This is a genomic window from Curtobacterium sp. Curtsp57 (assembly GCF_047324335.1).
Taxonomy (GTDB): Bacteria; Actinomycetota; Actinomycetes; order Actinomycetales; family Microbacteriaceae; genus Curtobacterium.
In genome coordinates this window covers 1,541,174-1,598,433 of record NZ_CP168511.1, presented here as the reverse complement: position 1 = coordinate 1,598,433, position 57,260 = coordinate 1,541,174, and the positions used below count along the sequence as shown (strand labels likewise).

The window sequence follows — 57,260 nt, the reverse complement described above, 5'->3', positions numbered from 1 at the left end:
GACTGCTGTCGATTTCGTCGACTGCCGCGCACGACGTCGTGCCTCGGCCTGCAAGTCTCAGTGCTGGCATTGCACGCCCCACCAATGACTGGCACGTGACCACCTAGGAAGCTCTGCACCTGATAAGGTCCGCGCGGTCGTCCAGCGCCGGTCTACCGTTCTAAAAAATCGGTCGTTCGAGTGACCAGCGAGGCCTACTCGTCAATCGCTCTCGGCAATCGCCGTGCGTACGAGTTGAGGTAGCCGAGCGACGTCGTCGGGAGTTGCAACGACGATACGCGGATCGTCGATATCCGCGAGTGCGCGCGTCAGCAGTTCCCTCGGAACGATGAGAACGGCAGCGGCATACTCCGGACTCGTCAGTACCCTCGCTAGGCGCTGCTTGACGAGTCTGCTGGTGGAGCGGCTCCAGCTGCTCTTGATCTCGATCGCGACAACCTTCCCGTCAAGGTGGAAGGTAGCGTCAACGCGTGGCGGCCGGCCGCGGGATGGCACGGCAACGTCGACGTCGCGACGGAGGCCGCTGAGAGAGCCGAGGTCGACGTTCTCGGCTGCCTCCGCTGCGGGTACAGAATCGCGGAGCATCACAGTCGTTTCGAATGCTGCTTCTTGCCGCTGCTCCTCTTGGGCGGCGCGCGCCGCTTCGTCCACGGCGTCCGGTGTCCGAGTACCGCCTCGCGCGATGTCAACGACCTGATCGAAGATCTCAGGCGCTTCCGCACGAACGACCGCGAGTATCTCTTCCAGCGAGTCGCGCCGGAATTCCATCTCAACGTCTCCCACCGACAGGCGGTCCGGGAAGCGACCAAGTACTGCGAGTAGAACCAGCACGCCTCCGACCACAATTAGCGCGGTACTGCCCAGATCCCCCGAATGAGGTCGAAGCACAGCCCAAGTGCCCATGGAGAGGGCCGCGAGTCCAGCTGCGGCTAGCGCGAGCCGCACCAGATGTGGCATGTGCCGCGCACTCTCTCTGCGAAGAGGCCAACGGCTGCTTGATGGTTCCTCGTCGCTCACCTTCAAAAGCATAGCAATCCTCACTCCCTCCTGGAAGGCGAGCCGCGAAGTCTGCTGTGTGGCTGGCGTTCGCTTCGCTGCCTCGTTGCCTGCCGTCGCCCTTCCGTGCTCCTGGCCTTCAGTGCAACGGAGGCCCGCATCTGGGCGGCGCTCGTGAGCTTGTCAGTGCGCCTTCCCTTCAACCCGGTGAGAGAAGCAGGTCACTTGTCGTGGATCGTCCGCCGCGTGTCGCGCCTGCTCGCTCTCGGCAGGAGGCAAGCTTCTGTCATGTCTCGAGGTGTACATGCCCAGCAATGAAGGTTTCTTTCAGGACCCGAAGAAGGCCGCCGCGGTCCTCAAACACGGCATCCTTCGTCGCTACCTCGCGAAGTTCGCCGGAGCGACTGCGACTACCGCGCCCGGTCGCCGAGTCGCGTTCATCGATGGGTTCGCTGGGGAAGGTGAGTACCGACACCCGGTTACTGGGGTCACGGAAGTTGGCTCCCCGAGGATCGCACTCACCATCGCGCAGGACCTTCGGTCGCGCGGCATCAAGCTGGAGTGCACCTTCGTGGAGAAGCGGCCCGACGCTTTCGCGCAGCTGAAGACCCTCGTGGACTCATGCGGAGACCGCTCGGCTCTAGCGCTACAGGGAGACATCAGCGATCACTACGAGGACGCGATCCGGCGATCCGCGAACATCCCTACGCTGGTGTTCCTCGACCCGTTCGGCCGGTCCTTGGACCATGACCAGACGGTGGCGGCGCTCGCTTCGCGCGGGGACACAGTGCCGACAGAATTACTCCTGAACTTCTCGCTGCAGGCGGTTCGTAGGATGGGGGCTCGCCTGTATGAGGATGACGGCGCTCAAGGCCGAGCGGCGACGTTGGCCAACCTCGACAGCTGGCTAGGCGGCGATTGGTGGCGTGCGGAGTTCCTCAAGGAGGAACTGCTCGCCTTGCCCCGTGAGGAGCGTGCGCATCCTGCTGCGCTCGCGGTATGGGGGCAGTACGCGGCGCGCGTGCGCGACGCGCTGGGCTATAACTCCTACGACGTGGAGATCAGGCGCAAGCCGACGGACAAGCCACTGTTCATGCTCGCTCTCTTCTTCCCTCGCATCAACGCGCTTTACAGCTACAACGACCACGTGAGCCTGGCTGCACAGGACTGGCGAAAGTTCTTGGCTGAAATGGACTTCGCTGAAGCTGAGGCCCTCGATGAGACAAATCCTCTTCTAGGCGAGAGCCGTCTCGCAGAAGCGAGACGACGTTTCGCCGACGACGAGGAGGCCACGAAGCGCCAGGCGATCGATGACGTGAAGGACTCAGTGACCCTTCACCTGAGCAAGTTGGGTCGCCTCCACGTGAGTAAGAACCTCGACAAGGTCTTGGGGACAGCCGTAGGCATCGCCCGCGAGACACACATACGGGCAGCCTGGAAGGAGCTCGCAACGGAGGGCGTCACGAACGGCTGTCCGAAGGGCAGCCTCGAGAAGCAGACGATCTGGCGAGCCTAGAGTTCTCACCGAGGTGATGTAGTGAAGAAGAGCACGATCGAGTGGACCGAGGCGACCTGGAACCCGGTCACTGGCTGTGACCGTGTCACGGCCGGCTGCGACAACTGCTACGCACTAGCACTGGCCAAGCGCTTGAAGGCGATGGGAGCCGAGAAGTACCAGAAGGACGGCAACCCCATCACCTCGGGCCCCGGCTTCGGGGTGACGACTCATCCCGAGGTGCTCGCCCAGCCCGCGAAGTGGAAGCGTCCTACAACAGTGTTTGTCAACTCGATGAGTGACCTCTTCCATGCGAAAGTGCCGAAGCCCTTCATCCAGGACGTGTTTGACGTGATGTTGGCCACACCGCAGCACACCTACCAGATCCTGACAAAGCGCCCGACGAGACTACGGCGGATGGCGGGCGACCTGCCCTGGCCAGAGAACGTGTGGGTCGGCACGTCCGTCGAGGAACCGAAGGTTCTTGACCGCGTAGCAGACCTCGCCGAAGTTCCAGCTGCCGTCCGCTTCCTCTCCTGCGAGCCGCTGATCGCGGCGCTCCCGGACCTCCCCCTCAACTGCATTGACTGGGTCATCGCTGGCGGTGAGTCAGGGCCGCGCCACCGCGAGATGCAGGCGGAGTGGGTCCGTGACATTCGAGACCAGTGCCTGGCCGCCAACGTGCCGTTCTTCTTCAAGCAGTGGGGCGGTCGCACGCCCAAACAGAACGGTCGTGAGCTCGATGGTCGGTTGTGGGATGGGTACCCTCTAGCCCACAGACGCGGCGGACGCGGCGAGGCGCGGGCTTAGCTACCGCTGAGGTCCTGCTGCATCGAGCCGCGGAGCGACCTCGTGGAACAGAATCCCGATACCCGTGGAACGTCCGTCAGCACTGGGATCCGCGATCCGCGCCACCGCTGGCATCCGCGAATAAGCCGAACACCTCGCGGGGGACCGATCGGCCTATCGGCGGAATCGCTTCGGTGTATTCACTCGAGACCGCCCCGCGGCCATCTTGAGCGTCCAGATCGCTCCTGAGGACTCGCCTTGAGCGTCAATCTGCCTTCTTCGGACTCGGCTGGCCGGCACGAGGACGGCCGGCCGAGCTCTGAGTGGACGCGGAAAAACCCCCTGACCCGAGCTCGGGCAGGGGGTATCGGCTCGACGAGACTTGGTCTGCGTCGTGCGGTGTGGGTTGTGTTCAGTTCGGAGCGAGCCCAGTCAGGCTGCGGCCGGTATGTCCGGCGGCGCGGTCGATGCACGACGGTCCGCCCAGTACTTCGCAGAGTCCCGCTGCTGGTACACGGCGGGGTGCGAGCGGTTCTTGCGGTTCCGGTGCGCGAGCTCGAGGCGTTCCTGATACCAGTCGACGATGCGGCTGATGTTCTCGCACGCGGCCGCCATCGCCGCGCACAGCGCTGCGAACCACGGGCCGCGGACGAGCCGCTTCATCGCGATTCCGAGGGCGAGGTGCTCCGGGTTCTTCACGGATGCGTTACCGGACTCGACCGTGTTGCGCAGCCCGTAGAAGCGACGCCACTTTTCCGACTTGTACTCGAACTCCTGACCGAACTTGAGGTGCTTGACGTTCTCGCCGTCCGCAGCGCTTCCACCGATGACACCTGGGATGAGAACGGTCTTGCTCGGCACCGTGATTTCCACGACCTCCGACGTCTCCGGGTCGAGGTCGGCGCGGTCTTCGAGTCGGAGAGCAGGGTAGAAGTACTGTCGTGCTCCGTCGGCGCGGTGGCGTCCGCGGGGTTCGAGGCGGAACCGCGAACGACGGGCGCGCTGGAGCATGACCAGCTCATGGGCTGCAGCGATCCGCTCCTCTCGGACATCATCGTCCTCGATCTTGCTCGCCGCCTTCTTCGCATCTGCGTAAGTCTTCTCGGCAAGCTGGAGCACTTCTGGCATCGAGTTCAGATACCAGCTTCCGTCGCACATGACCAGGTCGTGCTTGCCGTCCGGACTCGCCCAGAATGCCTGCTTCCCCTTCTGCTTGATGCCGTAGTCCATGATGAGCTTCACGCCGTGCTGCGCGTACGGAAGCTGAAGGTCTTCGACCTTGGCGTTTGGCGTGTACGCGCGGTCGGCGATGAGCGTCTTGATCTTGATGCCGTTCGCGATGAGCGACTCAAGCAGTTTTTGCCCATGGCCGATGAGTTTTCCCGGCTTGTGGTCCCCGATGGCGGTGAACAGCAGGGGGAAGTCCTTGTCTGCGTCGGGGTCGTTTCGCACCCAGATGCAGTACTCGATTTCTTGGCCGTATTTGCGTTTGCCCGGCCCTTCTTTGGACCCGTCGTGGTCTCCGTGGCGAACGTAGAGGCCGCCGCCGTGGTTCGTCGGCATTTTGTCGGTTGGCTTCATGTTTTTGAAGTTCTTGTGCATGCCGACGAGTTCCATGAGGGTGGCGTCGATGGCGTGGACGCCGTCGGAGCGGTCTCGGATCTCCTGGGGAAGGAGAAGGACCGATCCGTGGACGATCGCGCTCATGAGTTCGGCTCGGCGTCGAGCCCGGGCGGCCATTTCCTCCGGATCGCGGTCGACGACCAGCTGTTCATACTCGCTAAAGAGAATGCCTTCGTGGCGGTCGCCGGGTTCGTCGTCGACGAGGTCTCGGAGCCGCGCCAATGCGGCCCACACTCGGTCGTACATCAACTCCTGACGGTTCTCAATCATCTCTGTGATGCCGAGGTGACGGCGCTGCTTCCAGCTCATCCGCATGAGCATCTCGACGGCCGCCATCAGGGACATCTTGCCGTTGACGCGGAGTGAGACGAACATCAGCATCAGCGCGCTGGCTTCGGTGAACTTCGTCTTCTGACCGGCATTGGACTTGCGCTTCTCCGCCTTGGCGCGTTCGATCACGGCTTGGACGTCGCCGTGGCGGCAGACGAGTGAGACCTCACGGACGGCGCGCTTGACCGATTTGCGACCAAGTCCAACCCATCTGCCAAGGGTCATGTCGAAGCTCTGCTCGAACCACCGGTCGACGTGTTCGGCGTCGTGGTACTTCGAAAGCGCGGCGGTCATCGGACGACCTCCGCGCGGAGCTGACGACGGAAGGTGTCGGCGTCGAGAGCAGGGACGTGTGCGACGAGCTGGTCGAGATGTTCGAACTTCGTGACGCCTGCGGCGGTCATGAGGGCACGCATGTCAGTGCGAGCGATGAGATGCGTGATGAGCCAGGTGTTCCGCATCCGCGTGGACACGGGGTCTGGTTCGTTGCCGCGGTCGGTGTCGTAGAGGAACGTGGTGAGGGTGCTGATGCCGTGCTTGACGCGCTTGGCTGACCCGAACACCCACTGGTCGGGTTCGACGTCGGTGACGGAATCGAGCAGCAAACCTTCGAAGCGCGCCAAGACGGGGACCTGTCGCGGTGTCGGCGTGACGTTGACGAGGACGCCGGCGTCGTCGACGGTGATGTCGCTGCGGCGGACCTGCAGGAGTTCATTGGCTTTGAGGCCGGCGCCGGCGCAGAGCGCGAGCACGGTTCCGGCGCTGCGGCGGCGGGCCGCGGTGGACTGGCCGCGCGCCCAAGACTCGAGCAGGTGCAGGTCGAGGTCCGTGTACGGGGCGGCCGTGGACTGCGGCGCGGTGGGTGCGAACTGCAGCGGCACGTCGCCGACGAGGACCTCGGACATGCGCATCAGCAGCGACCGGTAGGTGCGGCGGGTCGCCGCCGTCCACGCGACGTCGTCGCGGGTGATGTAGCGGCGCACCATCACCGGGTGGAACACCACCTTCGTGGTCGCCGGATACCCGTTGACGTTGACGACCCAGTCGCCGTAGGGCGCGGCGATGACGACGAGCCGGTCGGCGTCGTGCGTCGTCGCGGCAGCCACCGCGGCAGCGGCGTCGACAACGAACTCACGGATGTGTTCCCACCGGTCGGCGGCGAAGGTCGGGACGTACGTCACCGCGGCCACCAGCAGGAACAGGCAGGCACGGAGCACCTCGACCAGTAGCAGGTCGAGTCGGTTCGAGATCGTTCGCATGACCGGCCTATGCAGGCACGGTCCGACCGGATGCGGGCTGGGATCAGAAATGTGCGATCCGACCCTCTCGGATCCCAGTGACGACGCGGGAGTCGGCGCGACACGCCCGGGATCCACGAGCCGCTGCGCCGTGCCCTGTCCGAGGGGCATTCGCGGTCTGACCGGAAGGTGCGGAGCGCGGGGCTGTGCATGCGTTTCGCGCTCCTCGTCTGCGTTGTGGACTCGGCCACGGTAGTGATCCGCCGTCCCCGGTTGGTCCTGTTCGTGGACCCGACCGTCCGGCACGCCGCGCGCCTCACGCACTTGAGTGGCTCCGCGCATATCCGCTCCGCGACCGAACGCCGGTCGCGGAGAGGAACCCATGCCCACCCCGACCTCCGCCCTCGTCGACCTCTGGTCCGAGTACGAAACCCTCAGCGACCTGCCGACCCGGCAGCTGACCCTCGATCAGCGCCGCAGCGTCGACTTCTTCCTCGCCGACACCGATCCGACCGCGACGGTCGAGCCGTTCGTACGGCGATGGATCGACCGCGTCCACGCTCTCGATGTTTTCGTCGAACAGCACCGCCGGATGCCGCGCGCCGATCCGCGACGCCCACGTCCAGCGACCGAGGAGCAGGCCCTCGTCGACGCGGTGGCGTACTTCCGGCAGTCCCACGCTGCCGGCACCTACGTCGAGTACCAGACGCGGCGCCTGGAAGCGGTGCCCGGGTTCGCATGGTCGCCACGCGATGCGATGTGGGCGCTGCGGTTTGCCCAGCATCAGGCGTTCTGGGCCACGCGCGGCTTCGCGCCCCGGCGGCGCGCCGCTGATCCGGACGAAGTGACGGTTGGCCGGTGGGTCGCGCACCAGCGTGCGCTCAATGCCCGTGGCGCGCTGCGCCCCGACCGGGCTGCGCGCCTCCGTGCCGCCCGCTACCGGGTCCTCTGACCGCGAGTCTCGGCGAGCACCCGTCGCCGATCCTCGCTCGTGTGGAGTTCTGGCACGTGTACGAGTGCGGCCGCGAGGTGCTCCGCTTTGGATGTGCCGGCGGCTTGCATGATCAGGTCGGCGGGTGTTCGCGCGGCGAGGTGCTCGGCGATCCAGGTCGCGCGCATCCTGGTCGGCAGGGGGTTCGGTTCGTTGCCGCGGTCGGTGTTGCGGATGAACGCGGTGACCATGTTGAACGTCGTCGTCCGGTCGGCGGATCCGAACACGAGGTCGCCGTCGTTGACATCCCGGAAGCCGTCGATGAGGAGTTGCTCCCATCGTTCGGTGACGACGCTTTGCCGTGGCGCAGCTCCTGCGACGTCGACCACGATGCCGGAGCCGGTGACGTGGATGTCGTGTCGTCGGAGATGCTGCACTTCCCACGCGTCTAGACCTGCTCCAGCGGACAACGCCAGCAGCACGCTGGCGCTGCGTCGGCGCCGCGCGGTGGACTGGCCACGCGCCCATGACTCCAGGAGCTGCAGTTCGAGGTGGGTGTAGGGGATTGTGACTGACTGCCCGTTCAGCGCTGCGAACTCCAACGGTCCGGCGGTCGGGACGACGACTTCGGAGATCCGCAGCAGCAGTGATCGGCAGTCGCGCCGCCACTTGTCGCTCCATGCGACATCGTCCCGGCTGACGGAGCGGCGGATCATCACCGGATGGAACACGACGTCGGCTTTCATGGGGTAGCCGCAGACGTTGACGATCCAGTCGACGTGCCCGGTGACGACGACCATGAGTCGCTCCGCGAGGTACGCGCACGCTGGCGCGACGACCGCGACAGCGTCCTGCGTAAACGGGCGGATGCGCCGCCACCGCTCATCCGCGAGCTGCGGTGAGTAACGGGCGATGGCAGACGACGCACCCGGACGCAGCAACGCGAATAGAGTCCCTCCGCCCAGATTCGGCGCGGCCTCGTCGCCGTCCAGCACGGGTGCGCGGAGTGGCTCCGGCTCCCAGCAGCGCGTGTGCGCGCACCCGTCGATCGCGGCGGGCCGCGCGAACGGTCGGCCGTATGCGGCACCCATCGGACGGCCGGAATCGCCCGACGGGACGCGGAAGATGTGGGGGATGACGGAGTCTGGCGGGGATGAGGGCGTGCGAAGAAGAGCACGATCTTCGGCGGTGAACGACTGCATGCCGGTGCCTATGCCGGGAGGGCTGGCTCGGCACCTTCAGCACGCGTGTCGGGCGCGTCAGGCGGGGCGTGAACGAGACGATGGCTGGTCGATGCTCGTGCGGATGCGAGGGTGGAGCGATGACCGAGGCACCTTCACATGAACGTCTACAGACCGCGGAGCTTCGCTTCAACCGAGCGTTCCGCGATGCCGACCTGGCAACACTCGAACAGCTGCTGACTCCTGATTTCACCGCCACCGAGCTCGGCGGCGAAAGCGGAATCGCTCGGCGTGAGTTCCTCCGCCGCGTCCTTTACGCCGAGGTCGCCGCACCGCCCGGTGAGCCCATGTGGACCGAAGTTGAGCAAGCCACCCCGAAGGCAGCCATCAGCTACAGCTGGACCGACAACGAAGGCGCGCGGAGCACGAGGGTCTCCTTCTGGATCAACACCGAAGAAGGACTCCGACTCCGTCTCCGACAGCACATCGCGGTCGCCCATACGTTGAGTGGACGGGAGTCCGGCACGTAGGCGCGCGGGGCGACACGCCCGAGGCGCGAACCGGGCGACCCGATCCAAAGAGTCCGCATAGGGGCCAGGAGAACAACTCCTGGAGGACCCCTTGGACTACCGCACCGCCACCCGCGACGAACGCGTCGCCGACTTCATCGCCGTCGCCACCGCACTTCACGACGGCCGCTACGACTACCGCCACGTCGAGGACGAGTACGTCAACGGCGACACGAAAGTCACCATCGTCTGCCCCGACCACGGACCCTTCCGGCAGACACCACGCGAACACCGGCGCGTCCGCGACACCAAGTACGGGGCGCAGCGAGGGCAGGGGTGCAAGGACTGCCGCGGGTTCAACGCGAACCCTGAACTCCGACGAGAGCGCTTCATCGCGAAAGCCGTCGCCGTGCACGGTGAGCAGTTCGACTACTCCGACGTCATCTACGTCGACGCCCGGACCGACGTCACCGTCACTTGCTTGACCCACGGCGCGTTCGCGGTTCGTCCCGACAACCACACGGGGAAGTACCGGTCGGGGTGTCCTGGCTGCGCGATGGAAGGACACCGAGCCGCGGCCCATCTGACGAAGGGAAAGAACAAGGGTCATTGGGCTAAGCGACCGGCCGGTACGACCACGGGCCAATACGCAGACCGGCAGAAGCGGAAGGCCCTATCAGCGCAGGTGAGAGCGTAAGCGATCACGACGGCATTCCACAGGATGTTCTCGCGGTCGCCGGACCCGCACTGTTCCGCCCCGGTGTCGACCGCCTGCACTAACTGTCCATCCGCCACAATCCTTGTCGAGGTGGCTCTCCGAGACAGATTGGGTGGCGGGGTTCGATGCCGCACCGTCGGCCTCCTGCGAATGAGGGCGTCAATCCTCCGCCGCGCCGGGCAGTCGGGTGTCTTTTCCCCCCAAACGCGCCGGGACGCGAGGGCGGCTTCTCAACGACCCGAACCGCGACACGACGAGGTTGCGTTGCTTCAGCCTGGAGGGTCGTCGAGCGCAAGCGCGCCCCGGTCCGCGAGCGACAGTCGTCCGCCTCTCGAAGTCGTAAGACCAGCGACGAAGAGCGCCCTTCGAACGCCGACCACAACCCAGGCCGCCACCTACGCGGAGCGTCGCCGCCGGCGGTTAGGCGCGCTCCCTGCGAGTGCCAGCGCGGCTAGTCCGCGAAAGGCAGATCCAGCTCCGCGTCGGGCGCGACCGCCTGGATTGCCTCCAACACGTAGCTCCGACGGCCCTCGTCCGCGCCTCGTTGTCCGCTCTGCTCGAGATCCCAGCGCTACTCGTTATCGGTCGGCTCAGCCACCGGCTGTCCAGCCACTTCCTGATCGTGACCGGCTGCGCCGCGGGCATCGCGTACTACGGTGCCATGGCGATCCTCAGTGGCCCTGTCGTGCTGCTCCTCGTCCAGCCGCTGCACGCCTGGTTTGTCGGCATCATCGCCGGCGTCGGTCTCACACTGTTCCAAGACCTGATCCCCCGCCCAGGATTGGCATCGGGCATGTTCACCAACATCCGGAAGGTCGGCGCGATCATCTCCGGAGGCGTCATCGCCATCGCCGGGATTCCCGGACTCGGGTACGGCACGGTCTTCGCAGCCTGCGGAGTGATCGCACTCCTCGTCCTCGTGATCATCGCGATCACGCTGCGGCCCGAGCGCTCAGCGGCACCTACCGTCCGATCGCCGGCGCGCTGACAAATCCACCCCGTCGTGGCCGTATCGGATCCGCTCACTCCTTCGACGTTCAGCGCTGGAAGAGCACCAGCTCGCTCGTCGGTGCCCGCCACGCACGAACGCGGTGGAACCCGGCGTCGCGTAGGGTGGCCTCGCCCTCGTGGTCGACGACCCCGCCGTGCGCGTCCTGAAGGAGCCACACACGCCCGTCATGGAATCGGCCCGCATCTGCAGCCTGCTCAACAGTCAGGGCGCGGTCGTCCCAGCTCGTGTTCTCCCAGTACGGGGTGGTGACCTGCACCTCCTTCAGCCTGGCGAAGTCGGACGGGTAGGTGCGCAGGGCGAGCAGCTCGCGCCGGCTCGGCCGCACGGTGACATCAAAAGCGACCTGGTCGCCTGGGCGCGCGTGGTCGCGGACCAGCGCTGCCGTCGTCGACCAGTCGCTGGCGTTGAAGGCAGCAGGCGTGCGTTGCCCGAGCCACACCGGGACGACGAGTGCCAACGTGAGTCCGCCCGCGAACAGGCCCACCCAGCGGTTGCCGCGACCGAGGACCTCGATGCCCGACGCGACCAGGAGCGCGATGCCCGGAGCGGTGAACGTGGCGTAGCGGGCACTGAACTCATGCGCGACTGGGTTCACCGCGACGAGCAGGGCGAGAGGGAGCACCCCCCAGACGACGCCGATCCCGACAAGTGACGGTGCGGGCTGCCGCCCTGTTTCCCAGCCGGACTGCGCGTGGGTTCGCACGGCTGCTGCGACGGCTATCAGCACGAGGGTCCAGCAGACGACGGCGACCCAGGTGCGGCTGAAATACACCGAGACGAGCACGGATGCCGGGTCAGAGGTGACCCGGTGTGCCAGGAACGCGACCTGGGCCTTCTGGGACATCCCTACGAGGGCGATCGGCGCGACCGCGACCACGACGGTGGCGGTCGACACCAGCCAGGCGCGCAGGTGTCGGGACCTGCCGGACGACGACAGCACGAATACACCGGTCACGACGAGCATGAGGCCCACGTAAAGGAAAAGGTACGTCCCAACGATCGTCAGGGCCGCGACGATCGTCCACCCGGTCCGCGGCCGGATCCGGCTCCGCAGGGTCGCGCAGACCGCAACGATGATCCACGTCGCGACGGCCGCGTCCATGGCGTAGGCACGGGCTTCCTCGCCCTGGTGGGACAACCGTGGCAGCAGCGTCGTGCAGACGGCCACGACCACCGCGGTGACGCGTGTGCCGTCGGACAGGCGGGTGAGCACGACGAGACCGGCCACAGTGGCGCCGAGCGCGAGCGTGGATGGGAACCGAAGTGCGAGCGGGCCCGCGCCGAACGCCTGCACCCAGACGTGCATGATCGCGTAGTACAGGGCGTGAACCGCGTCGACGTGCCGGACCTCGAGCAGGAGCGACGACCAGGACCGCTGCGCCGACATCGCCGTCGCGGCCTCGTCACCCCAGAACGACGGGATCCACGAACCGGTGGCGGTGACGACGGTCGCGAGGACCCCGAGCAGCAACGGGAGTCCGACTTCGGAACGCCAAGCGCTGAGGAGCGTGCGAGCGTGAGCCCGTTCCACGGCGGGCGCGGGCGTCGCGATCGGTGCCGTCGAGGTGGTCATGCCGACGATTCGATCGTGGGCGCCCCAAGAATCGACTCAGGAGCGCTGACGACGTCCGGACGCCAGGACGCCCGGACGCTCAGGCGGGGGGCACCGGGCGCGTGCGGACGGGTCCGAGCATGTGCGTCAGCGACGTCGCCACCAGCGCGCCCGCGGCGATGATCGCGGCGAGGACCACGATCTGGAACCGGCCGGCCTCGAGTGGAGAGATGCCTCCGAAGATCGCTCCGACGAACGCCCCGGGCAGGGTGACCAGACCGGTGGTGCGCGTCTGGTCGGTGCTCGGCACCATCGCGGCGTGGGTCGCGCGGCGCACCAGGTCAACTGTGGACTGCCGGGGGGTCGCGCCGAGTGCCAGCCACCCCTCGATGTCGTCCCAGCGGTCGTCGACGAGTTCCACGAAGCGACGACCGGACAGCGTCGCGCTCGTCATCGCGTTCCCGATGACGATGCCGCCCACGGCGAGGACGTAACGCGGCGTGAACGCGATCGCACCCGTGAGGAATACGACGCCGAGCGCCGCAACGACACCGGCAGCCATCGCGAGTGCCACCGGGGCCAGCTGCCGCCGGAGGGTCCCAAGTCGGCGCGCGGCCGTCGTGGTCGCGACGGCGAACATCACCACGAGCGCGACGGCGATCCACACCGGGTCACGGATGACCCCGCTGAGGATGAAGCTGATCACCGCCAACTGGAGCGTGCCGCGGAGGACCGCGAGCGCGGGAGCCCACGGGTACGGGGCACGCGAAAGGAGCAGGACACCGGTCGCGAGGGCGACGAGCGCGAGGACCCCGACGAGCGTCCAGAAGATGGTGCTCGGTTCGGTCACCCCCTGACTCTGCCACCGGTGTGCCAGTCTGGGCGACGACGCCACCCGCGGCGCGTGAGGAGGCACGGTGTCGAACCAGGACCGGTTGTTGCTCGTTGAGGACGATCCCCGCCTCGGGCCGCTCGTCGCCGAGGTGCTCGGTGACGACTGGGACGTGACCCTCGTGTTGTCGGGAGAGCAGGCGCTGGACGCCTCTGCCGGTCGGCGGTTCGCGGTCATGGTGGTCGACCGGCGCTTGCCCGGCATCGACGGCGCGGAGTTCATCGCACGACTCCGGAGCAGACGTGACGCGACGCCGGTGCTCATGCTGACAGCGCTCGGATCGCTCGAGGACCGGGTGTCCGGACTCGATGCCGGTGCCAACGACTACCTCGTCAAGCCGTTCGAGTTCGAGGAGCTGTCCGCGCGCCTCAGGGCGCTCACCCGCGACTACACGTCGGAGGGCGACCCGGTGCCGATCGGGGAGTGGACCTTCTACCCGGACACGGCGACGGTGTACTCGCCGTACTCCGGGCGGATTCAGCTCACCGACCGGGAGAACGCGCTGCTCACCCTGCTCGCGAAGGCCCCGACCACCGCGTTCTCGCGGGCACACATCCTGTCGAGCGTCTTCGGGGCGAGCGAGCTGGAGGGCACGGTCGACACCTACGTCCACTACATCCGCCGGAAGACCGACCGCGAGCTCATCACGACCATCCGAGGGGTCGGGTACCGGATCGGCTCGCCGTGAACACTGCAGCCCGCGACGACCGACTCGATCCAGACCGGGCGGCCGTCCGGCGCTCGGCACTCCGGATCGGCTGGCAGGTCGCCGCGGTCTCCGCCGGCCTGGTCGTGCTCATCATCGGGCTGGTCCTGGTGTATGTGCTCTGGCAATCCTCACCCCGTGAGGAGCTCGAACAGCACGCGTCGGACGCGACCCGGATCTTCGTCGACAGCGACGAGCTGATCGGCGTCCTCACGGTGATCGGTGGTGGCGCCGTCGTGCTCGCCGGCGTCGCCACCTGGATGATCGCCCGCCGGGCGGTCGTGCCGCTCGGCGAGGCGCTCCGGCTGCAGCGCACATTTGTCGCAGACGCGAGTCACGAGCTCCGGACCCCGCTCACCGTCATGAGCACGCGCGTGCAACAGCTCCAGCGGCGGCTCGATCCGGAGGACCCGAACCGCGCCGTCGTCGCGGAACTCCGGGAGGACACCCGAGCCCTTGCGGAGATCGTGGACGACCTGCTGCAGGCGGCGACCACGCAGGACGTCAGCGACACTGGCGGCACCCCGGTCGACGCCGAGCTCGAGCGTGCGGCCAACGACCTCCAGGTGCTCGCCATTGGGCGCGACGTCCGGGTCGTTGTCGAGCGGACCGACGCCGTCGTGACGATGCCCGCCACCCCCTTACGCCGCTGCGTGGTCGCTCTCATCGACAACGCGGTCGGCCACGCACCGGCCGGGACGACGGTGGACGTCACGGTGACCAGTCGAGCCCACGTGGTCGACGTCCGGGTCCGCGATCACGGACGTGGGATCACGGGCATCGACCCGGCGCGGGTGTTCGACCGGTTCGCGCACGGCTCCCCGGCAGCGGGCCCGGACGAAGGACGGACCAGCTACGGCATCGGCTTGTCGCTTGTGCGGGACCTCGCACTCCGGCACGGCGGGTCGGTCCGCGTCGACGCGACGGGAGCCGACGGCACGACGTTCGTGCTGACGCTCCCGCGCGTCGTCACGCGACGAGCCGGCCGCTGAGCGCTCCGCCACGGCGGCGCCGCAACCGCACCGCGACGGTCGCGACGATCACCACGATGGCGGCGAGGAAGAGCGCACTTATGACGATCGTGCCGAGACCGAGTCCGCCGTCGGCGACGGGCTGCGAGAGCAGGTCGCCGAGTGACGCACCGAGCGGTCGGGTGAGCACGTACGCCGCCCAGAAGCACAGCACGCCGTTGAACCGGAAGACGAAGAACAGCACCGACACGAGTGCGATGCCGACCGCGAAGAGCAGGAGCGCCGGGAAGTACCCGAGACCGGTCTGCTCCCCGATGAGGTCGCCGGCGGCGGTACCGAGCGCGAACGTGAAGAGGATCGCGAGCCAGTAGAACACCTCGCGTCGGAACGTGTCGATACGGTGGATCGACAGCGTGCCCTCGACGGCGAACCAGACCGTGAAGACGACCGCGAGCGCGGCAGCGAAGACCAGAGTGCTGACGACCAGCGGGACTCCGAGGCCGTCAGTGAGGTTGTCGGTGATGCACGTCCCGACGATGCTGATCAGCACCACCGACACCCAGTACACGGACGGCCGGTAGGTGCGTCCGCGGAACTGCAGGACAAGGAAGAGCGCGAGGATGACCGCCATCACGACGGTCGTGACGGGCAGCCCGAACCCCAGGGTTGTGCTGACGAGGTCAGCGGCCGTCTCGCCGACGGTGGTCGCGAGCACCTTGACGACCCAGAACGACGTGGTCGGGTCCGGGACCTTGTTGCGTGCGTCGGCTGCTGACGTGGGAGCGGCGCCGGTCGGCGCGGGGATCGAGCGTGGCATGGGGGCCTCCGTGGTCGGTCGCACACTCCGGTCGGAGCGTCCTCGGACGGTAGGGAGCGCTCCGCAAGGAATCACACAGAAACCAGGAGCAGATCGTCTTTGCCATTTCTGGGAGAGCGGGTCGGACCGTGGTGGCAACGACACGAGGAGTGCCCATGGTCCAGATGATGATCGGAGCGGCCGCCGGGCTGCTCCTCGCCGTGACGGCAGCAGCAGCGGCCTTTGTCGCGGTCAGCTCCGAGGTGGCGGCGATGACCACCGAGATCGACGAATGAGGATCTCTGCCCGGATACTCCGAGCGGTTCGCAGCGAGTGGTACGCCTTCTGGCGACGGCGGCCCGTCCGGAGTGATGTCGTCGTCTTCGAGTCGTTCGGTGGCAGCGGCGCGACCTGCAATCCCGAGGCGATCTTCCGCGCCGTGCACCGTGCCGACGACCTGCACGCGTTGACGAGCGTGTGGGCGCTTCGACGTTCCGCCGCTGCGGTCGTCCGGGCCGAGTTCCGCGGGGACCCTCGGGTCCGGGTCGTCACGGTCGGTGGGTTCGCATACTGGCGGCACCTCGCCACGGCAGGGACCCTCGTGAACAATTCGACGTTCCCGCCGGCGTTCGACCGGCGACCCACATACCTCAACATCTGGCACGGGACACCGCTCAAGCGCATGGGCTACGACGAGCCCGACGGCGCGCAGGCATCGGCAAACGTCGTCCGGAACTTCCTGCAGTCGACGTGGCTGCTCTCCCAGAACCGGTACATGACCGACGTGATGTACCGCGGTGCCTACCGCCTCGAGGGCCTCGGGCGTGCGGAGGTGCTCGAGCTCGGGTACCCGCGCGACGATCGGCTCTTCACCGCGATGCCGGAGCGTGTCGTGATCACGAACCGGCTCCGCGGTGCTGGTGTCCGCGGCGACGAACAGATCGTCGTCTACGCACCCACCTGGCGGGGTGAGCGATTCGCCTCTCCGGAGGACCACTCGACCGAGATCGCTGCGACGGCGATGGCCATCCAGGACGCCCTGATCACCAGCGGCTCGTCCGCACGCGTGGTCGTGCAACCGCACCAGGCGGTGCGTGCGTTTGCAGAGGCGAACCCCGCACTCGACGGACGGCTCGTCCCGGCGGACATTCCGGTGAACTCGGTGCTCGCCGTCACGACCGTGCTCGTGACCGACTGGTCGTCGATCGCGGTCGACTTTCTCCTCACCCGGCGACCCGTCGTCTTCGCCGCCCTGGACGGTGGTGCGTACGAACGGGAGCGCGGTGCGTACCTACCCGCAACCGCCCTGCCGGGACGGCAGTGCGCGGACGACGCCGCCCTGGCCGCGGAGGTCGTCCGAGCAGTCCGGTACGGCGTGCACCCCGCCGACGTCGCGCGCTACGAACGCATGGCGAGCGACCTGGTGTCTTCGGACGACGGCGTTGCGTCGGAGCGCGTGCTCGACGTGGTCTTCCGCGGCGCACCGGGTCGCGGGGTGACCTTTGGACGGCCACGTTCCTCCGTGCTCTTGCACGTCGGGGGCATGCGACGCAACGGGATCACCAGCGCCGCGCTCGATCTCCTGCCGGCCTCGGTCGAGGCGGGCATCGACGTCACGGTGCTTTCGCCGCGGTCAGGATCTGCTGGCGCCCGAGCACTTCGCGCCCGTGTCGACCCGCGGGTCCGATACGTGCAGCGGATCGGCGGCATGAACGGGTCGAAGACTGCGCTCCTGCGACAGCGTCGTGCAGATCGCTCGGGCACCGTCAGAGCGCACCGCGACAATCCATCGCTCGCGGCGCTCTGGACGGACGAGTGGCACCGGGTGCTCGGGGACGCGTGTTTCGACGCCGTCGTGGACTTCAGCGGTTACTCGCCGTTCTGGGCGACCCTGTTGCTCCATGCCCCCGGACACCCGGTCCGGTCGATCTGGATTCACAACGACATGGCCGCCGAGACCGAGCGGCTCGTCGGGGGTCGGCCTGCTATGCGGCGGTCGCTCCGGACCGTCATCGGCCTGTACGGCCAGTTCGACCGCGTGGTCGCCGGTTCGCCGGCCTTGAGCGAGCACAACGCGCGGTCGTTGCCCGGATTGACGCACGTCCGGTTCCGAGCCGCGCGGAACGTCGTCGACGACGCGCGCGTCCTCCGCGGAGCTGCCGCTCGGCCGGAGGATGCGCTCCGCGAGGGCCGGGATCCCTCATCGCCGTGGAGCCGGCCGCCCTGGCTCGACGAGTTCGACCAGACAAGCACCTGCTGGTTCGTCAGCGCTGGGCGCCTCTCGCCAGAGAAGAACCACGCCAGACTGCTCGACGCCTTCGCCGCGGTGAGTGCCGACGACCCCTCAATCAGGCTCCTGGTGGTCGGCGATGGTTGGCTGCGAACCGACCTCGAACGGCGCGCGGCGGTCCTGCGGATCTCCGATCGTGTCGCCTTTGCCGGTGCGGTCCGGAACCCGTTCCCGTTCCTCGCCCGCGCCGACTGCGTCGTCGTGTCGAGTGATCACGAAGGACAGCCGATGGTGATCCTCGAGGCCGCGGTGCTCGGACGGCCGATCGTCTCGACACGGTTCGACTCCGCCGTCGACGCACTCCCCGACGAGGGGCTGCACCTCGTCGACCGTTCGACGGAGGGCGTCGCGAATGGAATGCGCGCCTTCCTCGCCGGCGCCGTGCCTCCCGCACGGCTCGACGTGCCCGCTTACACGGCTGCAGCGACCGCTGAGTTCCTCCATGCGGCCATGCCCGACGAGTTCTTGGAGGCATCTGGGAGTGCACCCACGAGCATCGATCCGTGACCACGAATCTGACACGCCGAACCGCTCGGTCCATGGACCAGCCGTCCGGCATCCTGCACCAACCCGCCCTCGCCCGCAGCGCCGTCACCGCCCTGGTGACGGTCGTCGTCGTCCTTGCCATGGGCGTCCTGTTGCACGCCAGCGCCGTCGACTTCGAGGGGACCCGAGCGTTCAACGCACTGCACGTGGGCGCCGTCGCGGCCGTGGCGGATGGCGTGTACGCGGTCTTCAGTCCCACCGCCGCGGTGCTGCTCACGGTGGTGGCGACGGCGGTGATCTGGGCGACCCGGCGGGACCTGCGGCCGGCGGCGACCTTCGCGGCGGTGATCGCTGGGACGTGGCTGCCATCCGCGATCGTGAAGCTCGTCGTCGGTCGCGATCGGCCGGACCTGTCGCAGCTCGCGCACCCAGTGACGCCGGCACAGGTCGACGCCTCGTACCCGAGCGGGCACTCGGTGTTCATCACGGCGGCCGCGATCGCCGTGGTGCTGCTGCTCGCGGACACCCGCGCGGCGCGGATCGCCAGAGTGGTCGCACCAATCGTGGTCGTTCTCGTCCTGGTGTCGCTGCTCGTCGACGGTGTGCACTTCCCGACCGATGTCGTCGCGTCGGTCGTCTGGGCGCTCGGCGTCGCGCCGTTCGTGCGGGCAGTCTGGTTGCGTGGCATCGCGCCCCGGTCCGCGTTCCTGCGGTAGCCGGACCGGGCGTCACGGCGGAGACCGTGGGCGCGGACGCAACCAGGGGACGGACTGGAGGCGCGGTGCCAGCTGGCGCCGTGACTCCAGTCCGTCTCCTGTTGCGTCTCGACCGCAGTCTCGCCTCAGCGGGCCACGGGAGCGAGGGGGAGACGCAGGGTGAACACGGTCCCCGCGGTCGAGGTCGCCGTCACCTGGACGCGTCCACCGTGCTTGGTGACGAGCTCGCTGAGGAGTGCCAGCCCGATCCCGGACCCGGTGCGGTGCGCCGGGGCGAGGTCCGTCGGGGTGCCGTGCGCGAACCGGTCGAAGACCCGCTCCGGTGCGATACCCACGATGCCGGCACCGTGGTCCGCGACGTCGACGACCGCGTCGCGGCGGTCCCGGCGCACGCTGACGCCGACGTCGCCCTCGACCCTCGCGTGGGCGACCGCGTTGTCGAGAAGGATCGACAGGCAGCGTCGCAGTGTGGCCGCCGGCATCCGGACCGGCGGCGTCTCCCCGCTCACGGTGAGGCGCACCCCCTTGCCGAGGGCAACGGGCGCGAGCGACTCGACGGTCTCGTGCAGGACCGCCGACACCTCGGTCCGACTTGCGACTGCCGTTCCCGGATCGTCGAGTGTCACCGCTTCGAGCAGGTCGTCGACGATCGCGCTCATCGACCGGGTGTCGCGTCGGAGTTCACGGACGACCCGAGCACGGGTCTCGGGGTTGTCGCCCTGCCGTTCGAGTTGCTGGACTCGGGCACCGATCACCGTCAACGGCGTGCGGAGCTCGTGGCTGGCGTCGGCGACGAACGTCCGCTGCATGCGGAGTGCCTGGCCGATCGGGGCGACGGCACGGCTTGCGATGAGCCAGGTGGCGATGCCGGCGAGTCCGATCGAGAACACGCCGAGCCCGCCGAGTCCGACCACGAGCTGCCACGGGTCGATGGCGAAGCGAATGTCGCCTTCGTGCGGCTCGAGGGCCTCTGAGCCGTTGGCCTGCAGGACGAGGTACCCCGCGAGGAGGACGAACACCGCGAGGACGAGCAGAGCGGAGATCACGGACACCTGCACGCCGATCCGGACCGCGCTGCGCCGGATGAACTGCTCGTCGGAACCGCTCGCCCCGGTCATTGCGCGGAAGTCGTCATCGGGTGCGCGTGGTCGGATCGGGCTCGATCTCTGTTCCGGCGCGCTCGGTGCCGGACGTCGCCTTTCGGCGATTGTGGCGGCTGCGGAGTGCGCCGATCACGACTGGGAGCACGGAAACGACGACGATGACGATCGTCAGGACGTCGATGTTGTGTGCCACGAACGGGATGCCGCCGAGCAGCACTCCGACCAGCGTCATCACGACAACCCAGGTGACTCCTCCGATGACATTCCACAGGGTGAATCGGCGCCAGTGCATCTCAGCGGTGCCGGCGGCGAGCGGAACGTACGTCCTGACGATAGGAACGAACCGACCGATCACAAGCGACAAGGCGCCGTACCTGGCGAAGAATGCCTCGGCTTCCCGCAATCGGGACGTCTTGAGTAGTCGTGCCTCGTCCGTGAAGAGACGACGTCCGAAGTCATGGCCGAGCCAGAAGCCGACCTGATCCCCGAGGAACGCTGCGACGACACCGACGACGACGATCTGCCACGGCGCGATTCCGAGCGCGCTTGAGAGGATCGCTGCCGTGACGAGGAGCGAGTCGCCGGGCAAGAAGGGGAACAGCACTCCGGACTCGATGAAGATCACGACGCCGATCCCGAGGAGCACCCAGGGTCCGAAGGCGTGCAGGAGAGAGGTCGCGTTGAAGATCGAGATGGCGGCAGGGAGCATCACGTGCATGGGACGAGCTTGAGGCAGTGTTGCTCAGGATGCTCAAAGAATTGCATCGCGGTGCACAACGGGGGAGGTTCGACGGAACGCGTTCTGCCAGGCATCCGCCAAGGTGTGACCGCGGCGGTACTCCCGGCACGTCAGTCCGAGCAGCGCCGCGTCGATCGCAGCAAGCAAGGCGACCCCGACGCCCGGTGCGACGACGAGTTCGACGAGCTGCAGGACGAAGAAGACCGCGAGTGCACCGATCGACGCGAGAAATCCGCGGCGGTTGCCGCGTAAGAGAGCAAGGACGATCGTGATCTTCACCACCCCGTGGAAGACGAGGTAGACCGCGGCGAGGACGGCGCCGGTGGAACCGAGTCCGACGATGCCACTCCACAGAGCGGCCGCGAATGTATTGTCCGGGTCCACGGCGACCAACCAATCGACGACGCGGTCGGTGAGTACCGCTAACGGGTGCGGTCCGAGCACCAGCAAGGGCACCCCTGCGACGAGTTCGAGGACACCACTGATGGCTTTGAATGCAACACCCATGACGAAGACGGCATCGACGAGGCGCCCCTCTCGGCGGACACGTGCACTCATGCCGACGAGTCTCGACGTGACGTTCACAGAATCGTCTGAGACTACCTGGTGGGGGCCGGAATCGGACTCGTCGGCACCCTCCTCACGAAGGGGACCTACGGTCGCGTCGAGCGGGAGCGCACAGAGCGGATCGTCGCGAGCGAACGCGCTGCGACCCAGCGCTGATGCACCCGCGAGCTCACCGCCGCTGGGTCGCACGGAACGCGCAAGTCGCATCGTCGGCAAGCTGGCCAGAAGTGACGGTGTTAGGTGTCGCGCGCCGGACAGTCTGAATGGCGGAGCGGCTGGACAGTTCGATCCCGCAGCCGCGCACCCGTAAGCGTGCGCCAGGACGAGAAGAGGAGGGCGTCGACAAATCTGTTGTCGACCGCCTGTACTCACTGTCTATCCGCCACAATCCGTGTCGAGGTGGCTCTTCGAGACAGATTGGGTGGCGGAGTTCGATGCCGCACCGTCTGTCTTCGAGCATTGGATCTTGTCGGCCTCCTGCGAATGAGGGCGTCAATCATTAGCCGCTGTGAATCGTCCAGATGCCGACAGCCCCTGTCGATTCGATGAGCGCTGCGAGGAGCGCACCGCCGACACCTCATCGACCGGCCGCGGGGTCGACGTACACGGAGTGTTCGACGATGCCCCGGTACACCGGCCGTGGTGCTGTCGGCGAGACGGCTGCCCAACCAACTACGGCACCGTTGGGCGTGACCGCGACGAGTCGGTGGTCGGGCAGTTCGCTTGTCGAAGGCGTCCCACGTCGGCGGTTCCGCCTCGAACGTTGCGTTTCCGGTGGCGATGTCGGCGCGGTAGATCGCTTCGACCGCCTGTCAGTTGGCGGCGGCCATGGGTCGGACGGTGACCGTCTCTGGTAGCGCGGTCATGAGCAGCACGACCCAGTCGAGGAGCCAGCGATGTCGGTGGTGCAGACCCCGGTCTCGGGGAGGACGAGCTGGACGTTCCGGGCGGCCTGGTGGTCACCGGCAAGTTCAGCAGCGATGGATCGGACCTGCTCGTAGCCGGTGAGGAGCAGGAAGGTGGGGGCGCGGCCGTAGGACTTCATGCCGGCGATGAAGAAGTTCGGCTCCGGGTGCGCCAGCTCCGCGACACCGTGCGGCGGGACGGAGCCGCAGGAGTGCAGGTTCGGGTCGATCAGCGGTGCCAGCGTACGGGGTGCTTCGACGATGTCGTCCAGGCCGAGGCGGATCTCCCGGAGCATGTCGAGGTCGGGCCGGAAGCCGGTCGCGTTCACGACGACGTCGACCGTCACCGTGAACGGCCCCCCGGCGAGGCGGCCGGCGACGGTGACCTGGTCACCGTCGGGGCGCACGTCGTCAATTTCAAACGAGGCGAGCTGTTCGACCTGGCCGGACTCGACGAGGCCGTGCACGTTCGAGCCGAGCTGCCCTCGGGCGGCGAGCCCGTCGGCGGCGTCCGCGCCGAGGCGGGCGGTGCCGGCGTTCCGTATCGCCCACAGCAGCGTCGTGCCGGGTTCGTCCTTCGCGAGGGCGGCGAGCTTGATGAGGGTGTTCGCGGCGGAGTGGCCGGCGCCGACGACGAGGACCCGCTTCCCGGCGAACCGGCCCCGGTCCGCACCGAGCACGTCGGGGAGCGCGTGCACGACGCGGTCGCCGAGGTCGGCGGTGGGTGCGAGGCCAGCGGCGGTGAGCGGGTTCGGGGACGTGTAGGTGCCGGAGGTGTCGACGACGGCGCGGGCGGTGACGTTCTCGACACCGTCGGCGGTGCGCAGGCGGAGGAGGAACGGGGTGTCGGCGCGGCCGGTGGAGCGGGTGCGGTCCATGCCCTGCCGGGACACCGCATCGACACGGACCCCGTACCGGATCACCGGTGCGAGCTCCGGCGTCTGGGCGAGGGGTTCGAGGTACTGAGCGATGAGGTCGTGCCCGGTCGGCAGCGACGACCGGCGGGGCTCAGCCCAGGCGGTGGGTTCGAGGAGCCGGCGGGCGGCGTCGTCGATGACGTACCGCCACGGGGAGAACAGCCTGGTGTGCCCCCATTCGCGGACGGACGTGCCCACAGAGTCGCCGGCTTCGTAGACGACGACGGGCAGGCCCTGCTCGAGGAGGTGTGCGGCTGCAGCGAGGCCGACGGGGCCGGCGCCGATGACTGCTACGGGCAGCCCGGTGAGGCGGTCCGCATCGGCACGGGGCGGGACGGCGAGCGTGAGTGTCATGGCGGTGGTCCTTCGGTCGCTCAGGCGGTCGGTTCGGGTAGCAGCTCGGCGAGGAGCGCGCTGACGCGGCGCTTGATGTCGTCGCGGATCGGGCGGACCTCGTCGATGCCCTTCCCGGCTGGGTCGGTCAGTTCCCAGTCCTCGTACCGCTTCCCGGGGAAGATCGGGCACGCGTCGCCGCACCCCATCGTGATCACGGCGTCGGACGCGCGGACGTCATCGGTGAGCAGCAGCTGCGGGGTGTTGCCGGTGATGTCGATGCCCTCTTCGGCCATCGCTGCGACCGCGGTCGGGTTGATCTGATCGCCAGGTTCGGAACCGCCGGACAACACTCGGATGCGGTCGCCGCCGAGGGCCTTGGCGTAGCCGGCGGCCATCTGCGAGCGGCCAGCGTTGTGGACGCAGACGAACAGAACGGTGGGCTGGTCGGACATCGCGGGTGCTCCTCGGGTTGTGGTGCGGCCAGCTTGCACCAGTGCATCGATGCGCGTCAATATGGACGGACGTCGATGTGTTGTGCGATGCTCGTCGCATGGCCACTGTCGAGCTGCTTCCCATCGAGGACGTCAGCGCGTGCTGCGCGCCGCTTGCGAGCGCGCCGTTGGATGCTGCCGGTGCTGAGTCGCTCGCCCGGACGTTGAAGGCGATTGCGGACCCGGCCCGTCTGCGGATCATCTCGATCGTCGCCGCGCATGGCGGCACAGAGACGTGCGCCTGTGACCTGCAGGAACCGCTTGGCCTCTCGCAGCCGACGGTGTCGCACCACACGAAGGTCCTCGTCGAGGCCGGGATTCTCAGCCGGGAGAAGCGCGGCACGTGGGCGTACTACTCGCTCGTCCCCGGGGCGTTGGACACCGTCGCGGGTCTACTGACCAGCGCGACTCGGTGAACGGCGGAACGGCCCGCAAGCCCGACTGGGGTTGCGGGCCGTTCCGTGTGTCAGTGTTGGCGTCCGAGGCCGGGGAGGCTTCCGCTGACGGTGTGGATGCTGCCGCTGCCGGAGCCATAGCCGCCGTGTGTGGCGGCCCAGTCGCGGCTAGCTGCGCGTCGGGCTGCTTCGGCTTCGTCGGCGACGCGGTGCCGTTCCGCGTCGTACTCGGCCTTGGTCAGGCCACGCAGTTCCCAGATGGGTGTGCGGAAGGTCCAGTCGTACGGAACGGACCAGGATTCGGTGCGTCCGTCGTCAGCGCGGCGGCTGACGCGGAGGTGCGTGACGATCTCGAAGTGCTCCTGCGACGGTGGTGAGGTCGTTGGGGCGGTCGGACTCGTGGCTTCGTAGGTGGCAGTGGCGGTTGTGTTGGTGGCGGGGCATCGCCGGCCGGTGGAGTCGGTGTGGCTGCCTATGCGGCCGCCGCTTCCGACGTGCGTTGCGTGCTTACAAGTGGGGCAGATGGTGCGGGTCATGCAGCTCCCTTGTGCAGGCTTCTGCGCCTGCGTCAGCAGAGTAGACCTGTTCGAACGTTTCTTCGGTAGGCGCGCCGTGCCGGAGCGCTCTGGCTATGATCCGGAAGCGATGGAGAGGATTGCGCGGAAGCGACCGAACGAGTTGACGGCTGATTGGCCGGCGGCGGAGTCTGACGTGCCGTCGGGCGAATCCGTCCGGCAGTTCGCGATTAGGCTGCGGAAAGTCATCGGGGAACGGTCGCTGCGATCCGTTACCCGGGACGCATGAGTGACTCACGAGACCCCGGCGAGCATCCTTGACGGGCAGACGTGGGTGGATCTGGAGACCGTCTTGAAGCTCGAGTACTCGTTCGGCGAGATGCTCTGGATGTCCGTGTTGCCGAGCGAGCCGGTGGAGGGCATCAGGTATCGGGTGCAACGGCCAGCCGGCGGAACATCCGAGACCGCTTAGTCCGGCGGTGGCCCAATCGTGGGTAGCCCGAGGTTCACCGGGCCATCTTGATCGACGTCCTCTCGGCGGTCGAGTTGTGCGAGCTTGTCGCGGCCGGCATCGAGGCTGTTCAGGAGCCCTTTGCCGAACGAGCCGTTCTGATTGGCTTCGACCATGCGTTACTCGAGGTTCTCGACGATCTCGATGAGCTGGGGTTCCTCACGAAACAAGCACCACGAGCAGTGCTGGGAGTTCAGTGAACAGGCACAACCTCATGACTCACAGCATCTAGATGTCCTCCACCGGCCAACGATTGCTGTCGATGAGAGCCTGGTCCAAGCGCAACTCCCGTGCCAGGGTGGCGCGTTGCGCCTCGGCAGAGACGTCCGCTCTGCACAGGCTGTTCGCGCCGGGAGTGGCCCAGACCGTCCCGTCGGCGGCGAACGCGAGCACGTCGATGCCGGCGTCGCTCGTGAGTCGCCGCAGGTCGTCCTCGTCGCCGGCGACCACCGCGGTCGCGAGGACATCCGCCGTGACGATGTCGTCGGCGATGACGGTCGCTTGGACGAAGGTCGTGGCCGCTCGACGCCAGATGTGCTCGCCGCGTTCGGCGGTGCCGGAGGTCGCGACGGCACGGCGGGATCCCTCGAGCCGGATGACGGCGACGACGGTGTCCCGGCGCGACGGGTCGACGACGCCGACGCTCCAGGGGTCGTCCGCGCGGTGGTGGCCGCGGACGAGGACGTCACCGCCGGCGCTGATCATCCAGTCGCCGTCGTCGCTCGCGGTGTCGAGGGCTGCTCCGGCGTCGCGGGTCGCGAGGGCCTTGACGACGCCGGAGAGGTCGATCACTCCGTCCGGACGGTGCGGGGTGAACGCTCCACCGGTCCGCTCCCGCCAGTCGAGCGCGAGCGCGTACACGTCACGCACCTCGGACGGGGTGTCCGCGAGCCGGAGCGAGCCGTCGGCGACGCGGCTGAGGACCGACGACGGGTCGTACAGGCTGTAGCGGTGGTCGTAGCCGGCGAAAACGGCGCGCACCTCGGATGCGGCCTCCGCGGTGGCGCCCCTGAGGCTCACGACGGTGCCCATCGTCTCGAAGGTCGTGACGCCGCTCACAGTCCTGCCTTGTCGATCGCGGACTGGAGGGACGTCGTGTAGCCCTCGCTGGTGAAGGTCGCGCCGCTGACGGACTGGATCTGCGCTGACTGCGCTTGCAGTGCCTCCTGGCGGAGGATCGGGGCCGCCTGCTGACTGATCTGGACCGACCGCCCGTCGCTGTTCGTGAGCTGCAGCGCGGTGACGTCGGTGATCGTCCCGTTCGCGACGGTGATCTGGACCTGTACCGGGCCGTACCGGGTCTGGGTCGTGTCACCGGCGAAGGTGCCGGAGGCGGAGGACCCACCGGTCGTGCCGGTGCCGGTGGTCCCGCCACTCGTGCCGGTGCCGGTCGAGCCGCTGCCGCTCGTGTCGGTGCTCGTGCCGGTCGTCCCCGAACCCGACGTCGTGCTCTGCTGCGCCGGAGCGGTGACCGCGGGCTGCCCGCCGAGCTGCCACCCGATGACGAGGACCGCGAGCGACGAGACGACCCCGCCGGCGATGATGCGTGCTCTCATGACCCGAACCGTTCCTGGTGGATCTGGTGCTCGGGGACACCGGCCGTGCGTGCTTCGCGGACGACCAGGTCGGACCAGTCCCGGGGGCCGCACACGTACAGGTCGGACTGGAGCAGGTCCGGGAACACCGACCGGAGCGAGACCCCGCGCCGGACGTCCTCCTCGGTCATCCAGCTCTCTCGGGAGCGGGACCGGTGCCCCACCATCGTGTACAGCCGGCTGCCCGTCGCCGCGGCGAGGTCGGCGGTCTCGTGCCAGAGGTACTGCTGGTCGGCGTTGGTGCCCCGGAGGAGCACGGTGGCCTCGCCCGGACGGAGGTCGGCGTCCTCGAGCAGCGCCCGCACGGGGGTGATCCCGATCCCGGAGGCGACGAGGGCGAGGTACGGGGCGGTCCGAGCCCGGCTGGTGAACAGGCCGTAGGGGCCCTCGAGGGAGACGAACGCGCCCGGGGTGATCCGGCCGAGTCGCGCGGAGCCGGCGCCGAGGTCGCGCACCGTGATCCGGGCGCGGTCCCGGCCGGGGACGGCGGAGAACGACACCGGGTGGGCGTGCCACCAGGTCCGCGCGGTCCAGAAACGCCACACCCCGTACTGTCCGCCCTCGGTCCCGAGTCGGTCGAGGTCGCGCCCGGCGAGGTGGATCGACGCGACACCCGGTGCGATGGTCTCGACACCGACGACGCGGATCCGGTGACGGAACGTCACGACGAGTGGCAGTGCGAACCGGTAGAGGGCGATCAGCCCGAGCGCGATGACGTACAACGCGATCCAGTACACCCGCTGCCAGGTGCCCTGCGCGAGCACGCTGCCGACGCTGAGCATGTGCGGCAGTGCGACGAGCACCGCGGCGTAGCTGAGGAGGTGGATGACGTGCCAGGCCTCGTACGGCAGGCGGCGGCTGACGGCGACGAGCGAGGACACCACCACGGCCACGAACAGCCCGAGCCCGAGGTACGCCAGGGGCATGTCCGGCGTGGAGAAGAGCGCGATCGTCTGGGCGATCGGCCCGGTACCCGCCGAGACGCCGTACCCGAGGGTCAGGAGTGCGCCGTGCGCGAGCAGGAGGCAGAGCACCGGCTTCCCGAGCGATCGGTGCACCGCGATGGCCTTGTCCTGGCCGAAGGTCCGGTCGATGAGCGGCACCCGTGCGGCGAGGACGAGCATCACGAGCACCAGGTCGGTCGCGACGAGACCGGCGACGATCCCGGCGTCGGTGAGCCAGCCGCCGAGGCCGACGACCGTGCGCGATCCGGGCGTCACGAGCCAGAGCACGACCGCCACCGCTGCCGAGACCCACGCGAGGATGCCGAGCAGGTCGGTGACGGCGTCGCGGCGGCGTCCGGCTCGGCGCCGGCGACGTGCCGCGGCCGCCCAGGGCTCGGCCGGCGGCAGCGTGCCACGGAAGGCGCTGCTCCCGGCCGGTGTCGGCGTCGGGCGGGTGGTGCGAGCGGTGTCGAACATCGTCTCGTTCCTCTCCAGCATGTGATCGGGTGGCTCACAGCATCGGCATCGGTCCTATGGAGGAACCCCGAACAGGACGTGTGCTTCGTTCGAGACTTCGAGTGATCGGGCCCGGTGTCGGATCCGCGTCAGCGCACGGGGATCCGGACCGAGGCGACCGCGCCCCGCCCGTCACCGTTCCGGAGCGACGCCGACCCGCCGGCCCGCTCGGCGATCCCGCGGACGAGCGCGAGCCCGAGCCCGCTCCCCCCGAGCACTGCCCGCCGCGCACTGTCCGCCCGCGCGAACCGCTCGAAGGCCTGGGGCAGGAAGTCCTCGGGGACACCACGACCGTCGTCGACGACGGTGAGTTCGAGCGCGTGCGATGCGTCCTGGGCGAGCGTCACCCGGATCACACCACCGTCGTCCCCGGCGGCGATCGCGTTCGCGACGAGGTTGTCGACCACCCGCGCCAACGCCGCCGGCTCGAGCGCGTACCGCTCGTCCGGAGCGTCGAGTGCCACCGTGAAGTCGATGTCCCGGTCGACGGCCCCGCCGAGCGCTCGTGCACGGTCGATCGAGCTCATCAGCTCCGTCACGAGCGCGGCGGCCGGGGTCGAGGCGGCCGGGCCGGTCTCGTCCAGCCGACTCAGCTCGAGCAGCGTGTTCGCCAGCGCGACGAGCCGCGCGGCATCGCCCTCAGCAGCGCGTAGCTCTCGTTCCAGGGCCTCGGCGTCGCCGGACGAACGGTGTGCGAGTTCGAGTCGCGCGGTCAGCGCGGCGAGCGGTGTCCGCAGTTCGTGGCTGGCGTCGGACACCATCCGCCGCTCTCGCTCGGCGTTCTCCCGCTGCCGGTCGATGAACGCGTTGAGCGTCCGCGCCAGCGCGGCGAGCTCGTCGTCCGAAGTCCCGACCGGCAGGTGGCCACCCACGGAACCGGCGCTCAGTTCCTCCGCGGTACGCCGCATCCGCCCCACGGGCCGGAGTGCCAGCGTCGAGAGCAACCAGGCCGTCGCGGCGAACGCGACGAGCGCCAGGGCGGTCCCGACGATGAGCGAACGGTCCACTCGGGCGACGGTCTCCTGCCCGGCACGACCGTCGTGCGCTGCCCAGACGACGTGCGAGCCGGTGTCGTTCGTGACCGGGATGCCGACGACGGTGACGAGGCGGTGTCCGGTGTGGAGGCGGATGGTGATCTCACGCTCGGGGACGCCGGACGGCAGCGAGGCCCGGACGTCGCGTGGCAGCGAGTCCACGAGCCACGCACCCGAGGCCGATCGGATCCCGACCAGGACGTCCTCAGCCGGCCGGTCCGGCGCCTCGTCCGGGTTGTGGCGGAGGTCGGACACGAACGGTGCAGCGTCCCCGGCGGCCAGGGACTCGTCGGTCGCCACGGTCGCCCGCTCGATCTGTGCGTGGAGCACGACTGCGATCCCGGAGAGGACCACGGCGCCCACGACGAGGCTGCCGAGCGTGATGCGTGCGCTGATCGATAGGCGACGGAGGAACCTCATGCCGTCGGCACGACCTCGAGCGCGTAGCCGACACCGCGCACGGTGCGGATCGCGACGTCGGCGTCCGCCGCCTGCAGCTTCTTGCGGACGTAGCTGACGTACTGGTCGACGATCGTCGGGTCGAAATGCTCGGCGCTCCCCCAGACCTCCTCGAGGGCCTCGGCCCGGGTACGCGCTGCCGGTGACCCCTGGATGAGGAACCGCAGCAGCGAGAACTCCTTGACGCTCAGCGGCAGGTCGCGTCCACGCACGGTGGCCCGGACGGCGGCGGTGTCGAGTCGGACCGTCCCTGCTTCGACGACCGTCGCCGTCCCCGCCGCCCGACGACGCAGGTGGGCTCGGATACGGGCGTTGAGCTCCGCGATCGCGAACGGCTTCGTCAGGTAGTCGTCGGCACCGGAGTCGAGTCCGAAGACCCGGTCGTCCACCGCGTCACGCGCCGTGACGAGCACGACGGGGAAGTCCTCGCCCATCTCGCGCAGCCGGCGGCAGACCTCGAACCCGGTCATCTCCGGGAGCATGACGTCGATCGCAGCGGCGTCGAACGGCTGCGCTCGCGCCTCGACCAGGGCGGCGACGCCGTTCGACACCACGGTCACCGCGTGTCCCTCGCCGACGAGCCCGCGTTCGACGAGGGCACCCATCTCGGGGTCGTCCTCGACCACCAGGATGTTCGCCACGTCACACCACCCCGCTCGTGCCGAGGAGGGATCCGATGACGAACGTCGCCGCGAGGGCGAGTGCACCACCGACGACGACACGGACGGTGGCGCGCGGTACCGAGCCGCCGCCGATCCTCGCGCCGGTGGCACCGGTGAGCGCGAGGGCGACGAGGACGACGAGGACGGTCACCGGGACGCGGACCGACTCCGGGGGCAGCAGGATCGCGAGCAACGGCAGGACGGCGCCGACCGAGAACGCTGCCGCCGATGCGAACGCCGCGTGCCACGGGCTCACGACGTCGTCCTCGTCGATCCCCAGCTCGGTCGTCAGGTGCGCTCGGAGGGCATCGCGTTCGGTCAGCTCCGCCGCGACGGCCTCGGCGGTCGAGCGCTGCAGCCCGCGTACCTGCCACAGCTGCTTGAGCTCCTCGAGCTCCGCGACCGGGTCCTCTCGGAGCTCGCTGCGCTCCTTCTCGATGAGCGACCGCTGACTGTCCTTCTGGCTGCTCACGGACACGTACTCCCCGAGCGCCATGGAGACCGCACCACCCACGAGCGCGGCGATCCCGGCGGTCGCGATCGCCGGCACCGATGTCGACGCGCCGGCGACGCCGACGACGATCGCCGCCGTCGACACGATGCCGTCGTTCGCGCCGAGCACACCCGCTCGGAGCCAGTTCAGGCGTCCGGCGAGGTCGCCGTCGTGCGCCTCACCGGGGTGGGGTTCAGGTGCGGTCATGGTCCTGATCGAACCAGGTCGGGACCGTCGTGTTCGAGCGCGGGGTCGCGTTCGTGTGAGGTTTCGAACGATGCCGGCGCCCGGAACCGGTTGGCTGGAGCCACAGCGCCGCCGTCGACCGGCGCACGACGTGAAGGGCCGACATGGACTGGCAGTTCGGCGGGATCCCGCTCCACCCCCTCTTCGTCCACCTCACCTCCGTCGCGGTCCCGGTCGCGGCGCTCACCGCGATCGCCGTGGCCGTGTGGCCGGCAGCGCGACGGTGGTTCGCGGTCGGTGCGCCGATCGTCGGACTGGTCGCACTGGTGTCGGTCCCGCTCGCGACGTCCTCCGGGGAGTGGTTGGAGCACCGCGAGAAGGAGACCGCGTTGCTCGAACGGCACACCGAGCTCGCCGACGGGATGCTCCCGTGGTCGATCGCGGTCTTCGCGCTCCTCACGCTCTGGTGGGCGTGGCACCGGTTCGGGACCACGCGGGTGACGAGCGGCGGCGTCGTGCGGGCCGTCCGGATCGTCGGGCCGGTACTGCTCGTCGCGGTCGCAGCCGTCTCGATCATCGAGGTCGTCATCATCGGCCATGCCGGAGCCGCGTCCGTCTGGAACGGGTAGCAGTCACCTGTTCAGCACCACGGTCATCCGAGCACGTCCGCCGGCGGCGCGACGCACACCGGCGCCGATGACCGGTGAACGAGCGCCTCTCCGACAGACCCTGCCAGGAACGCACCGAGCGCCGAGCCGTGGCGACGTCCGACGACGATGAGCGAAGCCGTGGTGGCGGCTCGGGTGAGCACCTCGGACGGTCGGCCCTGCCGGAGCTCACCACGCATGCGCAGGTCTGGGTGCGATCGGCTCACCGCCCGGATCGCGGCGTCGAGCTCGAGTTGCCCCTCGTGCTCCCACAGCGGGCGGTCTCGTTCGAGGTACACCGCACCAAACGGCGAGACGCTCGTCGGCGGTTCCCACGCGCGGACGAGGACGAGTCCGTCGCGGCTGCGTTGAGCGCACCGGGCAGCGAACGCGAGCGCCGACGAGGCAGTTCGGCCGTCCACGCCCGCGACGACCGCGTCGTCGACGCGACCGGGACGCCAGTGTTCCGGGACCACCACCACCGGAGCGGTGGCGTGTGCGACGACCCGTTCAGCGACCCGGCCGGTGAGGGACGCCCATAGGCGCTCGGACCGACGCCCGCCGATGACCAGGACGCCCGTGTCGGTGGCGTCCACGAGGAGACGCGCGACGGTGCCCGCTGACGACGGCACGCTCGACGCGGAGACCGGGGTGTCGCTCCCGGAGTCGGTGCGCAGCGATCGTGAGTCGTCCTGTCGACCGGTCAAGGGTCTCCCCGTGCCGCTCGTGGACGGTCTCCCAGCCGGACGGTATCGGTGTCCTGGACGACCCCGTCAACCCAGTCGAGGCTGTTCCATGCCGCGTCCGAGTCGTCGACGGCGACGGTCCAGCAAGTCGGCTCGGGCATGGCGGTCCTCTCGTCGGGCTCAGTCCCGACGATGCTGGTCCGCTCTTCGCTCCGCCAGGTCCTTGGTCCCCCGACGGTCCGCGCGACGCCGCTCGGGACCGAAGACCCTGCCGAGCAGCCGACGCCCGTGGCACCGTCGCGTCGACCGGTGCGGGCCCGCCGCCCGGCCACGACGAGGAGCCCCGCATGGACGACACGACGATCGAACAGGTCCACCGGTGGTGGCGTGCCGCGAACTACCTCGCGGTCGGACAGATCTACCTGCTCGACGACCCGTTGCTCCGACGGCCACTCATCCCGGAGGACGTCAAACCCCGGTTGCTCGGGCACTGGGGCACGACGCCGGGGCTGAACTTCGTGCACGCGCACCTCAACCGCGTGATCCGCGAACGGGCCCTCCGCACGCTCTTCGTCTGCGGTCCCGGCCACGGCGGTCCTGCCGTCGTGGCGAATGCCTGGCTCGACGGCACCTACAGCGAGCTGTACCCGGCGGTGTCCCAGGATGAGGACGGCATGCGAAGGCTCTTCCGCCAGTTCTCGTTCCCCGGCGGTATCCCGAGCCACGCGGCTCCGCAGACACCGGGCTCGATGCACGAGGGCGGTGAGCTCGGCTACGCCCTGTCGCACGCGTACGGCGCGGCGTTCGACGACCCGACACTCCTCGTCGCAGCCGTCGTCGGGGACGGCGAGGCCGAGACCGGTCCGCTCGCGACGAGCTGGCACTCGAACAAGTTCGTCGATCCGCTCCGGGACGGGGTCGTCCTGCCGATCCTCCACCTGAACGGGTACAAGATCGCGAACCCGACCGTGCTCGCCCGCATCCCCGAGTCCGAGCTCGTCGACCTCATGCGCGGCTACGGCCACCAGCCGTTCGTCGTCTCCGGCGGGTTTGACGGCGAGGACCCGCACGCGGTGCACCGGCGGATGGCCGAGACCCTCGACGTGGTGGTGTCCGCGACCGAATGACGTCCTCAGCCTGCTGCAGGTCGTCGAGGCGTTCCCACGCCGCCTTCGTTTGGTGGTCGTGGTACCGGAGCTCGTCTCTCTCCTCTGGCTCAGTCGCGTGCTCCAGCTGCGGGAAGAGGGCACGTTCACCTGTCAGCGGTAGCACGACCTCTAACGTTATCGCGTTCCTCAGCTCGGCAGATTGTGGCGGAGGTCGTACCCGGTGTCGGCGAGGAATTGCAACCGGTTGCGGACTTCGTCGAGTGAGGCTGCGTCGTCGTCGTTGCGCATGTCGGCCCGCAGCAATGTGTTGGCGGTGACGAAGTCATCGGTGCGATCGGCATAGCCGGCGGCGGCTGCGGTGAGGAAGATGGTTGGGTCGGCGGGACGAATGACCTCGGTCCCGGCGTAACCGACCGTCTCGTGCTTGAACCCGAGCGCGGCCATGTCGATCTCGTGTTCGATGAACGCGACGAGTCGGTACGGCATGTCTCGCCTGCTGATTGCGGGGTAGCCGGGCAGTTCCGATATAGCGCGGCCGGAAATGCGGCAGCCGGCGTCTATGAGCTGTTGTGCCTGCTCGACGAGCGGTAGGTTCGATGTCCACCTGGTTCGGACGCCGCCTGGCCCCGGGTAGCAGGCGATCGAGAAGTCGATGAGTCCGCCGATCTGGCGGGATTCCCACCCGATCGTGGTCCGGTGCACGCGCTTCCCCAAGCGTGCGAGCGCGTCGTCCACTTGCCCAGGCGTGAGCCCCGCGCCGACGAGGTCGTCGAAGCTGGCGCCGTTGACGGCGAGCATCCGGGCGACGGCGAAGGTGACGTAGATGGGTGCGGCGTCCTTCCACCGCTCGGGCACGCCGAGGATCTGTCGTCCGTCGACCCAAACGCGGCGCTGGTCGACGTCGACCAGCAGCACGGTCGTGGTCTGTTCAGCGAGCGCGATCTGCGTGACAGCCACGGTGCTGGGCGCCAGCATCAGCAGCTCCGTGTCCGTTGGCTTCTCATACCGCGGGCGCTGCGTGAGCGTCGGGAACCGGGCGCGGCGGCCGTCGGCGAGCCGGATCGTGTCGTGCGACTCGATGACCGCTGTCAAGCCGGCGAGCTTCAGGACGCTGAGGGCGTCGGTGAGGTCGGTGGTGTCGCCGAGCCCGTGCGGCATCGAGACCTGCGGCCCATCCCCGTATGCCGCGACAACCCACTCGAGATTCGACCTCATCAGCTCTGCTCCTCGGCCGTGTCAGGGCGAATGGCGGCCATGAGTCGGCGGGCTTCCGTGAGGAATCGCTCCCATCCGTCTCGCGTGTCGCCGTGTGCTGGTTCGCACCGATAGCCAGCGCTGCCGTCGCCCGGACGGATGAGGACCTGTCGGTGCTCCGTGTCGGGTGGGTCGCGGAAGAAGATGAGGCCGTGGATGCCTCGGCTGTCGAAGGCGACGTTGAGGAGGAACACATCCGGGCGTTGGTTCACTGCCGCCACTTCCGTCCGCGGAACAGGGCGATGACGGTTGCGAGGGGGCGGCCTTGCTGGATCCAGACCAGCGGCGTCGACGGTTGACGGTCGAGGGTGAGGGTGTCGCGGGGCGCGGTCATGAACTCGGTCATCGCCGCCGCGTCAAGCAGCGGGTCTGGTGCCGCCGCGTAGAGCACGTCGAGGCCCGGCAGAAGGACGGATGGGTCGCCGAACTCCGGCAGCGCCGGCTCCAGAAGTTGCCAGTCGGGGATCCGTTCTTCGCCGTCGATGACCAACGCCATCAGCCGTTGCGACCGGAGCAGCCCGCGGACGTCGTCTTCGTCGATCTGCAGCGCTGCGGCTGTCTCGGCGACGGTGCGGGTGGTGTCGTAGAGGTGGCGGCGGATCCGAGCTTGGGTCTCTTGCCACCACGCTTCGGGAACGTCCGCAGACGCGGCAGGCTCGGCCTCAGATGCTCGGGGCTCTTGCCGGCTCGTGGTGGTGTCGGCGTAGGCGTGGACCTGGTCGAGGGTGGTCTCGCCGCGTGCGAACATCCACAGCTGCGTCTGCCAGGGCATGTTGTCTGGGGCTCCTTCGAGGTAGCCGGAGTGGATCACCGCTCGGACGGCTTTCTCGCGGCGGGCGGTCTCGGAGGCGGGGATGAGGAGTGTCTGGACGATGCGGTTCGCTTCCCGCACGGCCGGCACTGTCAGGTTCGGGAGAACCGTGTTCGTAGGGTCGTAGAGCTCGTATCCGGGTTCGGTGTCGATTGGGCGGACCAGGATCTGCGCGAGGTGCGCGTCCGGGTTGTCGGTGTCTTCGAGGAGCACGTGCCCCCAGAGAATTCGGTCGGTGGAGAGGTGCAGGGACACCAGACGCATCATCAGCGAGTACCTCCAAGAAGACGGGAGCGGGGCAGGGGATCAGGGCAGGGGGAAGTCGAACGGCGTGCGGCCGATGCGGTCGGGTGCGTAGCGAAGGATGAACCGCATGATGCGGTCGGCCTCGACCATCGCCGGACTTCCCGGGTCCTGCGCGTCGGGGTCGACGTTGGTGAGCGTGAACCAGGGCGGGGCGTCGGCGTGGTCGATGAGCACCGTCGGTGGTTTGTCATCGGGGTGGTCGGGGTCGGTGAACATGATGGAGCCGAAGAACCGGACGTCGTCGAACGCCAGCGACAGCGACAGCAACTGCAAGAGCATGCGTGGTTTCCGTTCCTCAGTTGGGGAGGTGCTGGCGGATGTCGTAGGCGGTGTCGGCTTGGAAGTGCAGCAGCTGCCGGAGGATCTGCACCGCGCCGGTGTGGGGGTAGGCGTGCCGGTCGCGGTCGATCAGGTGCGCGGTGATGAACTCGTCCGTGCAGCACCCCAGGTCCGGCGGCGACAGAATCGTGGTGTCCTGCGGGACGATGACCAGCACCGTCGCGTCGTCGACGCTCGCGGGCTCGTATCCGAGACCGGCCATGCCAGGGTGTTCGGCGAACAGCGCGGTCAGGCGGTGCGGGCGGATCTCCGGCCAGTACTGGTGCGCCGCCCACGGACCCGAGATCACCCCGCCCGCGGCGATGAGCTCATCTGCCTGGACGTCGATGCTGACGTCCCGCTTCCATCTGGTCTGCACGCCACCGACACCCGGGTACGCGGCGAGGGTCCACTCGATCAGCGCGAACCGGTCCGCCGCCTCCCACCCGACCGGCGTCTGAACGACCTCCGCGCCGAGCGCGGTAAGCGCCGCCTGCACGTCGTCGATCGAGAGACCGGTGCGGGCGGCGATGGTGTCGGCATGGCCGCCGTGGAGGGTGAGGCTGCGGGCGACGGCGAACACGTTCCGCCACCCCGGCGTCGCGTCCCGCTGCGTCGAAGTGCCGTGCACTTGCCGGCCGTTCGCCCAGACGCGTTGCCGTTTCCCGTTCACGACCACGAGGTCCGGATACCGGCGCACCAACGACAGCACCCCGCCCTCGGACCCGCCGGGCAGCAGGATCACGTCCGCGGTGAACGAGTCCGAGGGGCCGTCGGTGATGGTCGTTGTCGGATCCGGTGTCGCGAGGAACGCGGTCCGGCCGTCGTCGAACCGGAGCCGGTCGAACGCTTCCACCCGCGCGGGCATCCCGGCTGCGGCCAAGGCGGTGAGGGTGTCGGTGATGTCGATCGTCCACCCGAGCCCGAACGGCAACGACAAAATCCGCTGCTGATCCCGAATGTCCTGGATCCACTGCCGATACGACATCACACCGCCCCCGTATCGCAGCGACTGTCGGCGTTCACCGTTTCCGATGGGCGCACGCCGCGCGTCACCGTCATGACGGACGGGGACGGTCCGTCGGGACGAGGAGCCCGCCGTCCGAGCGGGGACGATTGGACCGTCTGGGCGCGATCGCCGGTCACGACTGCTCCGACTGGACGTCGTCGTCCAGCAGCCGCTTCAGCCCGAGCCCAGCAGCGTCGAGCACAGCGGTCTCACCTTCGAGGTTCAGCACCTGCGCGCCGATGAACGCGTTGATGGACTGCAACGCCGTCATCCGTGCCTGCGCGTCGAGCTCGAGACGGTCCGCATCAACCTCGTCACGGTCCTTCCCGGACTCCGGCTTCGTCCGGTGCAGATAGAGGGTCTCGACGACTTCGTTCTCGACGTCCCAGCGGACGCCGACGCGCACCTCGCGGCCATCGGCACGGCGGACGTACCAGAGGGAACCCCACGGTCGGCCGCCGGGCAGCTGGATGTCTGCGCCGCGAAGTTCCCAACCGGTGGCCTCATGGGTGGCGTTCCATCGGGGAACCTTGAACCAGCCGCTGCCGAACGGCACCGGGACGAGCGCTTCGTGCTTCGCCAGCGCCGTGAACATCTTCCGCTGCGCCTGGTCGGTGCTGGGAGTGGTGTCGGTCATCGCGTTCCTTCCTCGGAGGGGTCGGGTTCGGTATGCGCGGACCGAACCCGGTTCTCGAAGCGGTCAAGCGTCCACTGCGACGGCTTGAACAGCGCAAACGGGTTCCCGTCGCGGGTGATGACCACGGACTGACCGTCCATGACGTGCAGGAACCAACGGACCGGCTCCGCGACGAACTCGTCCGCAGACACCCGGAGGTCCTCAACGTCGACGTCGCCGCTCACGCCGCACTCGACTCGCACGAACGTGGAACACGCGAACGGTCGCGACGCGAGACGCCGAGAAGCTCTATGGGGCGCGTGGGTCGTGTCATGACCTCGACGGTAGGAGCGCAGTCGACGTCTGGACAGGTCGACGAGCTTCCCGAGTCCACGAACAGGAAGACAGCTCCCGGCGCACGGCACTCTCCCCGCCGACCCGGGATGAGCATGAGGGCCTCTCGCCCGATCACGTCGGCGTGGGCCGTCGTCGAGCGGTCCATTGCGGGCCGTGCTGACCCCACTTCAGGGGGTCGTGTCGCGCCATATTCACCCCACTACGGGGTACGAAACCCCGATTTCAGGCCGAAATCGGGTCCATATGCGGCAAAACGGTCCGTCAGCAGGACCCAACCCCGCATAGGCCCATCACAAGCGCGGAACACTCCACGCCTCACCCTCAGAACGGAACCGCAATGCGTACGCACACCACGACCCCTGTCCACCCGCTGAGCGTCTGCACGAACAGCCTCCCGCACGACCACGCCGTCACCTTTGACCAGCTCGGCCACGCCGCGCAGGCCATGCGCAACGGCGCCCCGAGCACCGTCACCGGAACCGAGTGCGGTGAGCGGGTGCGCCGCTTCGCCGAATTCCAGGAAGAGTGGAGCATCGGCGTCGTCCTCGACGCTTCCGCCTCCGACCAGCAGCGTCGAGACAACGTCGAGGCGCGCTTCCGCGACGCAGACGCGACGACGGCCAATGCGCTCCTGCGCTGGCAGGCCCGCGACGCTGCTGCGCATGGCCGGCTCATCGGCGAGCCGACTGACCTCGACCTGACCGCACCGTCTGTGCAGATCTTCGAGCCCGTCCCCGCACCCGCGGACTGCATCGGTCACACCCACGAGCACCGACGCGACCCGGCCACCATCCGCCCGCGCCGGGTGTACGACTACGACTCCGCGGCTGCGGTAATGGAGGCTGCCGCGGACGAGGAGCTCGCCCGCTGGGCCGAGCGGGCATTCGACTGCGACTTCGCCCAGTTCCTCCGCACGCGGGCGGGCCGCCCCCGGATCGTGAAGCGGGTGCGTATCGCCTTCGCCGGCTCCAGTTCCCAGCCGGGTGAGGTCAACTACGACCCTGGCTGGTACTCGCGCTCGGGCGCCGGCACCCACACGATGACGTACGCGTGGGGGATCGAGTTCGCCCCCCGCGTCCACCGCCCGCGACCGGTGGCTATCGACGCGACGCTGCTGACCGACCGGCCCCTCTCCACGCCGCCGGAGACCCCCACGGACTGACCAGTCACACCTTCGAGAAGCCCCCGCATGGAGATGCGGGGGCTTCTCGCATTCGCCCACTGCATTGCCTCCAGAACGGCGACGTGCAGGGTGACTTCGAAACGGCTCGTCGACGCGCACGCGCACGCGGACGAGGCACCTGTGGCGTGTGTCCGACCTCACGCCGAGAGCAGGAACCGCACGGTTGCGGCACGCCCGCCGGTAGCGGCGATGCTGGGTCGGATCGTCAAAGCGGCATTCGACTGCCGGATGATGACGACGCCGATGTCATGCCTGGTCCGCTACGGTCGACGTACGGGGCGTGGGGTGCGGCCGCCCGGCCGCCAAGACCTCGACGGTGGAGGGTGCACGTTCGATGGCGACCAGATCTCTGAACGAGATTCGTAAGCAGGCCGGCAAGTTCGTCTCCGAGTGGAAGGACACTCCCGGCGAGGAGCGGCAGTGGGCGCAGTCCTTCGTTCGCGACCTGCTCCGGGTGTACGGCATCACGGAGACGAAAGCCGCCGCGTACGAACGGCGAGCGAAGCGCTCCACGACCGGCGGAGCTGGGTACATCGACGCGCTCGTACCGGGTCTGGCGCTTATTGAGATGAAGTCCGACGGGAAGGACCTCGAGAAGGCGGAACGGCAGGCGCTGGACTATATCGACGACCTCACGGACGCGGAAGCGCCCCGGTGGGTCATCACTTCCGACTTCCGCCGTTTCCGCATTCTTGACCTCCACGACCGCACCGAGGGCGCGGTCGAAGAATTCACGCTGCTGGACTTGCCGGCGAACGCGGACAAGCTCGCGTTCCTCGCTGGATACCAGGTTCGTTCCTTCGGCTCCGCGGAGCAGGAGAACGCCTCCATCAAGGCGGCGCGCATCATGGCTTCGCTGTACGAGACGCTGGAGAAGTCCGGCTACCCCGACCACGAAGCGTCGGTGTTCCTCGTCCGTGTGCTGTTCTGCCTGTACGCCGACGACTCCGGTCTCTGGGACCGGGACCTGTTCATGGAGTTCATCGAGGACCGCACCCGCGAGGACGGCTCCGACCTCGGCCCGCAGATAGCGATGTTCTTCCAGGTGCTGAACCAGAAGACGAAGCCTGGCCACCTCGACGAAGCACTGCAGCGGCTCCCTTACGCCAACGGCGGCGTGTTCGCGGAGACCATCAGTATCCCCGCGTTCGACTCGGAGATGCGGGACAAGCTCCTCGACGCGTGCCGGTTCAACTGGTCCGGCATCAGCCCCGCCATCTTCGGGTCGCTGTTCCAGGCGGTGAAGGACAAGAAGTCCCGCCGACAGCTCGGCGAGCACTACACGACCGAGACGAACATCCTCAAGACCCTCGGACCTTTGTTCCTCGACGACCTCCGCAACCGGTTCGCACACCACCAGCACTCCACCACCGAGTTGAAGAAGCTCCGCCGCCACCTCGGCGACATCCGCCTCCTCGACCCCGCATCCGGCTGCGGGAACTTCCTCCTCCTCGGGTACCGGGAACTGCGAGCCCTTGATCTCGCCATCCTCGTCCGCCTCCGGGAGCTCGGCGACACGACCGAAGTGCCGACGATGTTCTTCACCCGTGACGACCTCGTCGTGAAGCCGGAACACTTCTTCGGCATCGAAATCGAGGAGTGGCCGGCCCGCATCGCATCGACCGCACTGCACCTCGCCGACCACCAAGCGAACCAGGCCATGTCCCTCGAACTCGGCATGGCACCGGACTCGCTCCCGCTCGGCACCATCGACACCGTCCACGTCGGCAACGCGCTCCGCACGAACTGGCGGGACATCCTCACTCCAACCGTGGACACCATCGTCGTCGGCAACCCACCGTTCAAGGGACACCAAGGCCGCGAAGAAGAACAGGCCGCAGACCTCCGCGCCGTCTGGGGCCGCAACGACATCGGCAGGCTCGACTACGTCACTGCCTGGTATAAGAGTGCGATTGACTACTTCGGTGACGTCCCCGGTGGACGGTTCGCCTTTGTCTCCACGAACTCCATCACGCAAGGTGAGCCCGTGCCGACCTTATTCGCACCGGTGTTCTCTGCCGGATGGCGCATTCGGTTCGCGCATCGTACTTTCGCCTGGACGTCGGAAGCGCCGTCTGCCGCGGTCGTGCATTGCGTCATCGTCGGATTCGACCGACCAGGCCGCGCTACGCCGGCTTCCCAGCTGTTCTTCTACGAGGCTCTCCGAGGTGACCCCCGCGCCGAAGTGGTGAAAAGCATCAACGCATACCTCATTGACGGTCCGAACGTGCTTGTTGAACAGCGGCGGACGCTTCTCGCTCCCGACCTCGGTGCGGCGACGATGGGCTCCATGCCGCGCGACGGTGGCAGCCTCATCGTCGAGAAGAAGGACTACGCAGAAGTCGCCGACGATCCGGTTGCTGCAAAGTACCTGCGGCGATACGTCATGGGCGAAGAGCTCATCAACGGCGACGACCGGTGGTGCCTGTGGATGACGGACCTCGATCCGAAGGACGTCCAGAGGTCTCCCGTACTCAAGAAGCGGCTCGCCGGTGTCCGCGCCATGCGGGAAAGATCAAAGGCGGAGTCCACTCGGAAGATGGCTCTTACTCCGCACTTGTTCGGCCAGCGCTCTCAGCCGGCCACCCCCTACCTCGCCACTCCGAAGGTCTTCACCGAACGGCGATTCTGGGCAACTGCGCAACGCCTGAGTGAAGACGTCATCGCGGGCGACCAGGTATACAGAATCGACGACCCGGACGGCTTCGCGTTTGGCATCATGTCGTCATCCATGTACATCACCTGGCAGAAATCGGTCGGCGGACGGTGGAAGTCCGACCCCCGGTTCTCGAACACCCTCGTCTGGAACACCCTGCCACTGCCGAAGGCGAGCGCCGAGGTCCGCGCTGCCGTCATCGCTGCCGGTCAGAAGGTCCTCGACGCTCGGGCACTGCACCCGGGTCGTTCCCTTGCTGACGCGTACAACCCGAACGCGATGGACCCGAAACTCATCTCCGCGCACCACGCGCTCGACCGCGTCGTCGACAAAGCGTTCGGGGCCCGGCGCGCACTGGACTCGGAAGCGGACCGGCAGCGCGTGTTGTTCCAGCGTTACGAAGAGATGACGGCCGCGGAGCAGTTGACGGTTCCGAAGCGCTAGCTCTGTCTTGACCAGGCACTGCGGAGCATTCGCTCAGCCGAGCAGGACTTCCGCGTCGAGGATGCACACCAGTGCGCCGAAGAATCCGATAGCGAGCGCAGGAAGCGCACCGGCGGCGCCGATACCGAATGTGACCCATCCCAGCACGCGGACACCGATGCGGCCGCTGAGCTGTGCGGTGGTGATGCCCGTTGCGATCGCGGTGATTGCGGTGGGGACAGCGATAGCGGCGGCGAACCCGAGGACGAATTCGGCTCGGGCGAGATCGGGAGGTGGGTCCTGCAGGATCGGAGGGTTGTTGAGGGTGTTGAGGTGCGCTTGGTACGCATCGTTGATCGGCGCGTAATAGGCGTTCGCCGCGATGAACACCAGGATCCACACGCCGCCGATGACGAGACCGGCGATCGCAGGTGTCGCCCGCCACACTGATACGCGGGCGTCGGTCGAAGTCACCGTTCCATGATTCCGACGCGGTCCGTTCGGTGCATCCATCCGACGTCGGATAGGCCTCCGCCCAACGGAGGACGTCTCACGCCTCGGAGACCGCGAAGCCTTCCGGCGCCCGATCAGAAGTCGGCGGTCTCGTCCACGACGTACACCTGACGCAGGGGGATCCGGGCCCGCCAGGCGGGGTCGAGCTGTTCGTAGTTCGCGATGACGAGTTCGACGAGCTCCTCACCGGTGATGAGCCGCAGCCCCCGGCGTTGCCGTTCGGTGGCGAGTGCGTCGCGGGAGTAGGAGCCGAGGGAGACGAACAGTCCGAGCTCGTCGGTGGCGAGGGTGCCGATGAGCTGTCCGACGTCCGGCGCCCCGATCGTCGCGGTGCGTTGCTTGCACTGCACCTTGATCAGCGGCGGTTCGATGCCGAGCGGGTCTCGGTGTGCGATGACATCGACGCCGCCGTCACCGGAGTACTGGGTCACACGTGCCTGGTACCCGAGCGCACGGAGCAGCGCCGCAGTGAACTCTTCGAACTCGCGCGGTGTGATGGCGCGGGTGAGCCGTTCGAGGACGAAGTCCTTCGTCTGCCGGTGCACGCGTTCCGCGCGAGGTTCATCAATGACGTCGTCCTCAGCGACGGTGACTGTGTCAACCTTCGCGGCGATGGTCTCAGGCTCGGTGCCAGTCGCGTCGAGCGCGGCGAGGAACTCAGTGTTGTGGCGCTTCACTGCGAAGACAGTGAGGACCGACCCGATCTCGTAGAGGGCACTCTGGGAGAACACCGTCCGGGAAACCCCGAGCTGTTTCCACTCGACACGGCGCCGATGACGGTGTGTTTCGGCGGCCGGGTCGAAGTAGTAGTCGCTGGTGACGACACCGATGTTGATCGTCGAGTCCGGTTTGAACGGCGCGACGATGACGTCGCCCGGCCGGATCTCGTCACGGAAGCGGAGCAGCGTGCCCGCCCACACCGGGATCGCGCCAGGCTTCCGGTCCGGGTACGCCGCGGACAGGACTTGCTTCACCTCGTCGCGGGTCGCGCCGATCGTGTTCAGGTCGGCGATCTCGTCCCATCCGATGCTGACGAAGCCGTCGTCGAGGAGTTCGTAGGTCAGCGTGTCGTTATGGATTGTCCACATTCTCGCCACGTGGCGACCCTACCGAACCAGCCCAGCGGCAGGGCAGGAGTTGGCAGCCGACCGCGGGAGCTTCACAACCCATCTGCACGGCTCGTGTTTGCCGCCAAAGGAACCGATAGGTTCCTTTGGCTCAGTGCGGCCGACGGATGGTGACGACCTGGCGCAGGCGGGCGAGTGTCCGCCGTGAGTAGAGGTCCTGCATCCCAGTATCGCGTCGTGCCTCCCAGATGCGGAACCGCCGAGCCCCGAGCACGACCGAGCGGACCCAGCACGTGACACCTCCGAGTGCCAGAATCCAGGACTCGCCGGCGACGACATCCGAAACGGGGCGGTCGACCGAGGCCACGTAAAAGCCCGCCGCGATCAAGAAAGCGCCGTAGAGCGCCCACCCCATGACGGCGGCGGTGGACGTGGCGGATCCGACCCGCCTGGCGGCGCGGAACGCGAACTGCTGATGAAGCCGAATCTCTTCATCTAACTGCTCGAGGAACGTCCAGTGCTGCCGGACCGCACCCAGGTCATCCGCAGCAAGCGGCCCGCGCGACCGAGCGTCCTGCTCCATCGCAATGAGTTGCTCGAGGCGTTTCGTAGCCCGTTCAGCTCGTCCGCTCGACCACGAAAGAAACAGGCCAACGACGCCGACGACCCCTCCAACCACGCCAACGGTGATCGACAAGGGGTTGCTCGTGGCCAGTGCAGCGTCTCCCGCAGCAGTGACCATGACCATAGGAAGGAGCGCCACGGACCAACGGTAGGTCCAACCCAATCCACCACTGGGCACCCGCGCCGAAGTAAGCAGCGGCGCGCATCACTGGCGAGCCGCTGCAGCGGCTGCCTTGCCTGTCGCAGAGCTGTGCAACGGCTCGACCGAGTTATCCGAGCGTGATCAAACGTACGGGCAACCGCCGTTCGTTCCTGCTCCACAACTGGGGTGTCGAGCCCCATCGCTCCATCCATTACGTTGAGCGCAACCACAGTTTCGACAGACGCTCAAGAAAGACCCACCCCTCACCATGATCTCGAAGCAGACGCTGGCGTCGGCCGCACTCGGAGGGGCAGCTCTGCTCCTCCTCGCCGGCTGCAGCACGTCCTCCACCTCTAACATCGCAGCAGGCACCGTCGGCGAGTCCTCGACTGCCTCCCCGTCTCCCACGTCGACGACGGTCGCTGCCCTCGCCTTCAACGCCGGCGGATATCTCGCCGGGAACGCAGCGCCGAAGATCGCCGCTGGCGATGCAGGGAAGGTCTCCGTCGTGACCACTGCGCCGCTCAAGACGGACGGCAGCGGCAGCGGCTCGTTGGCGTTCGCGTTCCGCAACAACACCGCGGAGCCGATCTCGCACGTCGACTTCACCGGGACAGCGTCGGCGGGCGGCAAGGTCGTTGCGAGTGGCTCGAGCCAGGACACGGTCCCGGCGCAGGTGAAGCCGGGAGAAGCCGGCTTCGGTTACATCTACTTCGAGGACGTCTCGTCCGTGCCTGAGTCCGGTGTGCAATACACCTTCAAGGCCTCGACGATGCCAGCGGACACCTCCTCGTACAACTCAGCACCGCTCAACGTCACGCAGGCCGACAACAACGGAAAGTCGATCATCGGGACCGCGGTGAACAAGACTGGGAAACCCCTCACCGGCCCGTACTCTGTTGGGATTTACTGCCTCAGCGGCGACACCCTGACCGCATCAACCCTCGACTACGCCACCGAGACCGGAGACATCGACGCGGATGCAACGGTCTCGTTCAGTCATGACTTGTACGACACACCTTGCGACACGTTCACCGTCGGAGTCTCGGGGTGGTTCAAGTGAAGCTGCTGATCGCTCCCGTCGCCCTGGCCGCTGTGCTGGCGCTCACCGGGTGCAGCGCGACGAACACCGCTGACGCATCGGCGGGGAAGACGAGCGCTCCGACGAAGACAGCCTCATCGACGCCGACGCCGACGCCGACGCCGGACCCGGTAGTGATCCCGGACCTCACCGGCAACTGGAAACAGAATAACTCCGCAAGCGACGACGGTTGGATGACCGCCACCATCGACGGCACCACCATCACGGCGAACTTCGTCACCGACAACGGCGACACCACGTCGCTGTTCTGGGTCGGCACGTTCACTCCGCCGACAGACGACAAGTCGCCGTATACCTGGACATCGACGCGGGACACCGCGGCCACCGACTCGGCCCTGCTGGCATCGACGGACCCGACGAAGGACTTCATCTACGAGAACGGGGAGATCAGCTTCCCCGTGAGTATCGCGGGCAGCACCGCCACGGTTCGGCTGTCCAAGCAATAAGTGCGGGAGGCGGCGCTCCGTGGCGATGTCGGCCCGTCGTGCAGGCACAGAGCCGACTAACTCGCAGCGCAATGAGCGAAGCCACGAAGCGCCGTCGATTTTCGGTCGGACGGCGCTTCATGTCGGTCGATCCCGCCTGGTAAGAGGTTCCGGAACCCAGCGCGCGAGCTCAACCCGGGTAGTCGTAATCAGCGTTATCGGCGCCGGCGGGCAACCACCGTACAGCGGTGGCTCGCGACGCTGCGACGCGCCTTCCCGCGATGGGACCAGATGATCGCTAACTTGGTGAGCGTGGATCGACTATTGAATCAGCAGCGTCGAAGCGATGGTGCAGTCGCATCCACGAGAGCCAGCGTCGACAGCGACCCGGCTCCGCGGGCAGTCGAACTCGCGAGCCTGGGACCCGGATTCGACAAGGCGCAACACGGCATTTACGTCGACCTGGTTATGGCAGCTATCGCTCGGCCAGACGGAAAGCAGACGGCGGGACACTCAGGTCCCTCTCTGAACCTTGCCGTCACCGGGCCCTATGGTGCCGGCAAGAGCAGCATTCTTAAGGAAGTGCAACGTCAGATCGGCGACGAGAAGAGCGTTTCCTTGTCGTTATCGACGCTGACGTCGATCGATCCGGCGCTCAACAAGAAGGCCGACGAAGACGGCAAGCCGCTTCCCAGCACGAATCACATTCAGAAGGAGATCATCAAGCAGCTGCTCTACAGCGCGGCACCCGGCGCGACTCCAGAATCTCGGTTCCAGCGTATCGAGCCGTTCACACGAGCATCCGGCATCCTATCCTCGATCGCGGGGGCTGTTGGGTTCTTCGTCATCGCGACCCTAGCGGGAATCGTGGAACTGTTTCGAACGAGGATGACGGCGGGCAACCTGGCAGCCGCCTGGATTGTGGACATTCTGCTGGCCGTTGCACTCGGGATCGCGTCCTGGCTCGTTGTGCGGGCGCTTCACGCGCGGGTGCGCATCGGAACCGTGAGCGCCGGTCCCGCCAGCATCTCCCTGGCTAATCCCGACCGTTACTTCTTCGACCAGTTCCTTGACGAAGTGGTCTACTTTTTTGAGGCCACGAAGATCGAAGTCGTGATCCTGGAGGACATCGACAGGTTCGAGGACGTAGATATCTTCGACTCGCTCCGCGGCCTGAACGACTTGCTCAATCGATCGAAACGGATTGACCGACCCATCACCTTCCTGTACGCGGTCCGGGACAGCGTATTCGCAGATATCGACGCGCGCACTGCTTCGGCTCGAGGTACGTCCGATGCCGACGGCGCCCGCACGAAATTCTTCGATAGGATCGTGCCGGTCGTGCCGTTCGTGACTCGCCGCACCGCGCAAGACCTGCTCGCGCCCCTCTTGGCGAAAGTGGCATTCCCGCCCAACGAGTTGGTGCTGCGCGCGGTCGGGCCTCACTTGGGCGATATGCGCATCATTCGAAACGTCGTCAACGAATATCTAGTTTTCGCAGATCGACTATTGACGGAACGCAACCCGCTCGAACTCGACCGCGATCACCTTTTCGCCATCGTGGCGTACAAGAACCTTGCGCCGCGCAGTTTCGAACGTATTGCCCGAGGAGAGAGCGAACTGGATGACGCGCTACGGCGTCTCGATGCCGCTCGCCTGCACACGATGGCCGTCCTTGGTGCGGAAATCGATATGCTGCTTTCTCGAGACCGGCTCACGCGACGCATCGACCAGGACATCAAGACGGCACAGGAGCAGCTGCTTCGCGTCCTTCAGGCGGGCTACCGGGGAACAGTGGCAAACGCGAAGCTGAGCCTTGGCGGCACGACCTACTCGCTCGGAAGTCCACTCCCTGAGCCGTTCTGGGTCGAGCTGGCCACAGCGACCGGCTGGGAGACGCTCAGCGAGGCGGGACAGCCAGCGACGAACGTCGACATCCAAGAGCTGCGGGGGGCGCTCCTGGACCTCCTCCCAAAGGGTGGATTCGAGGAAGCGAGTCGTATCCGGACTGGCTATGATCGCGCCGTCCTCGAAGCCCGACGAGAGGCACTGCGCTGGGCTTCATTGCGCGACCTCATCACGGACGCTAGCTTGCAGCTACGGCTACCGAAGACTGGAGAGAGCGAATCCGACCCGTCCGCCGCAGACGTTTTGGCAGTGACGGGTGCGGACATCCTATCCAATGCCGGCGTCTCGGCGATCGCTATCGCATTGATGAGGGCAGGCTACATAGACCGCGACTTCGTCCTTTACGTCGCTGCTTTCGAAGGGACGACGACGAGCGTGAATGCGATGACTTTCGTCATTCGTCAAGTGGACCGCGGCGAGCCCGATCCCGTCTACAGGTTCGACGGCGAACGCGACATGGAAGCGGTGCTACTCGAGGTCGGCGACAGCCTCGCATCAGAACCTAGTGTTCTCAATCTGCAACTCGTGAGCTACATTGCCGACAAGCGTCCTGCCCTAATCGGCGACATTGCCGACTTGATCGTGGACCGACGGGATCATGCGGGCGACTTCCTCCGGCTTTATCTCAATGACCCGGCGGCAAACATGCGCGTCTTCGCAGCGGTCGCGAAACGCGACCCGGAGCTCCTGAGCTTCATTGCTTCCGCGGATCGGACCGCGGAGGCTCCGACCCGCCAAATCGTGAACACCGTGCTCGAGAACGCGAGCAGGGTCGCGGTCGGCGACCACGTCGAAGATATTGCAAACCTTCTGCTGCCGGTGGTTAATCAGCTTCCATTGTGGAAGCGAAACGTCGGACACCCTCAATCCGAGGTGATCGCCGACGTGATCGATGCGGTCGGCATCTCACTCGCCAACATCAATGAATTGAAGCCGGCGCAGCGACGAGCGATTGCCGTCCGAGCCCGATTCGATTTCACCGCCGCCAACCTGAAGGCCGCGACTAAGTCGGCCGCTCCGGTTCCAGCAATCGATGAGCTGCTCGGCCTCGGCGATGCTGTAAAGACGATGCTCCGCGAGAACCTCGTCACATACATCGGACTGTGCCGCGACCACTCGGCGTCTGCTATCACGAACGGAGACGAGCTGACCGGCGTCGTCGCTTGGCTCATTGAAAGCGGCAACGAAAACGCGCTCGAATCGGTGCTCGAAGCCACCGATGACAGCGTCGTCGTCGCGGATGTCGCACTGCTGCCCAAGGGTACGTGGCCGGTCCTTGCTAGAACAGGGCACGTCGCTGCAACTGCGGGGAACCTCATTGCGCTCCACGGAGTGGACACGGCGGTCGCGCACGATTGGCTCCTCAGCGTCTCCGCGCTCGAATGCACGTCCGATGTCGAAGCGCACGAGGGGGCGCTAATCATCGGAGCGGCGTCGTCGATCAAGGCGGACGGTCGCGTCGACCTGATCGCGACGTTGAAACCGTCGCCCATCGCGGCGAGCGAATTTGGAAGCGGCGCGGCGACGATTCTCGGGCTCCTCGTCGATAGCGGAGTCGTCCCCGACAGTCTGGCTACGCTCGAGGATGCTGCCGACCGTGGGTCGGGGCCAGTGCGCGACGTGCTGGCGGTGTCAGCACACCCTGCCGCGTTCGCTGAATCGATCGACTGGGACCGGCCGTGGCTAGCAGAGGTGTTCAACGATGGCCGGCTTACCGCAGACACCCTTAGCGTCGTAGCAAGGACGACGCTCGGAGCGACGTCCCTGTCTCGGGATGCTGCCTTGGCCGTGGTTGCATTTGAGTTGGCCGCGCATGGCGACGTCGATGGAGAAGATCTGCTCAAGCTCGCCAACGCTGTGCGTGGCCAGTCGCCGATGCTTCGACTCCTGGCCGCAGGGCTCCCTCGCCTCGACTATTCCGCGGTCCGTGCAGTTCTCGTCGCGATGGGCGGGGTGTGGGAGCGCCTGACCCGCACGGGCTCGAGCGGAGTGACGGTAGCCGATACTACGGAGAACAGACAGCTACTTGAGTGGCTTCTTCATCGGGCGGACTCTCCGGTGAAAAAGGTCGACCATGACAAGCGCGGCCGGCTTCGGAGCGCGTACGCGCATCCGAAGGAGTGAAGCTGCGCCCGCGACATTCACTTGCCAGCTGGCACGTTGGCGGGGTCTCGATGACCTGGTTCATTGAGCCGCTGGACCACCACAGGCCGAGACGCCCGCGCAGCGAATTCCATGTGGCCAGGACGAGCACGGGTGCAGCAGCGGTCCCCGTGGTGACCAGGCTCACGGCCGGCGCTGTCGCCGTCGGCGTCGGCGTCGGCGTCGGCGTCGGCGTCGCTAGTTTGGCGCATCTACACGTTCAGCGGGCGGCCGCCGATGACCAGCGCCGGCGAGGCCGAGGGGGACCGTGGAACGAATCCCCGAAACCCGTGGAACGCCCGTCGTTGCTGGGATTCGCGATCCGCGCCGCCATTGGCATCCGCGAATAGACCGAACACCTCGCTGTGAGTCGCTCGCGCACGTGTGGAGGCGCCTCCGCCGACCTGCTTGCGTTCCGTCTCGCGCCGCGTACTCGGCGTCCACAACGCGAGACGAGTCCGTAGGCTTGACGACGGTCCCGCCGCCGGGACCTGATCATGGACATCACCGCCGATGTGCCGCCCGCCGACGCATCGAAGGACCCGCATTGCCCACGAACACCGATCGGACGCGCCGTCCGCGCACCCGCACCCCAGAGGACCGCAGCGCGTACACGGTCGGGATGGAGACGACCGCCATCCCCGTGCTCCCGCCCGACGCCGCGGCACGGAAGCGGTTCGTCCGCGTCGTCGCCGCGGTCGCCGCGGTCGGCGGTGCGCTCTTCGGGTACGACACCGGCGTGATCTCCGGCGCCCTGCTCTACGTGTCGTCGGACTTCACGCTCAGCGTGTTCGAGGAGGGCATGGTCACGAGTGTCCTCCTCATCGGCGCCGCGGTGGGCGCGCTCGCCGGTGGTCGGGTGGCTGACCGGGTCGGCCGCCGACTCGCGCTCGTGCTGGCGGGCGTCGTGTTCACCGTCGCGACCGTCGGGTGCGCCTTTGCGCCCGACTACGCCGTCCTGCTCGTCAGTCGCGTCGTGCTGGGGCTCGCCGTCGGGGTGTCGTCGATCATCGTCCCGCTGTACATCGCGGAGATGGCACCCGCCGACATCCGCGGACGCCTGGTGTCGCTCAACTCGCTGATGATCGTCACGGGGCAGCTCCTCGCGTACCTCGTGAACGCCTGGCTCGCGCAGTACGGCGCATGGCGCTGGATGCTCGGGCTCGCTGCGATCCCGGCGGTGGTCCTGGTGGTCGGCATGCTCCTGCTGCCGGACACCCCCACGTGGTACCGGATGCGGGATCGCGCGGACGACGCACTGCAGGTGCTGCGCCGCACGTACCCGGAGCGTGAGGCGCACCGGCAGCTGCGCACGATCCGCGAGACCCAGGAGTCGCAGTCCGCGGAGCGCCAGGACTGGAGCGGCTTCCGGGAGCCGTGGGTGCGTCGCTCGGTGCTCATCGCCGTCGGCGTCGCCGTGCTGCAGCAGGCGACGGGCGTCAACACCGTCATCTACTTCGCGCCGACGCTCCTCGTCGACACCGGGCTGCCGTCGTCGACCGCGGTCGTCGCGACGATCGCGATCGGCCTCATCAGCGTGGTGGCCACGATCGTCGGCCTGCGGCTCGTCGACCGGGTCCCGCGCAAGAAGTTGCTCATCGGGGGATCGCTCGGCGGCGTCGTGTCGCTCGTCGCGCTCGGCTGCACCTTCCCGCTCACCGAACGCGGCCCCGGTTTCAGCTACCTGACGCTCGGCGTGATGGTGCTGTTCCTGGCGTTCCAGCAATCCGCCGTCGCCACGACGACCTGGCTGATCATCTCCGAGCTCGTTCCCTCGGCGGTCCGGGGGATCGGGATGGGCGTCGCGGGGGTGTTCCTGTGGCTGGCGAACTGGGCCGTGTCGCTCGCGTTCCTGCCGGTCGTGCACGCCATCGGCGGCGCGTGGACGTTCGTCGCGTTCGCGGCGATCGGCGTCCTCGGTGTCGTGTTCGTGTGGCGCGCCGTGCCGGAGACCGGCGGCAAGTCGCTGACCGACATCGAACACGAGATGCAGGACGCGACCGACTGACCGCCGGAGGTCGCCGCGGTGGGCGTTGGCGATGACGGACGAGAGGCCCGTGGCGATGCCGCCACGGGCCTCCCGTCCGTCTGGTGCAGGTTCTCGGGGTGCCGACCGAAGGCCGGTCAGGCTCCGGGAACGACCTCGGCCGCCCGGATCTCCTCGATGCGCTCGGTCTGCCCACCGACCTGCTCGAGCTCGTGGGCGAGTTCCTCGAGTTCGGCGCCGCCGGCCATCATGCCGGTCAGCTCGGCGAGGGTGATCCCGCTCTTCTCGAAGTAGCCGATGCTCTTGCCACGGCGGAGCAGCAGGAAGCGGTCGCCGACGGGGTAGGCGTGGTGAGGGTTGTGCGTGATGAAGATCACGCCGAGCCCGCGGTCTCGTGCCCGGAGGATGTACTTCAGTACGACGCCGGACTGTTTCACGCCGAGGGCGGCTGTCGGCTCGTCGAGGATGAGCGCCTTCGCCCCGAAGTACACGGCGCGGGCGATCGCCACGCACTGCTTTTCACCACCGGAGAGTGTGCCGATCGGCTGGTCGACGTCCCGCAGGTCGATGCCCATGTCGAGCAGTTCCTGCTTGGTGATCCGCTTCATCGCCGGGACGTCGAGCATCCCGAGCTTGTTCCGGAGTTCGGAACCGAGGAAGAAGTTGCGCCAGATCGGCATCAGCGGGACGACTGCCAGGTCCTGGTAGACCGCGGCGATCCCGGCGTCGAGGGCGTCGCGGGGCGAGGAGAGCTTGCGGTCCTCGCCCATGATCGAGAACGTGCCGGCGTCGTGCTGGTGGAGCCCGGCGATGATCTTGATCAGGGTCGACTTGCCGGCGCCGTTGTCGCCGAGGACGCAGGTGACGCGGCCGGCGTCGACGTCCATCGTGATGTCGGACAGGGCGATCACGTTGCCGTAGTGCTTGCCGACGTCGCGGAGGGCGATCAGGTGCGGGGCGCCGGCGACGGTCTCGGAGGTCTCCGTGACCGGGACCTCGACGACCTGCGTGGTGGGGTTCGCGGTTTCGGGCATCACTTCTGCTCCGCTCGTTTCTTGACGATGAGGTTGATGATCGTGGCGAGCAGCAGCATCAGGCCGAGGAAGAACTTGAACCAGTCCGGGTTCCACTGCGCGTAGACGATGCCCTTGTTCGCCATCCCGAAGATCAGGGCACCGATCGCACCGCCGACCGCCGAGCCGTACCCGCCGGTGAGCAGGCAGCCGCCGATGACCGCGGCGATGATGTAGAGGAACTCGTTGCCGACGCCCTCACCGGACTGCACGACGTTGAACGCGAACAGGTTGTGCATGCCGCCGATCCAGGCGCAGAAGCCGACGCCCATGAACAGGCCGATCTTCGTCTTGGTGACCGGGACGCCGACGGCACGCGCCGCGTTCTCGTCGCCGCCGACCGCGAAGATCCAGTTGCCGACCCGGGTCCGGAGGAGTACCCACGAGGCGATGAGCACGAGCGCGATCCAGATGAACACGGTGATCTTCACCGTGATGCCGAAGACCGGGACGTCCGCCGCGAACATCTGTTCGGCGACACCGAAGCCGTCGAGCTGGGAGATGTCGAGCGTCGACACCGATCCGGACACCAGGCGGGTGATCGCGAGGTTCAGGCCCGTGAGCATCAGGAAGGTCGCGAGGGTGACGATGAACGACGGCAGCTTCGTGCGGACGAGGATCCATCCGTTGACGAAGCCGACCCCGAGCGAGAACACCAGTCCGAGCAGGACGCCCACCCACACATTCGTGGAGAAGTACCAGGCGAACAGGCTCGCGGTGAGGGACGAGGAGATCACTGCGACGCCGGCGGAGAGGTCGAACTCGCCGCCGATCATGAGCAGGGAGACACCGACCGCCATGATCCCGATGGTCGACGAGCCGTAGAGCACGGTCGAGATCGAGTCGGGCTGCACGAAGACCGGGGCGATGATCGCGAAGAAGACGAACATCGCGATCGCGCCGACGACCGCTCCGACCTCGGGGCGGCCGAGGAGCTTCCGGACGGGGCTCCGGGCGGCGAGGCGCTCGTCCCCGGCGGGGACGAGGCCGGCGGCCGTCATCGCAGACCGTCCTCGGCGTACTGCAGGACCTTGCCGATGTTCGACTTGTCCACGATCGCCGGTCCGGTCAGGGTCGGCTTGCCACCGCCGAGCACGAACCCGCCCTGCTTGTAGAGCACGATCGAGTCGATCGACTCGTAGCCCTGCATGAACGGCTGCTGGTCCACGGTGAACAGGACGTCGCCGGATTCGATGCTCTTCGCGAGCGTCGCGTTGAGGTCGAAGGACGCCACCTTGATGTCGCTGCCGGCGGCCTTCACCGCCTTGAGGATCACTGCGGTGTACGGGGCACCGAGGCCGACGATGACGTCGGCGTCGCTGTCCGCCTGGAGCTTCGCGGTGACGGTGGACTGCACCGCACTGTTGTCCGTGCCGTTGACGTAGAGCGTCTGGGTGTCCGGCAGGACCTTCTTGATGCCGCCGCAGCGGGCTTCGAGTGCGACGTTGCCCTGTTCCTGGATGACGCAGATCGGCTTGGCGAGTCCCTGCTTCTTCAGCTCGTTGCCGACGGCCTCACCGGCGACGGACTCGTCCTGGCCGAAGTGCGCGAGGATCCCGAGCGCGGAGTAGGCGTCGCTGCCGGAGTTGAACGAGACGACGGGGATGCCCGCCTTCTCCGCCGCCTGCACCGAGCTCTTCAGTGCGTCGGGCTTCGCGAGGGAGACCGCGATGCCGTCCACCTTCTGGTCGGTGTACTGCTGGACGAGCTGCGCCTGCTTCGACCCGTCCGGGTCGGACGCGTACAGGAGCTTGACCCCGTCCTTCTTGGCGGCGTCCTCGGCGCCCTTGCGGACGATGTCCCAGAACGTGTCGCCGGGAGCGGCGTGGGTGACGAGGGCGATCGTCAGCCCGGAGTCCTTGCTGGTCCCGCCGGCGGAGTCGTCGCCGCTCGACGCGACACGACCCCCCTGCGAGGAACAACCGGCGAGGACGAGGGCACTCGCCGCGACTGCGACGGTGATGCCGATGACTGCAGAGATGCGCTTCACGGAAGACTCCTTTGTCCAGTGGTTCCGCTGTGGTGCACGGGTTTCGACGGTCCGCCACGGTGCTGTCCGAGAACCGGCAACTCTGCTAATTCTCACCTGGCGGCTTGTCTGTCCGGCGTACGGTATAACGAATCACCCTGGTCCACAAGCATTCGTTCTCACTTTCCGACTGCTCGCGGCTCCTGTTACAGTGTGAACAGTTCGTCCGCGGTGTGAGAACTGCGGGACACATCTCGCCGAACACGAGTCCACGATGACGAAGGGGTCACAATGTCTGGACAAGGACAACCGCGCGGAACGCTCGAACTCCCGCCGTTGACGACCGGACCGCACCGCAAGCGGATCGGTCTCATCTCGGTCGTCGCCTGCCTCGGCGGCCTGCTCTTCGGGTACGACACCGGCGTCAGCAACGGCGCCGAGATCTCGATCCAGTCGCAGCTGGGTCTCGACGACATCGGCCTCGGTGTCGTCATCTCCTCGCTCGTCTTCGCGGCCGCGGTCGGTGGCCTGGTCGGTGGCCCGGTGTCCGACCGGATCGGACGCCGGTCGACCATCATCGCGATGGCGGTCTTCTTCTTCTGCGGGACGTTGCTCGCGGTGTTCTCGCCCAACTTCGAGGTGCTGCTCGCCGGCCGCATCGCGGTCGGGCTCGCGGTCGGCGCAGCGTCGATCGTCGTCCCCGTGTACCTGGCCGAACTCGCGCCGCTCGAGATCCGGGGCATGATCACGGGCCGCAACGAGCTGGCGATCGTGAGCGGGCAGCTCGCCGCGTTCGTCATCAACGCGGTCATCGGGATCGTGCTCGGCGACGAGGGCGGCGTCTGGCGCGTGATGTTCTTCATCTGCGCGATCCCGGCGGCCGCACTCTTCATCGGCATGCTCCGGATGCCGGAGTCCCCGCGCTGGTTGGTCGAGCACGGCCACGACGAGCGTGCCCTGGCGGTGCTGAAGACGGTCCGGAACGAGGACCGCGCGGCGGTCGAGCTCGAGGAGATCCGCCAGATCACCTCCGAGGAGCCGAGCGAGACGCGGCTGAACGGGCTGAAGGCGCTGCTCTCCAGCCGCTGGCTCATCCGGATCGTGCTGATCGGCTGCGGCGTGGCCATCGCCCAGCAGGTCACCGGGATCAATTCGATCATGTACTACGGCCAGCGCATCCTCATCCAGTCCGGCTTCGGGGCGAATGCCGCCCTGATCGCGAACATCGCACCCGGGATCCTGGCGGTCGTCGGCGGGATCATCGCGCTCCGCAACATGGACCGCGTCGACCGGCGGAAGACGTTCATCCTCGGCCTGTCGCTCACGACCACGTG

53 protein-coding genes and 1 pseudogene (1 of these 54 cut by a window edge) are annotated in these 57,260 nt (G+C 67.6%); 21 read left to right on the top strand and 33 right to left on the bottom strand.

The window, feature by feature from the left end:
- Nucleotides 1–201 precede the first annotated feature (201 nt).
- Nucleotides 202–1,017, bottom strand: coding sequence for a hypothetical protein (locus ACEN9V_RS07475; protein ID WP_141399066.1), 816 nt, complete (start codon nt 1,015–1,017; stop codon nt 202–204).
- A 283-nt stretch (nt 1,018–1,300) separates the two neighbouring features.
- Here ACEN9V_RS07475 and tcmP point away from each other — a divergent pair, with 283 nt between their 5' ends.
- Nucleotides 1,301–2,512, top strand: a complete 1,212-nt coding sequence (gene tcmP, locus ACEN9V_RS07470) for a three-Cys-motif partner protein TcmP (protein ID WP_141399065.1) — start codon at nt 1,301–1,303, stop codon at nt 2,510–2,512.
- 21 nt (nt 2,513–2,533) lie between these two features.
- Nucleotides 2,534–3,301: a DUF5131 family protein gene (locus tag ACEN9V_RS07465; RefSeq protein ID WP_096897475.1), complete on the top strand. Its 768-nt coding sequence runs from the start codon at nt 2,534–2,536 to the stop codon at nt 3,299–3,301.
- A gap of 411 nt (nt 3,302–3,712) precedes the next feature.
- On the opposite strand, the gene ACEN9V_RS07460 is transcribed toward ACEN9V_RS07465, so the two are convergent.
- Together ACEN9V_RS07460 and ACEN9V_RS07455 are read right to left on the bottom strand one after the other, a co-directional pair.
- Nucleotides 3,713–5,527, bottom strand: coding sequence for a hypothetical protein (locus tag ACEN9V_RS07460; RefSeq protein WP_413602772.1), 1,815 nt, complete (start codon nt 5,525–5,527; stop codon nt 3,713–3,715).
- Complete coding sequence (locus tag ACEN9V_RS07455; protein ID WP_413602771.1) at nt 5,524–6,492, bottom strand: hypothetical protein; 969 nt, start codon at nt 6,490–6,492, stop codon at nt 5,524–5,526. Before ACEN9V_RS07455 ends, ACEN9V_RS07460 begins: the two co-directional genes overlap by 4 nt.
- A 361-nt stretch (nt 6,493–6,853) precedes the next feature.
- On the opposite strand from ACEN9V_RS07455, the gene ACEN9V_RS07450 reads away from it, so the two are divergent.
- On the top strand, nt 6,854–7,423 hold the full coding sequence (locus ACEN9V_RS07450) for a Helicase associated domain protein (protein ID WP_413602770.1): 570 nt from the start codon (nt 6,854–6,856) through the stop codon (nt 7,421–7,423).
- On the opposite strand, the gene ACEN9V_RS07445 is transcribed toward ACEN9V_RS07450, so the two are convergent.
- Nucleotides 7,408–8,604, bottom strand: a complete 1,197-nt coding sequence (locus tag ACEN9V_RS07445; protein WP_413602769.1) for a hypothetical protein — start codon at nt 8,602–8,604, stop codon at nt 7,408–7,410. The genes ACEN9V_RS07450 and ACEN9V_RS07445 overlap by 16 nt on opposite strands.
- A 119-nt stretch (nt 8,605–8,723) precedes the next feature.
- Between ACEN9V_RS07445 and ACEN9V_RS07440 the strand changes: the two genes are divergently transcribed.
- The 3 genes from ACEN9V_RS07440 (at nt 8,724) to ACEN9V_RS07430 (ending at nt 10,798) form a co-directional block, all read left to right on the top strand.
- Nucleotides 8,724–9,113, top strand: coding sequence for a hypothetical protein (locus ACEN9V_RS07440; protein ID WP_413602768.1), 390 nt, complete (start codon nt 8,724–8,726; stop codon nt 9,111–9,113).
- A gap of 91 nt (nt 9,114–9,204) precedes the next feature.
- Nucleotides 9,205–9,789, top strand: coding sequence for a hypothetical protein (locus ACEN9V_RS07435; protein WP_413602767.1), 585 nt, complete (start codon nt 9,205–9,207; stop codon nt 9,787–9,789).
- 643 nt (nt 9,790–10,432) lie between these two features.
- The gene (locus tag ACEN9V_RS07430; protein WP_413602766.1) at nt 10,433–10,798 is read left to right on the top strand and encodes a hypothetical protein; all 366 of its coding nucleotides are present in this window, start codon (nt 10,433–10,435) and stop codon (nt 10,796–10,798) included.
- A gap of 49 nt (nt 10,799–10,847) precedes the next feature.
- Here the strand turns inward: ACEN9V_RS07430 and ACEN9V_RS07425 are convergent, their stop codons facing one another.
- Together ACEN9V_RS07425 and ACEN9V_RS07420 are read right to left on the bottom strand one after the other, a co-directional pair.
- Nucleotides 10,848–12,395, bottom strand: coding sequence for a hypothetical protein (locus tag ACEN9V_RS07425; protein ID WP_413602765.1), 1,548 nt, complete (start codon nt 12,393–12,395; stop codon nt 10,848–10,850).
- Nucleotides 12,396–12,474: 79 nt separating this feature from the next.
- Nucleotides 12,475–13,224: an ABC transporter permease gene (locus ACEN9V_RS07420; protein ID WP_413602764.1), complete on the bottom strand. Its 750-nt coding sequence runs from the start codon at nt 13,222–13,224 to the stop codon at nt 12,475–12,477.
- Between the two features lie 67 nt (nt 13,225–13,291).
- On the opposite strand from ACEN9V_RS07420, the gene ACEN9V_RS07415 reads away from it, so the two are divergent.
- Nucleotides 13,292–13,954 (top strand): response regulator transcription factor, encoded by a 663-nt coding sequence (locus ACEN9V_RS07415; RefSeq protein WP_413602763.1) that lies wholly within the window; start codon nt 13,292–13,294, stop codon nt 13,952–13,954.
- A complete protein-coding gene (locus tag ACEN9V_RS07410; protein ID WP_413602762.1) occupies nt 13,951–14,964 on the top strand; it encodes a sensor histidine kinase in 1,014 nt (337 codons plus the stop codon). The genes ACEN9V_RS07415 and ACEN9V_RS07410 overlap by 4 nt, the downstream gene beginning before the upstream one ends.
- On the opposite strand, the gene ACEN9V_RS07405 is transcribed toward ACEN9V_RS07410, so the two are convergent.
- Entirely contained in the window at nt 14,942–15,760 is an 819-nt protein-coding gene (locus ACEN9V_RS07405) for a hypothetical protein (RefSeq protein WP_413602761.1), read from the bottom strand. The two genes, ACEN9V_RS07410 and ACEN9V_RS07405, sit on opposite strands and share 23 nt — an antisense overlap.
- 271 nt (nt 15,761–16,031) lie before the next feature.
- Here ACEN9V_RS07405 and ACEN9V_RS07400 point away from each other — a divergent pair, with 271 nt between their 5' ends.
- On the top strand, nt 16,032–18,536 hold the full coding sequence (locus ACEN9V_RS07400; protein ID WP_413602760.1) for a CDP-glycerol glycerophosphotransferase family protein: 2,505 nt from the start codon (nt 16,032–16,034) through the stop codon (nt 18,534–18,536).
- 32 nt (nt 18,537–18,568) lie between these two features.
- A complete protein-coding gene (locus ACEN9V_RS07395; RefSeq protein WP_413602759.1) occupies nt 18,569–19,231 on the top strand; it encodes a phosphatase PAP2 family protein in 663 nt (220 codons plus the stop codon).
- 125 nt (nt 19,232–19,356) lie between these two features.
- On the opposite strand, the gene ACEN9V_RS07390 is transcribed toward ACEN9V_RS07395, so the two are convergent.
- The 5 genes from ACEN9V_RS07390 to ACEN9V_RS07370 form a co-directional block, all read right to left on the bottom strand.
- The gene (locus tag ACEN9V_RS07390; RefSeq protein ID WP_413602758.1) at nt 19,357–20,349 is read right to left on the bottom strand and encodes a sensor histidine kinase; all 993 of its coding nucleotides are present in this window, start codon (nt 20,347–20,349) and stop codon (nt 19,357–19,359) included.
- A 13-nt stretch (nt 20,350–20,362) separates the two neighbouring features.
- The gene (locus ACEN9V_RS07385; protein WP_413602757.1) at nt 20,363–20,959 is read right to left on the bottom strand and encodes a DedA family protein; all 597 of its coding nucleotides are present in this window, start codon (nt 20,957–20,959) and stop codon (nt 20,363–20,365) included.
- 126 nt (nt 20,960–21,085) lie between these two features.
- The gene (locus ACEN9V_RS07380) at nt 21,086–21,631 is read right to left on the bottom strand and encodes a DUF2127 domain-containing protein (protein WP_413602756.1); all 546 of its coding nucleotides are present in this window, start codon (nt 21,629–21,631) and stop codon (nt 21,086–21,088) included.
- 871 nt (nt 21,632–22,502) lie between these two features.
- The gene (locus ACEN9V_RS07375) at nt 22,503–23,816 is read right to left on the bottom strand and encodes an FAD-dependent oxidoreductase (RefSeq protein ID WP_413602755.1); all 1,314 of its coding nucleotides are present in this window, start codon (nt 23,814–23,816) and stop codon (nt 22,503–22,505) included.
- A gap of 20 nt (nt 23,817–23,836) precedes the next feature.
- Nucleotides 23,837–24,250, bottom strand: a complete 414-nt coding sequence (locus ACEN9V_RS07370) for an arsenate reductase ArsC (protein ID WP_413602754.1) — start codon at nt 24,248–24,250, stop codon at nt 23,837–23,839.
- A 98-nt stretch (nt 24,251–24,348) separates the two neighbouring features.
- On the opposite strand from ACEN9V_RS07370, the gene ACEN9V_RS07365 reads away from it, so the two are divergent.
- Nucleotides 24,349–24,705: a metalloregulator ArsR/SmtB family transcription factor gene (locus ACEN9V_RS07365; protein WP_413602753.1), complete on the top strand. Its 357-nt coding sequence runs from the start codon at nt 24,349–24,351 to the stop codon at nt 24,703–24,705.
- Nucleotides 24,706–24,755: 50 nt separating this feature from the next.
- Here ACEN9V_RS07365 and ACEN9V_RS07360 read toward each other — a convergent pair whose 3' ends face one another.
- Together ACEN9V_RS07360 and ACEN9V_RS07355 are read right to left on the bottom strand one after the other, a co-directional pair.
- A complete protein-coding gene (locus tag ACEN9V_RS07360) occupies nt 24,756–25,220 on the bottom strand; it encodes a hypothetical protein (RefSeq protein WP_413602752.1) in 465 nt (154 codons plus the stop codon).
- A 273-nt stretch (nt 25,221–25,493) separates the two neighbouring features.
- Complete coding sequence (locus tag ACEN9V_RS07355; RefSeq protein WP_413602751.1) at nt 25,494–25,622, bottom strand: hypothetical protein; 129 nt, start codon at nt 25,620–25,622, stop codon at nt 25,494–25,496.
- A gap of 96 nt (nt 25,623–25,718) precedes the next feature.
- Here ACEN9V_RS07355 and ACEN9V_RS07350 point away from each other — a divergent pair, with 96 nt between their 5' ends.
- A complete protein-coding gene (locus tag ACEN9V_RS07350) occupies nt 25,719–25,910 on the top strand; it encodes a hypothetical protein (RefSeq protein ID WP_413602750.1) in 192 nt (63 codons plus the stop codon).
- 28 nt (nt 25,911–25,938) lie between these two features.
- On the opposite strand, the gene ACEN9V_RS07345 is transcribed toward ACEN9V_RS07350, so the two are convergent.
- The 6 genes from ACEN9V_RS07345 to ACEN9V_RS07320 all read right to left on the bottom strand — a co-directional run bounded on the left by ACEN9V_RS07345 (nt 25,939) and on the right by ACEN9V_RS07320 (nt 31,620).
- Nucleotides 25,939–26,769, bottom strand: coding sequence for an FAD:protein FMN transferase (locus ACEN9V_RS07345; RefSeq protein ID WP_413602749.1), 831 nt, complete (start codon nt 26,767–26,769; stop codon nt 25,939–25,941).
- Complete coding sequence (locus tag ACEN9V_RS07340; protein WP_413602748.1) at nt 26,766–27,266, bottom strand: FMN-binding protein; 501 nt, start codon at nt 27,264–27,266, stop codon at nt 26,766–26,768. The genes ACEN9V_RS07345 and ACEN9V_RS07340 overlap by 4 nt, the downstream gene beginning before the upstream one ends.
- Nucleotides 27,263–28,726 carry a ferric reductase-like transmembrane domain-containing protein gene (locus ACEN9V_RS07335; protein WP_413602747.1) on the bottom strand — a complete coding sequence of 488 codons (1,464 nt, stop codon included), beginning with the start codon at nt 28,724–28,726 and terminating at the stop codon, nt 27,263–27,265. The genes ACEN9V_RS07340 and ACEN9V_RS07335 overlap by 4 nt, the downstream gene beginning before the upstream one ends.
- Before the next feature lie 128 nt (nt 28,727–28,854).
- On the bottom strand, nt 28,855–30,219 hold the full coding sequence (locus tag ACEN9V_RS07330) for a sensor histidine kinase (protein WP_413602746.1): 1,365 nt from the start codon (nt 30,217–30,219) through the stop codon (nt 28,855–28,857).
- Nucleotides 30,216–30,899 (bottom strand): response regulator transcription factor, encoded by a 684-nt coding sequence (locus ACEN9V_RS07325; RefSeq protein ID WP_413602745.1) that lies wholly within the window; start codon nt 30,897–30,899, stop codon nt 30,216–30,218. Before ACEN9V_RS07325 ends, ACEN9V_RS07330 begins: the two co-directional genes overlap by 4 nt.
- 1 nt (nt 30,900) lies before the next feature.
- Entirely contained in the window at nt 30,901–31,620 is a 720-nt protein-coding gene (locus tag ACEN9V_RS07320; RefSeq protein WP_413602744.1) for a VIT family protein, read from the bottom strand.
- Nucleotides 31,621–31,763: 143 nt separating this feature from the next.
- Between ACEN9V_RS07320 and ACEN9V_RS07315 the strand changes: the two genes are divergently transcribed.
- The gene (locus ACEN9V_RS07315) at nt 31,764–32,228 is read left to right on the top strand and encodes a DUF2231 domain-containing protein (RefSeq protein WP_413602743.1); all 465 of its coding nucleotides are present in this window, start codon (nt 31,764–31,766) and stop codon (nt 32,226–32,228) included.
- A 23-nt stretch (nt 32,229–32,251) separates the two neighbouring features.
- Here the strand turns inward: ACEN9V_RS07315 and ACEN9V_RS07310 are convergent, their stop codons facing one another.
- Nucleotides 32,252–32,953, bottom strand: coding sequence for a universal stress protein (locus tag ACEN9V_RS07310; RefSeq protein ID WP_413602742.1), 702 nt, complete (start codon nt 32,951–32,953; stop codon nt 32,252–32,254).
- A gap of 326 nt (nt 32,954–33,279) precedes the next feature.
- On the opposite strand from ACEN9V_RS07310, the pseudogene ACEN9V_RS07305 reads away from it, so the two are divergent.
- Nucleotides 33,280–34,044: pseudogene (locus ACEN9V_RS07305) on the top strand (phosphoketolase); the annotation flags it as partial.
- Nucleotides 34,045–34,227: 183 nt separating this feature from the next.
- Here the strand turns inward: ACEN9V_RS07305 and ACEN9V_RS07300 are convergent.
- The 6 genes from ACEN9V_RS07300 to ACEN9V_RS07275 form a co-directional block, all read right to left on the bottom strand.
- Nucleotides 34,228–35,199 (bottom strand): hypothetical protein, encoded by a 972-nt coding sequence (locus ACEN9V_RS07300; protein ID WP_413602741.1) that lies wholly within the window; start codon nt 35,197–35,199, stop codon nt 34,228–34,230.
- Between the two features lie 304 nt (nt 35,200–35,503).
- Nucleotides 35,504–36,361, bottom strand: a complete 858-nt coding sequence (locus ACEN9V_RS07295; RefSeq protein ID WP_413602740.1) for a hypothetical protein — start codon at nt 36,359–36,361, stop codon at nt 35,504–35,506.
- Nucleotides 36,362–36,412: 51 nt separating this feature from the next.
- The gene (locus tag ACEN9V_RS07290; protein ID WP_413602739.1) at nt 36,413–36,691 is read right to left on the bottom strand and encodes a hypothetical protein; all 279 of its coding nucleotides are present in this window, start codon (nt 36,689–36,691) and stop codon (nt 36,413–36,415) included.
- Between the two features lie 16 nt (nt 36,692–36,707).
- Complete coding sequence (locus ACEN9V_RS07285) at nt 36,708–37,718, bottom strand: hypothetical protein (RefSeq protein WP_413602738.1); 1,011 nt, start codon at nt 37,716–37,718, stop codon at nt 36,708–36,710.
- Nucleotides 37,719–37,872: 154 nt separating this feature from the next.
- On the bottom strand, nt 37,873–38,376 hold the full coding sequence (locus ACEN9V_RS07280) for a hypothetical protein (RefSeq protein WP_413602737.1): 504 nt from the start codon (nt 38,374–38,376) through the stop codon (nt 37,873–37,875).
- A complete protein-coding gene (locus ACEN9V_RS07275) occupies nt 38,373–38,600 on the bottom strand; it encodes a hypothetical protein (RefSeq protein WP_413602736.1) in 228 nt (75 codons plus the stop codon). The genes ACEN9V_RS07280 and ACEN9V_RS07275 overlap by 4 nt, the downstream gene beginning before the upstream one ends.
- 449 nt (nt 38,601–39,049) lie before the next feature.
- On the opposite strand from ACEN9V_RS07275, the gene ACEN9V_RS07270 reads away from it, so the two are divergent.
- Nucleotides 39,050–39,874, top strand: a complete 825-nt coding sequence (locus ACEN9V_RS07270) for a hypothetical protein (protein WP_413602735.1) — start codon at nt 39,050–39,052, stop codon at nt 39,872–39,874.
- 355 nt (nt 39,875–40,229) lie between these two features.
- Nucleotides 40,230–42,995, top strand: a complete 2,766-nt coding sequence (locus ACEN9V_RS07265; protein WP_413602734.1) for a DNA methyltransferase — start codon at nt 40,230–40,232, stop codon at nt 42,993–42,995.
- A 33-nt stretch (nt 42,996–43,028) separates the two neighbouring features.
- Here the strand turns inward: ACEN9V_RS07265 and ACEN9V_RS07260 are convergent, their stop codons facing one another.
- The 3 genes from ACEN9V_RS07260 to ACEN9V_RS07250 form a co-directional block, all read right to left on the bottom strand.
- Nucleotides 43,029–43,448: a hypothetical protein gene (locus ACEN9V_RS07260; protein ID WP_413602733.1), complete on the bottom strand. Its 420-nt coding sequence runs from the start codon at nt 43,446–43,448 to the stop codon at nt 43,029–43,031.
- Nucleotides 43,449–43,561: 113 nt separating this feature from the next.
- Nucleotides 43,562–44,575: a restriction endonuclease gene (locus ACEN9V_RS07255; protein WP_413603040.1), complete on the bottom strand. Its 1,014-nt coding sequence runs from the start codon at nt 44,573–44,575 to the stop codon at nt 43,562–43,564.
- Nucleotides 44,576–44,705: 130 nt separating this feature from the next.
- Nucleotides 44,706–45,317 carry a hypothetical protein gene (locus ACEN9V_RS07250; RefSeq protein ID WP_413602732.1) on the bottom strand — a complete coding sequence of 204 codons (612 nt, stop codon included), beginning with the start codon at nt 45,315–45,317 and terminating at the stop codon, nt 44,706–44,708.
- Between the two features lie 271 nt (nt 45,318–45,588).
- Between ACEN9V_RS07250 and ACEN9V_RS07245 the strand changes: the two genes are divergently transcribed.
- From ACEN9V_RS07245 to ACEN9V_RS07230, 4 genes are all read left to right on the top strand, one after another.
- On the top strand, nt 45,589–46,383 hold the full coding sequence (locus ACEN9V_RS07245) for a hypothetical protein (RefSeq protein WP_413602731.1): 795 nt from the start codon (nt 45,589–45,591) through the stop codon (nt 46,381–46,383).
- The gene (locus ACEN9V_RS07240) at nt 46,380–46,868 is read left to right on the top strand and encodes a hypothetical protein (protein WP_413602730.1); all 489 of its coding nucleotides are present in this window, start codon (nt 46,380–46,382) and stop codon (nt 46,866–46,868) included. The genes ACEN9V_RS07245 and ACEN9V_RS07240 overlap by 4 nt, the downstream gene beginning before the upstream one ends.
- A 285-nt stretch (nt 46,869–47,153) precedes the next feature.
- Entirely contained in the window at nt 47,154–50,879 is a 3,726-nt protein-coding gene (locus ACEN9V_RS07235) for a hypothetical protein (protein WP_413602729.1), read from the top strand.
- A 565-nt stretch (nt 50,880–51,444) separates the two neighbouring features.
- Nucleotides 51,445–52,905 (top strand): sugar porter family MFS transporter, encoded by a 1,461-nt coding sequence (locus ACEN9V_RS07230; protein ID WP_413602728.1) that lies wholly within the window; start codon nt 51,445–51,447, stop codon nt 52,903–52,905.
- Between the two features lie 116 nt (nt 52,906–53,021).
- Here ACEN9V_RS07230 and ACEN9V_RS07225 read toward each other — a convergent pair whose 3' ends face one another.
- Genes ACEN9V_RS07225 through ACEN9V_RS07215 form a run of 3 tightly spaced genes read right to left on the bottom strand, consistent with a single transcriptional unit; the run spans nt 53,022 to nt 55,947 of the window.
- A complete protein-coding gene (locus ACEN9V_RS07225; RefSeq protein WP_400466053.1) occupies nt 53,022–53,918 on the bottom strand; it encodes an ATP-binding cassette domain-containing protein in 897 nt (298 codons plus the stop codon).
- Nucleotides 53,918–54,958, bottom strand: a complete 1,041-nt coding sequence (locus ACEN9V_RS07220; RefSeq protein ID WP_413602727.1) for an ABC transporter permease — start codon at nt 54,956–54,958, stop codon at nt 53,918–53,920. The genes ACEN9V_RS07225 and ACEN9V_RS07220 overlap by 1 nt, the downstream gene beginning before the upstream one ends.
- Nucleotides 54,955–55,947, bottom strand: a complete 993-nt coding sequence (locus ACEN9V_RS07215) for a substrate-binding domain-containing protein (RefSeq protein WP_413602726.1) — start codon at nt 55,945–55,947, stop codon at nt 54,955–54,957. Before ACEN9V_RS07215 ends, ACEN9V_RS07220 begins: the two co-directional genes overlap by 4 nt.
- Before the next feature lie 270 nt (nt 55,948–56,217).
- On the opposite strand from ACEN9V_RS07215, the gene ACEN9V_RS07210 reads away from it, so the two are divergent.
- On the top strand, nt 56,218–57,260 hold the 5' portion of the coding sequence (locus ACEN9V_RS07210; protein WP_413602725.1) for a sugar porter family MFS transporter. It continues 436 nt past the right edge of the window; only the first 1,043 of its 1,479 coding nucleotides appear in the window; it begins with the start codon at nt 56,218–56,220; its stop codon lies beyond the right edge, outside the window.

Coding starts and splice junctions, on each gene's coding strand:
- ACEN9V_RS07340 (WP_413602748.1), bottom strand. CDS start 27,266: ATGAGAGCACGCATCATCGCCGGCGGGGTCGTCTCGTCGCTCGCGGTC.
- ACEN9V_RS07225 (WP_400466053.1), bottom strand. CDS start 53,918: ATGCCCGAAACCGCGAACCCCACCACGCAGGTCGTCGAGGTCCCGGTC.
- ACEN9V_RS07300 (WP_413602741.1), bottom strand. CDS start 35,199: ATGCCGCACGGGCTCGGCGACACCACCGACCTCACCGACGCCCTCAGC.
- ACEN9V_RS07370 (WP_413602754.1), bottom strand. CDS start 24,250: ATGTCCGACCAGCCCACCGTTCTGTTCGTCTGCGTCCACAACGCTGGC.
- ACEN9V_RS07405 (WP_413602761.1), bottom strand. CDS start 15,760: ATGCCACGCTCGATCCCCGCGCCGACCGGCGCCGCTCCCACGTCAGCA.
- ACEN9V_RS07375 (WP_413602755.1), bottom strand. CDS start 23,816: ATGACACTCACGCTCGCCGTCCCGCCCCGTGCCGATGCGGACCGCCTC.
- ACEN9V_RS07460 (WP_413602772.1), bottom strand. CDS start 5,527: ATGACCGCCGCGCTTTCGAAGTACCACGACGCCGAACACGTCGACCGG.
- ACEN9V_RS07335 (WP_413602747.1), bottom strand. CDS start 28,726: ATGTTCGACACCGCTCGCACCACCCGCCCGACGCCGACACCGGCCGGG.
- ACEN9V_RS07390 (WP_413602758.1), bottom strand. CDS start 20,349: ATGACCGGGGCGAGCGGTTCCGACGAGCAGTTCATCCGGCGCAGCGCG.
- ACEN9V_RS07280 (WP_413602737.1), bottom strand. CDS start 38,376: ATGACCGACACCACTCCCAGCACCGACCAGGCGCAGCGGAAGATGTTC.
- ACEN9V_RS07220 (WP_413602727.1), bottom strand. CDS start 54,958: ATGACGGCCGCCGGCCTCGTCCCCGCCGGGGACGAGCGCCTCGCCGCC.
- ACEN9V_RS07330 (WP_413602746.1), bottom strand. CDS start 30,219: ATGAGGTTCCTCCGTCGCCTATCGATCAGCGCACGCATCACGCTCGGC.
- ACEN9V_RS07455 (WP_413602771.1), bottom strand. CDS start 6,492: ATGCGAACGATCTCGAACCGACTCGACCTGCTACTGGTCGAGGTGCTC.
- ACEN9V_RS07320 (WP_413602744.1), bottom strand. CDS start 31,620: ATGACCGCACCTGAACCCCACCCCGGTGAGGCGCACGACGGCGACCTC.
- ACEN9V_RS07265 (WP_413602734.1), top strand. CDS start 40,230: ATGGCGACCAGATCTCTGAACGAGATTCGTAAGCAGGCCGGCAAGTTC.
- ACEN9V_RS07425 (WP_413602765.1), bottom strand. CDS start 12,395: ATGACCACCTCGACGGCACCGATCGCGACGCCCGCGCCCGCCGTGGAA.
- ACEN9V_RS07440 (WP_413602768.1), top strand. CDS start 8,724: ATGACCGAGGCACCTTCACATGAACGTCTACAGACCGCGGAGCTTCGC.
- ACEN9V_RS07395 (WP_413602759.1), top strand. CDS start 18,569: ATGGACCAGCCGTCCGGCATCCTGCACCAACCCGCCCTCGCCCGCAGC.
- ACEN9V_RS07270 (WP_413602735.1), top strand. CDS start 39,050: ATGCGTACGCACACCACGACCCCTGTCCACCCGCTGAGCGTCTGCACG.
- ACEN9V_RS07255 (WP_413603040.1), bottom strand. CDS start 44,575: ATGTGGACAATCCATAACGACACGCTGACCTACGAACTCCTCGACGAC.
- ACEN9V_RS07245 (WP_413602731.1), top strand. CDS start 45,589: ATGATCTCGAAGCAGACGCTGGCGTCGGCCGCACTCGGAGGGGCAGCT.
- ACEN9V_RS07380 (WP_413602756.1), bottom strand. CDS start 21,631: ATGAGTGCACGTGTCCGCCGAGAGGGGCGCCTCGTCGATGCCGTCTTC.
- ACEN9V_RS07365 (WP_413602753.1), top strand. CDS start 24,349: ATGGCCACTGTCGAGCTGCTTCCCATCGAGGACGTCAGCGCGTGCTGC.
- ACEN9V_RS07290 (WP_413602739.1), bottom strand. CDS start 36,691: ATGCTCTTGCAGTTGCTGTCGCTGTCGCTGGCGTTCGACGACGTCCGG.
- ACEN9V_RS07355 (WP_413602751.1), bottom strand. CDS start 25,622: ATGCCCTCCACCGGCTCGCTCGGCAACACGGACATCCAGAGCATCTCG.
- ACEN9V_RS07360 (WP_413602752.1), bottom strand. CDS start 25,220: ATGACCCGCACCATCTGCCCCACTTGTAAGCACGCAACGCACGTCGGA.
- ACEN9V_RS07285 (WP_413602738.1), bottom strand. CDS start 37,718: ATGTCGTATCGGCAGTGGATCCAGGACATTCGGGATCAGCAGCGGATT.
- tcmP (WP_141399065.1), top strand. CDS start 1,301: ATGCCCAGCAATGAAGGTTTCTTTCAGGACCCGAAGAAGGCCGCCGCG.
- ACEN9V_RS07400 (WP_413602760.1), top strand. CDS start 16,032: ATGAGGATCTCTGCCCGGATACTCCGAGCGGTTCGCAGCGAGTGGTAC.
- ACEN9V_RS07450 (WP_413602770.1), top strand. CDS start 6,854: ATGCCCACCCCGACCTCCGCCCTCGTCGACCTCTGGTCCGAGTACGAA.
- ACEN9V_RS07445 (WP_413602769.1), bottom strand. CDS start 8,604: ATGCAGTCGTTCACCGCCGAAGATCGTGCTCTTCTTCGCACGCCCTCA.
- ACEN9V_RS07315 (WP_413602743.1), top strand. CDS start 31,764: ATGGACTGGCAGTTCGGCGGGATCCCGCTCCACCCCCTCTTCGTCCAC.